The sequence below is a fragment of the Pseudarthrobacter sp. PvP004 genome, from assembly GCF_017876035.1.
Taxonomy (GTDB): Bacteria; Actinomycetota; Actinomycetes; order Actinomycetales; family Micrococcaceae; genus Arthrobacter; species Arthrobacter aurescens_A.
In genome coordinates this window covers 2,815,256-2,871,844 of record NZ_JAGINL010000001.1, presented here as the reverse complement: position 1 = coordinate 2,871,844, position 56,589 = coordinate 2,815,256, and the positions used below count along the sequence as shown (strand labels likewise).

Genomic DNA, 56,589 nt, shown 5'->3' with positions numbered 1-56,589 from the left:
ATGGCTTTGCTGATGGGCAGCCCCAGGCCCACACCGGGAATGGTGCTGTTGCGGACACCGCCGGCGCGGAAGAACTTGGTGAAGGCCTCCGCCTGTTCCTCCTCATTCATGCCCATCCCGGTGTCCGTGACCCGGCAGAACACAAAGTCCTGGTCCTCCCAGGCCGCTACTTCCACGTCCCCGCCGTCGGGGGAGTACTTGATGGCGTTGGACACCAGGTTGTCCAGTACCTGCGCAATGCGGGACGAGTCAACGTGGGCTTCCAAGGCCTCCGGAATGTCCATGGACAATCGGATGCCGGCCTTCGCTGCGCGGGGTTCGGCAGAGTTGACGCTGCCCCTTACCAGCTCGGCCACGTCCACGGCATGGGGCTGAATGACGATCTGGCCCGAGCGCACAACCAGGAGGTCCGAGACCAGCGTGAGCAGCCGCTCAGCGTTGCGCCTGACGATATCCAGTTGCTTGCGGGCTCGGGCATCGAGAGCGTCCGGATCGTCCAGAATGAGTTCCACGTAGCCAAGGATGGACGTCAAGGGGGTACGGAATTCGTGGGAGACGTTGGCAACAAAGTCGTCCTTGGCGGCAAGCGCGTTCACCAGATCCGTCACGTCGCTGAACACCACCACCGATCCGGCAAACTTCCCGGCGTCGTCCACCATGGGACGTGCGCTCGCAGTGAAGGCACGTTGATCGGCTCCGGAGCCCAGCCACACGAGTTGGTCGGTGAACCGTTCGCCCAGCACAGCACGTCGCACCGGTCGACGGTCCACCGCCAGTGGCGTGGTCCTGTCCGATTCGAAGATCAGCAACTGGGATTCGTTGGGATCGTCGTTGTCCGAGGGAGTTGCCAAGGCGTGTGTTTGGCGTTGGCGGCGGTTCATGAGGATGTCGTGCCCGTCGCCATCAACAGCCACTACGCCCAACGGTAGGGTCTCCATGACGGTGTTGAGGAGCCGTTCCTGTTTGGTGCTGACGTCCAACGCTTCCTTCAGGGCCTCGTCCTTTAGCTCCAAAGCGCGTTGCTGGCGCACCATGCTCAGGGTCAGAACGCTGACAGAAACACCGATACCCAGGATCAGTATGGGGAACAGGAGCGGTTTGGTGAAGTCCTGTTCACTGAGGGTGCCCCTCACGAACAGGGGAACCCAGACGATCCCCAACGGTCCAAGGAAGGACAGGACAATGGCGAGCTTCGGATACAACCCGGAAGCGCACAGCCAGATGACCGGCAGCACCACCAGGACACTGAGGCCGGTGATGGACTCCACCGCACCTTCCCGTCCGAAACCGATGGAGACCATGTCCAGGATGGGGATGGTGAGGAAGCTGGCGAAGGGGAGCCGGTGCCACGGCACCATGATGCACAGTGCCAGGAGGAGTGCCTGGCTCAGCAGGAAAATGAGGAACAGCGGATTTTCGAGGGTGGCCGGAAAATACAGCCAAACCAGGACGGCTGAAATGCAGACACACACAGACAACGGCAGTTGGCTGAGGACAACGCGCATACGCAGGGTATGTTCGTGGAAAGAGCGCCTAAAAACCAACAATTTCTTCTTTTCACCAATATCCCAAGTCGAAGGGTGGGTCATGGCACATCCACCAAAGATGCGGAAGAAAGTCGGTTCATGAGATCAGCCTAACCAAAATGGATATACTTCTGAGGTTATCGAAGGGGCTGAGGGGCAGCGATGAGTGAAGCACGTGTGGGGCTGGTCATTGAAGATGACCAGGATATCCGCGAATTGGTACGCGTAGTTCTATCCCAGGCGGGATTTGATGTGCATACTGCGTCCACGGGATCCGCAGGTGTGACATCGGCCCGTGAGCTGAATCCCGATGTTATTACCTTGGATCTTGGCCTTCCCGATATTGATGGTTTTGAGGTAGCGCGCCAGATTCGTAAATCCTCCGACGCCTACATCATCATGCTCACGGCGCGCGCTGAAGAACTGGACACCCTGATGGGTCTGGAAGCCGGCGGCGACGACTACCTCACCAAGCCCTTCCGCCCCCGGGAACTGCGCGCACGTGTTGAAGCGATGATGCGACGGCCCCGCGCGTCATCGGAAACAAAGAGCGCTCCGGAAGAAGTGGTGGACCCGGAGATGAGCCATAACGGCTTGGCCGTTTCTGCCGGTTCCCGCACCGCGGTCCTGAACGGTACCGAGTTGAAGCTGACGCGCACCGAGTTCGACCTCCTGCTCGCATTGCTGGAGACGGGACGGATTGTTCGGACCAAGGCAGACCTCGCGCGTCGCCTCCGCAACGAACCGTACGACGTCGGAAGTTACGTCAGCGATGCTGACGAGCGTGCCGTTGAGGTGCACATGGGGAACCTGCGCAAGAAACTAGGCGACAGCATCCAGGCGCCACGGTGGCTTGAGACGGTCCGCGGCGTCGGCTACCGGCTGGCTCCTTCAAACAGTAACTAACCAACACGCAGAGGTTCGGCGGCGATGACGGGATGGTCGCGGCCCACCGGACCCATGGCGCCGGCACCTTGGGGAGACCCTAGTTCCTCGAAGAACTCCACGCTGGCCATGACGTAGTCGGCCCATTCATCAGGGACGTCGTCTGCGTAGTAGATCGCCTCAACAGGGCACACGGGGTCGCAGGCACCGCAGTCCACGCATTCGGAAGGGTGGATGTAGAGCGAACGATCGCCCTCGTAGATGCAATCAACGGGACATTCCTGGATGCATGCCCTGTCCTTCACATCTACGCAGGGCTGGGCGATCACGTAGCTCATGGCGCCTTAGATGCCGGTGTAGACGGTTTTGCCCCACGTGTAGAAGTCCAGGGCGGACCTGCCTTGCTCACGGAAGGTGTTGGTGGAGGAATCCTTCACGCCTCCGAAGGGAACGTTCAGGTCAAGGCCTGCGGTGGGGCGGTTGACCTTCACCACGCCGGCCTGTACCCGGGCGCTGAAGTCCGTAGCGAGTGCCAGCGAATCCGTGCAGATACCGGCCGTCAGGCCGTAGCGGGAATTGTTGATCGCGGCCAAGCCCGCTTCATAGTCCGCCACTTCCAGCACGGCTACTACCGGACCAAAGATCTCCTCCGTCACCGCTGCGTCGTCCATGGGCAGGTCCGTAAGAACCGCGGCCGGGAAGAACAGGGGTCCGTTCGTGTCGCCGTCGTAACGTCCGTGCAGGAGCGTCGCTCCGCGCTCGACGGCGGCACGTACCGCTGCTTGGTCCTGTTCGAATTGCTGCTTGCTCACCACAGCGCCCATGCGTGCCCCGCCGTCGAGTCCGTCCCCGGTGGTGTACGCGGCAGCCTCTTCCACGAGTGCCTGGAGGAACGCGGTACGGATTCCCGGTGTCACGTATACCCGGGAGGTTGCGGTGCAGGCTTGGCCGGTCAGACCGAAGGCGCCGGCTGCCACTACCTGGGCCGCTTTGCGGGCATCGGCGTCATCGAGAACCAGGACGCCGTTCTTGCCACCCATTTCCAGTTGGACGCGTGCCCGGCGGGCATTCAGGATCTCCTGCAGCCCGAGGCCCACATTGGTGGAGCCCGTGAAGGATATACCGGCGATGCGCGGATCCCGGGCCAAGGCGTCGCCCACTATCCGGCCCTTGCCGTGCACCACGTTGAACACCCCTGCCGGCAGGCCGGCGTCCTGCAGGGCCCGGGCAAGGTGCGTCGCGGACAACGGGGTGAGTTCGGCGGGTTTGATGACAACGGTGTTGCCGCTGATCAGTGCCGGCGCGGTCTTCCACGCCGGAATGGCGATGGGGAAGTTCCACGGGGTAATGAGGCCTACAACGCCCAACGCTTCGCGGCGGGTGGTGATGGTGGTGTCCGGCAGGCCGCTTGGGAGGACTTCCCCGGTGGCAGCCCAGCCGAGCGAGCCGAAAAAGCGCAGAACGTCCGAGGCACGCTTGACCTCTCCCTTGGCCTCGGCCAGGGTCTTGCCTTCTTCTCGGACCAGGTCCTCGGCGATGGCGGTTTGGCGTTCAATGAGCAAGTTGCCAGCCGTGATGAGGATGGTGCCGCGCGAAGGTGCGGGCAAGGCAGCCCACCCGGGCTGGGCTGCTGCGGCTGCCGTGATGGCTGCGTCAACGTCTTGGGTTGAGCCGCTGGGGGAAAACGCAGCGGGCTCATCCGGACGTGCCGGGTTCATCCTTTGCGTGTCGGCCTCGCCGAGCCACTGACCATTGATCAGGTGCTGGGCGGCGATGGTGGCTTTTTGTCCGAGGGTGGTTTCCAAAGCTGTGGACGTCATGGTTTTTCCTTGTGAAGTAGTGGGGGCTAAAGGCTGCGGATCAGTCCGCCATCGCACCTGAGTGCGATGCCGGTGATGTACGACGCCGGCGCGCTGCACAGGAAGGCGGCAGCGGCACCAAACTCGGCGGGTTCTCCATAGCGGCGGGCGGGGATGGTCTTGCGGGATTCCAGCTGAATCTCATGCAGCGTGTTGCCGCGCCGTTTTGCTGCGGCTTGATCGAGCTGGGTGACACGGTCGGTGGCGATCCTGCCGGGGAGGAGCAGGTTCACGGTGACTTCGTCCAAGGCGACTTCCGCGGCGAGGGTCTTGAGGTACCCGGCCAAGGCGGCGCGCCCCGTGTTGGATACGGCAAGGTTGGGCAGCGGGGCCACAACGCCGCTGGATCCAATGGCCAGGATGCGGCCCCAACGCCGTTGCCGCATCCCCGGGAGGACGTGGGAGACCAGTGCGTGATGGGGCTTAAGAAGAAGATCGAAAGCCGCGGCGATGTCCTCTGAGCCCAGGGTCGCCGCGGCGCCTGGCTTGGGGCCGGGACCGTTGAGAACCAGGATGTCGATTGGCCCCAAGTCGGCAACCGTCTGCTGCACTGCGGACTCGATGCCTTCGGGCGTGGTGAGGTCCGCTTCGATGGCCACGGCGTCAAAGCCGGTGGCACCCAGTGAACCGATTCCGTAAGCTGCTTGCAGCTCTGAGACGATGTCCTTGGCCCTGTCCCTGCGTCTGCCAACGATGGCCACTCGGACACCTTCGGCGGCCAACGCACGGGCCACGGCCAGGCCCAGCCCGCCCGTGGATGCAGCAACCATGGCGGTCTTTCCAGCGATTCCCAGATCCATCAGAAGCTCCCTGCCGTGGTTTTCGCGGCATCTAGTGCCCGGGCAGCTTCGCGAAGGTGCGTGCCCATGCCGGGCCGCAGGCTTCCCGGGAACCCTGCGGCCGGTGCCCGGACACCGGAGTCCTTGATGAGCCCGCGTTCCCGAAGGCACTCTTTCCGGATGGCCAAGGCCACTTTTGCCTGCTGCTCAAAATTGATCAGGGGCAGGAACGGCAAAAGCTCACGGTGGGCAGCTTCGTAGCCTTCCTCTTGCCACGCCCGGATACAGGAAATCAGGGCCTCGGGGTAGGAGAAACCCGTCATCGCCCCTGCGGCACCGGCCAGCAGTTCGTCCAAGAGTCCCTGCCCGCCGAGTCCACCGAAAACGGAGACGTCCACGGCGGCACTTAATTCCGCTATGGCGACGCTGGTGGGGGGTGCCTCGGCCTTGACGGCGACGACATAGTCGCAGGCGTTGACCACGGAGATCAGCGCCGGAGTGTTGATGGTGACGCCACTGGCCAGTGGATAGTCCTGCAAGACGACCCTGGCGCCGGTGGCGCGATGAATGGCGTCCAAGTGTGCAATCAGCGTCTCGGATGCGGCCGAACTGGCCTGCACCATGACGGCAGCCAAGCGTGCCCCGGCGGCTTCCTGGGCGGCGATTACCTCTTGGATCGCCGGGCGGGTTGCCAGCGCGGTGATGCCCACCACCAGTGGCAGTGAGGTGCTTTCGACGACTGTTTCCAAGACGTCGCGCCGTTCGTCTGCTGTCAGGGCGGCGGCCTCGCCAAAGACGCCAAGGACCGTCAGCCCGGTGGTGCCAATGGATTCGTAGTGCTCAACGAGTTCGGCCAGGCTGTCCAGGTCCACGTCCAGCGTGCTGCCATGGAATGGTGTGGCGACGACGCCCCAGACGCCGGCAGGCAGGGATTCTCGGTTTTTGGGCGCAGAAGATTGCGTCATGGTTGCTTCCTTTCAGTGCGAACCGGGTAAGTACGGGGACGGGATGCCTAGCTGCCAGGCCATACTGGAGGCCTTTTCTCCTGAAAGGCCCTGACGCCCTCGGCGGAGTCCTCGCTGTCCAGCGCGGCCATGAGGGCGGGAAGCCGTAGGCCCCGGGCCTCCTTGGCGGTCAGATGCGTGGTCTGCGTGACCATCTGTTTCACGGCCCGTACGGAGGTGGGTGCACAGGCGAGGATCTGGTCCACCCAGCGTTGCACCGCGGCGTCGAGTTCTTCAGCAGGCACAACCTCGTTGACGAGCCCCATGGATTGCATTTCCGTTGCACCTGCCTTGCGGCCGGTCAGCAGCATGCCCATGGCCTGCGTGTACGGGATCCGCCGCACCAACTGGTGGATGCCGCCGTCGAGGGCCAGTCGCCCAACCCGGGGCTCGGTCAGGCCGAACTGTGCGGTATCGGCAGCCACTACGATGTCCGCGCCCAGCACCATCTCCATACCGCCGCCCAGGGCATAGCCGTTCACCCGGGCAATCACCGGAATGTCCAGGCTGGTGCGCAGGCTAAGTCCACCAAAACCGTGGGGGTCCAGGCTGGCCCAGTACTCCAATCCGGTCTTGTCCACGGCTGAGGCGGACATGTCCGCGCCCACCGAGAAGGCCCGGGATCCGGCGCCCGTGATCACCACCGCACGCACTGTTGGATCTTTCTCCAGCTGTTCCCAGATCCCGTTGAGCCGGGCCTGTGCGGTGGCGTCGACTGCGTTGAGCACGTGCTGGCGGTCGATCACCACCGTTGCCACGTTGTTCTTGATGGTGAGCGTGACGGTGTCAACCCGCTCGTCAACTGAAGTTGTCACCGCAGGACTCCCAACTGCTGCAGGCGTTCAATGGTTTCTGCATCGAAGCCGTTCTCCACCAGGACTTCCACGTTGTGCTCGCCCAATCGGGGAGCGGTGCGGCGGACGGTGGGCGGAGTGGCGGAGAGCCGGATGGGTGCGTTCAGCATCCGGACTGTCCCCACGGTGGGGTGTTCGGCTTCAACAATCATGCCGTTGGCTTCGGTTTGCGCGTCCGCCAGGGCTTGCTCCAAGGTGTGCACGGGCGCGTTCAGCAGTCCCTGTTCTTCCAGCTTCGCCGTCCAGTATTCGGTGGTGTTGGTGGCGAAGTGCTCACGGAAGATGGCCTGCAGGGCGGGTTTGTTCTTGAACTGCTGCTCCAGGGTTGCAAAGCCCGGCCGTTCCGTGAGGTCTTCATCGAGGTCCAGAGCCTCAGAGATGCGGGCCAGCGGGTCAGGCGTGAAGCCGCCCACCATGCACACGGCACCGTCGGTAGTCTCAAAGACACCGCTCAGTGGCATGGCGCCCCAGTTGACCTCGTAGCCGCGGTTGAGCTGCATGCACGCCTCCTGCATTTGGAGGTGCAGCATGGAGTCGTACATGGTCACCTCCACTTTCTGGCCCGTGCCCGAGGTTTCACGGGTTCGCAAAGCCAGGAGGATGCCCTGCATGAGGTGCATGCCGGTGATGTAGTCGCACAGGGTGGTGGGGTAGATGGCAGGTTTCATGTCCTCGGACTCGCGCCGCCACATCACACCGGAGTAGGCCTGCGCGATCGCATCCTGGCCGCCCTTGTGAGAGTAGGGCCCTTCAGGGCCGAACCCGGTGCCGGAAGCCCAGATAATGCCCGGGTTGTTGGCCTTCAGCTCCTCGTAGCCGAAGCCCATGCGCTCCATGACGCCGGAGCGGAAGTTGCTGACCACCACATCGGCGTCAGCCATGAGCCGGCGTAGCACCTGGCGCCCTTCGTCGGTGCGGGTGTCCACGGAGACGCTGCGCTTGTTCCGGTTGATGGACAGGAAGATCGGATTGTCCTGGCCGTCCTGGTCCGGGAATGAGTTGCGCGAAATGTCACCGGCGCCGGGGCGTTCCACCTTGATGATGTCCGCGCCATAATCTCCCAGCAGCTGAGTGCAGGAGGGCCCCATGAACACCTGGGTGAAGTCAATGATCTTGATGCCCTCCAGAGGCAGCGGCGCCGGAGCCGAGGCGGCGCGTGCCGCCGTCGTGATTGGTGCTTTTTGCAGATTCACGGGGTCCAGGGTTACGGAGCTCATGCCGGCACCGCTGCCGTTGCGTCCACCGTGGCGTTCGACGACGGCACGTCGCCCGGGTCTGCGCCGTGGCGGCGCATGCCCTGCTGGATGTCTAGTGCGGAGACGTCCCGGACCAGGAGGTTGTTCTCCACTGCGAGTGCAGCTGCGACCCCGACGGCCTGGCCCATGGCCATGCAGGGCGGGATCTCGCGGGACATCTTCTGGGCCTCCGGTGTTGCGGAGTAGTGGCGGCCGGCCACCAGGAGCTGGTCCACTTCCTTGGGCAGGAGCGAGCGGTACGGGTAGTAGTAGTCGCGGCCGCGGGCCACGGTGTCGGCAAAATGGCGGCGCTGGGTCACGTCGTCCTTGGTCATGACGTACTCGCCCTGCAGGAGCCGGGTCTGGCGGACACCCATCTGGGAGGCGACGTCCAGCATGTAGCAGTTCTCGAAACCAGGGAGGTTGGCGCGGACGTAGTCCACGGCCTCGGAGATCCGGTCCCGGGCTGCGAATTCGGCGGCAGTCATGTCTGCCGGGTCAACGCCGTCAAAACCGGACATGTGCGGGGCGTTGCACCAGACCACGCCGTCGATGGGGGTCTTGAGCCACCACAGCTCCCAGGCGCCGCCGAGGAGTCGCTTGATCTTGCGGTTGATGGCGCGGGCTTCCTTGGGGTTGGCCTGCTCGAAGGCTTCTGCGGCCTTGGTGTCCACGTTGCCCAGGCGGAAGACCAGCGTGGTCAGGTAGTTGTCCTTGGCGTAGCTGGCGCCGGCACGGGAAGCGACGTCGATGTCACCGGTGGTGTCGATGACGACGTCGGCCATAAAGGCTTGCGGGCCAAGTTTCGTTTCGACGATGACGCCCTTGATCACGCCGTTGTCCACGATGGGTCGGGAGAACCAGGAATGCAGCCGGAGGTCCACGCCGGCCTCGCGGACGAGGTCGTTGGACACCCGCTTCCAGCCATCGGGATCGAACGCGGCGGCGTAGCAGATGGGCTTGGGGTTGATGTGCGAGTGGAAGTCGAAGGTGCCATAGCGGCCCCACTTGTTCCAGAGTTCCTCGGAGGTCTTGCGGTCATCGGCGGGCGGGACGATTGCCAGGCCCAGTTTCTGCAGACGTTCCACGTACTCGGAGACGATGCCGGTGACGGTGATTTCCTGACCGTTGATCATGTCGTCGAGCACCAGGACCATGCCACCTGAGGCCAGGCCACCCAAGGACGAGTAGCGCTCCAGGAGCGTGACCTTGGCGCCGGAGCGCGCAGCGGTGACGGCAGCGGCGACGCCTGCGGGGCCGCCACCAACCACCAGGACATCGGAACGGGAGATGACCGGGGCAGTGAGGTCCGCCGTCGTAATGCTGAGTTCAATGGACGAGCTGAGTTCAATGGTGTTCATGAGGAGTCCTTACTTGCCGACGAAGATGCCGTTGGAGCGGCGGGCGGCGAGGTAGAAAACGATGCTGAGGATGGAGAGGACGGCCACGTAGACCGGGAAGACCCAGGTGATGTTCAGGGATTGGAACCAGACCAACAGGTAGGAAGCCGTGCCGCCGAAGAGAGCCACACCGATCCCGTAGCCCAAGGCCACACCTGTTCCGCGGATGTTCTTGGGCATCAGGGATGAACTGACCACGTTGTAGAGGGTCATGTTCAGGACGAGGACAATGGAGCCGCCCAAGAGCACTGCTGCGAAGCCGCCAATCCCAGGCTGGACGTACATCAGCATGAGGAACACGGAAGGGATGGCAAGGATGCGCGTGATCAGGAACCACTTGGACATTGCCCTGCCGTCGGCCAGTTTGCCGATAACCCAGCTGCCGATCACCAGGACCACCCCAAGGATGGTGGTGAGGGCGAAGACTGCAGTGGGGTCTTCCTTGAACCCGCTGCGTGCTGCGCTGGGCAGGCCCACGTTCCAGGCGTAGTTGTAGGCCTGTGCTGCGCCCACCACAAAGATGATGGCCAGGACGGAGAGCCAGTGCTTGCGCACACCCTTCCACACTGCACGGGGAGTGTTGGTGGCCATTTCCTCCTGCTTGAGGGTCTCAGGGAGGGAGCGGCGCAGGTAGAGCACCACGAAGCCGAACAGGGCGCCGATGATGAAGGGTACGCGCCAGCCCCATTCGGACATTGCGGCCCCGCCAAGGACCAAGCTGCACAGGAAGCTGATGAGCGAGGCAAGCAGGATGCCGATGTTGACGTAGAAGGACATGATGCCGGCCACGTAGCCTTCGCGGCCCTCCGGAGCGAGCTCCACGGCGTGTGAGGTGGAGAGCGGAGCTTCGATGCCGGTGGAGATGCCCTGCAAAATGCGGCACACAACGAGGATGATGCCGGCCGCGGGGCCTATGGTGGCGTAGCTCGGGGTAACGGCAATGATGAGGGTAGTGCCGGCCATGAGCATGATGGAGAGCAGCATGACGCGCCGCCGGCCGATGCGGTCCGCCAAGGTTCCCAGCAGGATGCCGCCTAGGGGCCGGAAGGCAAAACCGACGGCGAACACGGCCAACGCGTTCAATGTTGCGGACAGCGGATCGGTGTTGGGGAAGAAATTCGGTCCGATGAAGGCGGACAGGAGGCCGAAGACCATCCAGTCGTACCATTCCAGGGCGTTTCCGAGGCCCAAGCCAAGGAGTCCTTTGCGCACCTCGGGGGTGAATTTCCCGTTCTTTTGGGGGGATGAAGTGGTGGTGCCTGTTGGCGGTACTACGTTGTCCGCCGTTTGCGTGTCGAGCATGGAAGTGTCCTTACGCTGACGCCCCGAAGGGCGTGGGAGGGTATGACGCATCAACGCCTGTTGGAGGAGGCGCGTGATGCGAAAGTGGCAAGGAGTGTCAGCGGCCACGATGTCGTGTCCGGACAGTTAAGGGAAAACGCCGGCGCCGTTTGGGGGCGCCAGGGTTACCACGCGTGTGGTGCGTTGACCCAGATGGCTACGCATACCTCTTCGTAGCTGTTCTTGTACCAGTGGGGGATCTCTGAGGAGTAGGTGATGGAGTCGCCCTCTTCAAGGCTGTAGCAGACGCCGTTCAAGTAGACGTCCTTACGGCCGGAGATGATGTAGCAAAACTCTTCACCGCTGTGGGTAAAAGGGGTGTCGCTGGTGTCATGCCCTGGGGGCGTGCTGATCCACTGCGCTTCAATGCTGCCATCGCGATTGGGGGTCAACAGTTCGTGAACTGCCTCTCCCACAGACTCGCGGGTGACGTTCTTGAGGTTGCGGCGATCGGACCTGCGGACCACGGGGGACTTTGATTCATCCTGGCCTATGAAGAATCTCCCTACGGGGATGTCCAAGCCGTGGGCAAGCTGGGCCAACGTAGTGAAGGAAGGGTTGGCCATGCCGCGTTCGATCTGGCTGACGATCGCCTGGCTTAGGCCGGTAACGTCCGAGAGCTGGGCGAGGGTCATGCCCTTTGCCTTGCGCATGGTGCGCACCTTGTTTCCGACAGTCACCAGCAGTTCGCTGGTGGCTGGTGGAGCAGGAGTCTCGGTGGTCATTACCGCATCCTTCGTTGGTGAGCTAACTCACACAACTATAGTGAAGATTTTTAGCGAGTCAATGGTTTCTCTTCAATAAGGTGAAGAAATTTACAGAATCCGTGTTTCCAGCTCGTCTATGGTGCCGAAGACGAAGCGGTCGATTTCATGGACTTGCGGCTTGAGCTCATGCAAATGCTCCGCGCCGGGCAGGAGCCGGATGCTGATCTCCAGCTCCTCTGCCAGCCGGTTCATGCAGATGGCACCCACCATGTGGCTGGACGTTTTCAGGCTGAGCACCGCGTCCATGGCGTCTTCGATGTCCAGTTTTTCCAGTGCCCGATGCAGACGCGAAACCCGCCACGGCAGCAAGGCTATGTAGTTCCTGACGAACGCTCCGATGATGGCTTGGTCGCCGCCCAGCTCTGCTTGGAGTTCGGTGAGGACGGTGCGATCCACCAGGGCGTCGGTGCACTCGTCGTACTCAGACACCAAACCCCTCCCGCCTCCAAACAATCGATTCACGATTCAACAGTAGGACCCGTGGAACTTCCGCAGCGCCACAAATCCAAAGATTGATCTAATCTTGAGCGGACTCAGAGCCACTCTTGATCTCCGCCCAACAAAGTTATGAAAAGCAGATCTGGGCGTTTCCAGGCTGAATCAGGGAACGGGAAACAACATGGAAAGTGGTGCTCGCCCGTCACCGGGCCTGATGCTCATCATCGGGGTCTGCATGACCGTCCTACTGGGCATTGGAGGGTCGGCCGCTTTCGCATTGTGGCAGCAGAGTTCCCAGGCGTCTGTCACGGATCAATCCGTGAACTCCGCCCCGAGCACCACGGGCGCCCCTTAGCCCACCGCTGATTCCAGAAATGCTGTGAGCCGATCTTCGAGCATGGACCTGTCCTTCAGCTGGCACTCCCACACCGTCAATACCTGCCAGCCGGTAGCTTCCAACTGTTCCCGCTGCAGCGCGTCCCTTTCGCGGGTTCGTGTTCGCTTGGCTTCCCAGAACTCGGCATTCGCTGCAGGGGCGTGCTGCCCTGCTTTGCAGTCATGGAAATGCCAGAAGCAACCGTTGACGAAAATAACCTTGCGCCTTCCCGCGAACACCAGGTCCGGGCGGCCCGGTAGTTTGGCCGCTCCGGACTGGCCGTGGAGCCGGTACCGGTAGCCTTTCGCGTGCAGGAGCCTGCGGACCAGCAGCTCAGGTTTGGTGTTCTTCCCACGGATCTTGGACATGTTGCGGCTGCGCTGCTCCCGCGTCAGAAGGTCCCGGCTCTCGCCCATGCATCCAGCCTACCCAGGCTCCACCACCACTGTTCGGGGTGCTTGGAAGGACAACAACCGGATCCAGTCCGGGTTTGAATTCTGTAGACGGACCCCCTTGAGTGCGGCTGCCGTTTCATGAACGACGACGGCGGCCTCCAGCTCTGCGAGCTTGGCTCCTAGGCAGCGGTGGATCCCCGAGCCGAACGCCAAGCCGTACGGGGTTGGCCCCGAACGGTCGGCACCCTCGCCGTCTTCTGTTTCGGCCCAGGGGAATCCGTGGTTGCCGGTCAATTCCAGCAGGATCTCCTCACCGGCCGCGATAGGTGTGCCGTCAAGAAGGGCGTCGTTGGTAGCCACCCGCCGCCAGGTGGGAACGGAGGACTCGGTAGCAAGGACGTGCCGGACCAGGTCGCGCGCCTTCAGACCGCTTGCCGCCTCGCTCCAGGAGATGCCCCGGGAGCCCTCGGCCAACCGGAACAGCGTGGTGCTGATGAGTTGGGTGGTGGTCTCTTGGCCTGCGATCAGGAGGAAGTAGCCCAATGAGCAGATTTCCTGTGTGCTCAGCCCGTGGAGGGCAAGCGCATTGAAGAGGTTGGAGTCCGGCGAAGCCACAGACTCCAGGACCAATTCCCTCAACCAGGTGTAGAAGTCCGCGGCGCTCTGTGCCAATTCGAGTTGCCGGTCAGCATCCGGCCAACCCCAGAACAGTTCCAAGGAGTCCAAGCTCCACGCCTTCAATGCGGGCACGTCGCGGACCGGCAGCCCCAACATTTCCAGCATGATGACCGCCGGGGGATCCGCGGCCACGGCCTGGACGAGGTCCACGCTTCCATCAGAGGCGAGGGCTTGCGCTGCACGGGCTGCCGATTCCCGGGCCAGGCCGCGAATACGTGGTTCCATGGCCGCCACTGTGGCTGGCGTGAAGAAGCCCGCCACCACCTTCCGGATGCCGGTATGGGTCTCGGTGTGGTTGCTCGCCAGGACCGGCGGCAGCGCGAACCGGGCTTTCTGCAGTATGCGCAGCGCCCGCCCACTCAACGGCGTTACAGCGAGCAGGGCGTTGGCCGGGCTGAAGTCCTGGGGCCTGTGCAACACTTCCCGCACCGTGTCGGGGCTCCGCAGCACCCGGTAAGGACAGCTTCCGGACTCAGGAAGTCCTGGTTCCGCAGCCATAGTCGCGCTCATGCCGGAAGCTCTTCGAGCCAATCGCACGCTCGGGCGCGGAAAGCGGCAGGATCCAGTCCGGAGGCGTCAGCAGGAACCGTCCCCAGAAACGGAACGGGCCAACTCCTCAGAGTGGCCAGATTACTGAGCTCCACCGCGCTCGCCGTCGCCGGCCAGCTCCCAAGGACCAACCCCACCACCGGCAGGGCCCGGGTGTCCAGCGCCTCCAGCGTCAGCGCCGTGTGGTTCAACGTGCCCAACGCCGGCCGTGCCACCACGGCAAAACCAGCCTTGTCACCCAGGTGCGCGCCGAGATCAGCCAGCGTCCCGCCGTCGTGGTCCAACTCCACCAGCAGCCCACCGGCGCCTTCCACCAGCACGTGGTCATGGCGGACAGACAACTCACGGATCCGCTGGGCATGGGCGGCCAGTGGGGGCAACGTGACCCCATCCAGTGCGGCGGCGGGGACGGGAGCCATGGGTTCTTCAAGAACCACGCCGGCTTCCGCAGTGAGTGGATCCGCCAACCGGGCAACCTCGGCGCAGTCCGAGTCACCCAGCACGTTCCCGCTTTGGCACGGCTTATAGACGGCAACCTTCCGGCCGCGCGCATGAAGCGCGGCGGTGAGGGCCGCCGTCGTAATGGTCTTGCCGACGCCGGTATCGGTACCGGTGACCAGGATGACGGTAGGTAGTTTCATGATGTTCTCTCCAGGATGCTGCGCAACACCGCGCAGGCTTGCTCAATGTCGGTCGGCGTGAGGGTGGCCCGCGCGGTGAGTCGAAGACGGGACACCCCGTCCGGGACGGACGGCGGACGGAAACACCCCACGCTGACGCCCGCCGTATGTGCTTCCTTGCTGGCGGCGAGGGCCGCTTCGGCGGACGGCATGGGTATGGACTGGACTGCTCCGGCGGAACGGTCGACGGCGGTGCCGAGCCTCTGCAGCGCGGGTTGCAGTTGGGCAGACAGGGCGGCTGCGTTGCGGTGGACGGCCGCGGCACGCCAAGGTTCGGCCCTGATGATGCCAATGGCCGCGAGCGCGGCGGCGGCCGCAGGGGGAGCCAACGCGGTGTCGAAGATGAAGCTTCTGGCCCGGTTCACCAGATGGTCCCTGACCAGGGTTGAACCGAGGACAGCGCCGCCTTGGCTGCCGAGCGCCTTGGAAAGGGTGGCGGTGACGATGACGTTGGGATGTCCGGCCAAGCGGGTTCCTGCGATCGCCCCACACCCTTGCTGGCTTCCGGTTCCCGCGACGCCCAAGCTGTGGGCTTCGTCCACCAACAGCATGGCGTCGTGTGTTTCGGCCAGCTCCAGGAGTTCCGCAAGTGGTGATGCATCCCCGCCCACGCTATAGATGGATTCCACGGCGATGACCGCCCGCGGCTGGATGCGGTTGGCCAAAGCCTTCGCTGCGTCCTCCACGCTGTTGTGCCTGAAATTTTTCACCTCGGAGCGGCTCAACCGGAAGCCGTCCATCAACGAGGCGTGGCATTGCTCGTCGGCCACCATCAACGTGCCTGGGCCGCCGAGGGCCGTAGTGACACCCAGATTCGCGAGGTAACCCGAGGAAAAGACCAACGCTGCGTCCGCCCCTATCAGGTGAGCGAGTTCGTGCTCCAACTCCAGGTGCAGTTCGGTGGTGCCCGCCACCAATCGCGATGACGTAGCGCCCGTGCCCCACATTGCGATGGCTTCCTGCGCAGCTTCGGCCAGCCTGGGGTCCGTGGCCAAGCCGAGGTAGTCGTTGCTGGCGAGATCAATCATCCCGGGGTTCACCCCGCGAACCAGCGGCGACCTAACCAAGCCCCGGCGCTCGCGGACGCGGGCTTGGTCCTGCAGCCATGGGGTCATTGCGGCGCTCACGCAGCCACCCGCTGGTTGGAGGTTTCCTCTACGGCAGCCACCATCGCAGCGGCCATCATGCCCACTTCGGCAGCGGTACTGACATACGGCGGCATCGCGTAGACGAGGTTCCTGAACGGGCGTACCCACACCCCGTGTTTCACGGCGGCGCGAGTCACCGCAGTGACATCCACGGCGTCAGTTAGCTCAATGACCCCCACGGCGCCGAAGGTACGAACGTCCGCAACGGCGTCGAGCTTCACTGCCGGAGCCAGGCCTGCCGTGAGAGCGGCACCGACGCGTGACACGTCCGCGCTCCAACCGCCCGCCGCAAGGATGCCCAGGCTTGCGTTTGCTGCGGCGCACGCCAGGGGATTGGCCATGAAAGTTGGCCCGTGCAGGAGAGCCCCCGCCTCGCCTGCGGAAACCGTGCGGGCAACGTCGCCCGTGCACAGCGTCGCAGCGAGGGTGAGGTAACCGCCGGTCAGGGCCTTGCCGACGCACAGAATGTCCGGGACGACCCCCGCGTGCTGCGCGGCGAAGAGCTTGCCGGTTCGCCCGAATCCCGTGGCGATCTCGTCCAGGATCAGCAGCAAACCGTGGTGGTCCGCGATCCCGCGCAGGATCCGAACACACTCGGCCGGGTACATGAACATGCCCCCCGCGCCTTGGAGCATTGGCTCCACGATGATCGCGGCGAGTTCGTTGGAATGGAGCCGGGCCAGCTCTTCCACTGCGGCCCGCCACTGCTCCATGGCTGCTGCGGTGGCCGATGCCGCCGCAGGCGGACGCGGGGCGAAGACATTGCCGGCCAACAACCCCGGAAATGAGGAATGCATGCCGTCCACGGGATCGCACACACCCATGGCCGCGAAGGTGTCACCGTGATAGCCGCCGCGGATCGTCAGGAAGCGCTGCCGTTTGGGCAGTCCACTGGCCGTTTGGAACTGCACTGCCAGTTTGAGGGCGACCTCCACGGAGATGGAACCGGAATCTGCCAGGAACACTCGTTCCAAGCGTCGGCCCGGTTCGCCCGGTGCCATGGCCAACAGGGTTTCCGCGAGTTCCACAGCTGGTTGGTGCGTGAGCCCACCGAACATCACGTGGCTGAAAGTACTGAGCTGGCGTTGGATGGCGGCGTCCATGATGGGGTTCCGGTAGCCGTGGATCACCGACCACCACGACGACATCGCGTCCAGCACCTCATGCGTCCGCCCCTGTTCGTTACGGAGTCGCAGCGCCACGCCGTCGGCGGCTTCTACTTCCCAGAGCGGCAGCGTTGCCGAGGCCGGCGCGTACGGGTGCCACAACGTGGCCCGGTCGCGATCGATCAGCGAGCTCATGACATCAGCCTCCCGTGCCGGGAGCATTCAGCCGTCCACCCCAAGGGCGTTACCTGCACTTTCATGCGGCGTCGGCACTGCGGGCAAAAGCGCGGCGGCTCCATCGCCAGGCGCTGTTGACAGCTGTGGTGGGCGTCCGACGTCGGGCCGTCACCACCGTAGGCACCGTCACCGCCTTCGCCACCGCAGTGCCCGCAGAATTGCTGTGAAACTGCGGTGGTCACAGTGACTTCTGGAATTCCTTGATGGGCATGTTGAGCTCCACCAGGAGGTTGAGGTCGGCATTGGCGGGGCGGCCCAGGGTAGTGAGGTAGTTGCCCACGATCACGGCGTTGATGCCGCCGAGCAGTCCCTCCCGGGTGCCGAGGTCGCCGAGGGTCAGTTCACGGCCGCCGGCGTAGCGGAGCACCGTGCGCGGCATCGCGAGCCGGAACGCGGCGATGGCACGGAGTGCGTCCTTGCCGTCCATGATGCCTTGGTTCTCCAACGGCGTGCCGGGGCGTGGGTTGAGGAAGTTCAGTGGAACCTCATGCGGTTCAAGGGCGGCGAGCTGCGCGGCGAGTTCAGCCCGTTGCGCCAGCGATTCGCCCATTCCGATCAGCGCACCGCAGCACAGTTCCATTCCGGCGGCTTTGACCATGGCGCAAGTTTCCAGGCGTTCCTCATAGCTGTGGGTGGTGACGACCTCGGGAAAGTAGCTCCGGGCCGTTTCCAGGTTGTGGTTGTAGCGGTGCACGCCCCACTCGGCCAGCTGGTCCACCTGGCGCTGCGTGAGCATGCCCAAGGAACACGCGATGTTGATGTCCACTTCCTCGTTGATGCGGTCAATCGCGAACTTGATCTGGTTCATGAGCTTGATGTCCGGGCCACGGACTGCGGCGACGATGCAGAACTCCGTGGCACCCGTGGCGGCGGTCTCCTTGGCTGCTTTGACCAGCTCGGGGATGTCCAGCCACACACCACGAACGGGGGAGTCGAACAGGCCGGACTGGCTGCAGAAATGGCAGTCCTCGGGGCAGCCGCCGGTCTTGATGGAGATGATGCCTTCCACTTCCACGTCCTCGCCGCAGTGCTTGAGGCGAACCTCGTGGGCGAGTTGCAGGGCTTCCGGGATGGCGTCGTCGGGGAGCTCCAGGATGTGGATGAGTTGGGATTCGTTCAGGCCTTCGCCCCGTTCGAGGACCTGCTCGCGGGCGGTTTCCAGGATGGCGTAGGAGGCGGTTTCCCGGGGTGCTTGGGTTGCTCTGGTGGTCATGTCCTTGACGGTATCCGTGCTGGTGACGGGCAATTTTGTGGGGTGCACACAAACGGAGCTGGTTGATTTTGGACTTGAACGCACGGGGCAGCTGGTGCAGAAGTTACAGCTGCGAAACATGGACGTGACTGAATTGACGCGCTGCGTGACTAGCGTCGTGGGCGAGGCAAAGTCCCCTGACGAAAGCGACGACGAATGACCGACGACAAGGCGAGCACCGCCACACTGGAACCGACGACGGCGGGAGGCACCGCCGTCGGAATCGGTACTACGGGCATACCGGCGGCAGGCAACGCCGACGCGATGAGTGCCGCGAAAGAGAGCCTGGAAGATTACACGCTCCGGTTCGCCCCGCGGTCCTACCGGAAATGGAGCGCCGGTGTGGTGGCGACCAGTGCCCTGGGTGGCATTGCATACCTGGCCGACTTCTCGATCGGCGCGAACATCGGCATCGCCTATGGAACAGTGAACGCGATCTTTGGCATCATCGTGGCGGCAGTGATCATCTTCGCCACAGGATTCCCGCTGGCCTACTATGCAGCCCGCTACAACATTGACCTGGACCTCATCACCCGGGGTTCGGGCTTTGGCTACTACGGCTCGGTGGTCACCAACATCATCTTTGCCACCTTCACGTTCATTTTCTTCGCACTCGAGGGCTCCATCATGGCCCAAGGGCTGCAGCTGGGCCTCGGCATTCCGCAGTGGATCGGCTATGCGGTGTCCACCATCATCATCATTCCGCTGGTGATCTACGGGATGAAAACCTTGGCCACCTTGCAGGTGTGGACCACGCCCCTGTGGTTGCTGCTCATGGTGGTTCCCGTGGGCTACCTGCTGCTGTCCCATCCCGAGAGCATCGATGCCTTCTTCGCTTTCACGGGTGCTTCCGGCGAAGGCGGCCCCAACCTGGCTTCGGTGATGCTGGCCGCAGGTGTCTGCTTGTCCCTCATGGCGCAGATCGCGGAGCAGATCGACTACCTTCGCTTCATGCCGCCCAAGACCGCCGAAAACAAGGGTGCTTGGTGGCGCGCAGTGATCCTCGCCGGACCAGGCTGGGTCATCTTCGGTGCCATCAAACAGATCATTGGCCTGTTCATTGCGATCTACCTCATCGCCAAGCTCGACCCCGCAGCCGCTTCTTCCGCAAATGAGCCGGTTCACCAGTTCCTGGGCGTCTACGAAGAGATGATGCCGGCCTGGCTCGCCATGACCCTGGCCGTGGTGCTGGTGGTCATCTCGCAGATCAAGATCAACGTCACCAACGCCTACTCCGGATCGCTCGCCTGGACCAACTCCTTCACGCGCATCACCAAAACCTACCCGGGCCGCATGGTGTTCGTGGTGGTCAACCTGGTCATCGCGCTGATCCTCATGGAATCGAACATGTTCGAGTTCCTCAACACGATCCTGGGCTTCTACGCCAACTGCGCCATGGCCTGGGTTGTCACGGTGGCCTCGGACATAGCCATCAACAAGTACCTGCTGAAGATTTCGCCCAAGGTCCCGGAATTCCGCCGCGGGATGCTCTATGCCGTGAACCCGGTGGGCTTCGTGTCCATGCTCGTCTCTGCCGGGGTGTCCATTGCAGTGTTCTTCGGGGCATTCGGTGCAGCGGTCCAACCGTTCTCGCCGATCTTCGCCGTGGGCCTGGCCTTGGTGTTGCCGCCTGTGTTGGCTCTGGTGACGCGAGGCCGCTACTACCTTCGCCGGACCGACGACGGCATCGACCTGCCCATGTTCGACGCCGACGGTAACCCGAGCGACCAGAAGCTCCTCTGCCACGTTACCGGGCTTGAATTCGAACGCCCGGACATGCTCCGCTCAGCCCAGGACGGGCCCGACGGCGAACCCCAGTACATCTCGTCCCTCGCCTTGTCTACGGACAAGTCGGGCGAGTTGGTACTCCCGGCACAGAAGTAGTCCCCCAACCCAACTGAGGGACAGCACCTGCTTGGGTTTACGTGAACGCCCCGGCTTCCATTGGGGGAGCCGGGGCGTTGCGCTGTGTGTTTAGTGTGCTGCGGCCTACTTGTCGAAGGCGTCCTTCGCGGTGTCCTTGACGTTCTCGCCGGCCTGCTTGGTCTTGGCAGCCGCTTGGTCAGCGACACCTTCGGCCTGCAGCTTCTGGTTGTTCGTGGCGTCACCCAAGGCTTCCTTCGCCTTGCCGGTGACTTCCTGCGCCTTGTTGCTGATCTTGTCTCCGAGTCCCATGGGCTCTCCTTCGATGTAATCCAACACTGACGATTGCTAGGCTAACGAGCAATTCTGGGTACTTCCTGAACATCTCCCACGAATCGTAAGGGTGCTTACACTGAGATCATGGCTGAGGAGACCCGCAACGAAGACACGGAGCAAACCGAGCTCGACGAGGACATCGCCATGGCGCTGGTGAACCACGTCATCAACACCCCGGACGATCCCGAGGGTGAGACAGATCCGAGAACCAAGTATCCGTCCCAAGAATTTGAGCCGCAGACACAGGACTATCCCGGATGGACGGAGGCGATGAACCCGAGGCCTGATCACGGCGAGCAAAGCTATGTGGGACATCACCGCATGATGGGCATGCGGGCATTGATCACTGGTGGCGACAGTGGGATCGGCAGGGCAGTAGCCATTGCCTATGCCCGCGAAGGCGCAGATGTCGCGTTCACTTACCTGCCCGAAGAAGAACAGGACGCCGAGCAGACCGTCCAGCTCATCGAAGACGCCGGCAGCAGGGCCTTGGCATTGCCGGGCGACTTGCAGGACGAAGAGTTCTGCCAGGAAGTCATCGCCCAGACCGTGGCCGAATTCGATGGCCTCAACGTCCTGGTGAACAACGCAGGCTTCCAGATGACCACCGCGCAGGGCATGGAGGACCTGAGCAGCGAACAGTTCGATCGGACTTTCAAAACCAACGTCTATGCGCTGTTCTGGCTCACCAAGGCCGCCTTGCCGCACCTGAAGCCCGGCGCCGCGATCATCAACACTTCTTCCATTCAGGGCTACCATCCCAGTCCGTCGCTGATGGACTATGCAGCCACCAAGGCGGCCATTAACAGCATGACCTTCTCCCTGGCAGAATCACTCGGACCCAAGGGGATCAGGGTCAATGCAGTGGCGCCGGGTCCTGTATGGACACCCCTGCAACCGCCCACGCAGCCCGCGGAAAAGATCGAGAAGTTCGGTCAGGACACCCCGCTGGGCAGGGCGGGGCAGCCTGCCGAACTCGCCGCCACCTACGTGCTGCTGGCCACCGAAGAATCCAGCTACATTTCAGGATCAGTCATTGGCGTGACCGGCGGAAAGCACCTGGCCTAGTGGACTCTGACGTCCGGGGATGTGTCAGGGCTTGAGCACCACTTTGATGCAGCCGTCCTGCTTCTTCTGGAACTTCTCGTAGAGGGCCGGTGCCTCATCCAGTCCTCCCGTGTGGGTGACCAGATGCATGACCCCCAGCGGATCGGCGTCGTCCTCCACCAAAGGGAGCAGATCGTCAATCCAACTGCGAACATTGCATTGACCCATGCGGAGCTGGATTTGCTTGTCGAACATGGTCATGAGGGGCATAGGATCGGCCTGTCCGCCGTACACGCCGCTCAGTGAAATGGTCCCGCCTCGTCGCACCAGGTCCACCGCGGTGTGAAGCGCGGCAAGCCGGTCAACGCTCATGGTTTCCATGGCGACCTGCGCCGGCTTGTCCGGGAGCAAAGAGACCGCCCGGTGAAGGAAAGATGCCACCGGGGATCCGTGAGCTTCCATACCCACGGCGTCCACCACGGAGTCCGGGCCGCGGCCCAGCGTCTGCTCACGGATCTGCTCGGCGACGTGGGAGCTGTAGTCCATGGTCTCTATGCCATGCGTCTCCGCCATCGCGCGGCGCTCCGGGACCGGGTCTACGCCAATCACCCTGAAGCCCTTGTGGACGCCAATCCTCGCGGCGAACTGGCCCACGGGACCGAGCCCGAGCACAGCAAGCGTGCCACCCTCCGGCACGTTCGCATACTCAACTGCCTGCCACGCTGTGGGCAGGATGTCCGAGAGGAACAGGTAACGCTCATCCGGAGCATCCGAATCGATTTTGACGGGGCCGTAGTCTGCGAAGGGAACACGCAGATATTGCGCCTGCCCGCCGGGGACCGAGCCATAAAGTTCGGAGTAGCCGAAAAGTGCCGCCCCTGATCCCTTCGCTGTCACCTGCGTGGTTTCACATTGCGACTGAAGGCCTTGGTTACACATATAGCAATGCCCGCAAGAGATGTTGAACGGCACTACAACGCGGTCGCCCTTCTTCAGCCGGTGGACTTCAGAGCCCACCTCCTCCACGATTCCCATGGGCTCGTGGCCGATGACGTCGCCCTTATGCATGTAGGGGCCCAGCACCTCATAGAGGTGGAGGTCGGAGCCGCAAATGGCTGTGGAGGTAATCCGGACAATCGCGTCCGTGGGTTCCTGGATGGAGGGGTCCGGGACGTCTTCGACGCTGAGCGAACGCCGGCCCTGCCATGTCACTGCTTTCACGATTGGTTCTCCCTGCGTTACGGCTGGCTGGGTCCCTCGCTGCTGGAGACCCTCCCAGCGAAGCAGAGATAGCGCGGGCGCACAAGGCTGCCCGGCCCCTCGACACCGCCAAGGGGCGGGCTTAGATTGAGGCCATGAGCGACCAACCGAACGAAGCTGAAGTGACGCCGTCCAAAGCCTCGGAGCCTGAGGTGCCTGCCGCCGTCGAGCATGACAGCGGTGAGGCCGGAACGGGCGACTTCACCACCGAACTGGACCCCACCTTTATCCCGGACGAAAGCGGTGAGACTCCGGAAGAGAAGCGCGCCAGGGAGCAACCGGAAGCGACGGGGAGCTGAAACTAGTAAGTACCCTGATTGATGGTGTTAAGCTGATGGAGGGAGAGAGTTTTCGGGCAGAGCTGACCGAGGAGTGATCGCGTTATCCAGAGCCGTTGTGGCTTCCGAATGGAGCTGCCCGCCTGAAAGGCCCGCCCCGTTTCGAGGTTGCCCCAGCGGGGTACACCAGAGGTACCAAGCACAGCGTGGGCCACGAGCGGCGCCCACAGAAGCCGCTCACCAGGGAGGTAATCCACATGGATACAGGACAACTGGTACTTATCATCGTGCTGGCCGTCGTCGTCATCGCCGCTGTGATTGTCGCAGTTGTTGTGGGGCGTCGTAAAAAGGCTGAGGTCAACCGCCACCGCGCCGAAGAGTTGCGCGAGAAGGCGGCCGAGGAAGCCATCGGCGCACACCAGGCGAAGGCCGAATCAGCACAGGCGGAGGCCAACGCGCTGCAGGCCGAAGTCGAGGCGGAACGACTCCGAAAGGACGCGGAACGCCACGCCGAGAAGGCCAACGAAGCCCACGCGCGCGTCGAAGAACAACTTCGCCATGCGGACAAACTCGACCCGAAGACGAACCCGGACCGTTCACAGGACGCGAACCGTTCACAGGACGCGGACTACTCACAGGACGCGAACCGTTCACAGGACGCGGACTACTCACAGGACGCGAACCGCTCACATGACGCGGACCGCGATCGCTCCCATGTCGCCGAGGGTGAGCGTCTCACCAGGGACCGCAGCGGGCGCGAGGGCACGCCACGTGACGGCTCGACGCGTGAGGGTGACAGGAACCTATAGTTTCAGCGAAGAAACGGAGGCAGGAAGTGAGTATCGTGGTGAGGCGAACAGGTCAGGCGATGCGCGCCACTGAGACGAAGGCCAACAGGCATGCAGTCGATGTGGTTTTGGGGCACTTAGGCGAGATCGGGCCGGCTGTGGCAGCACTGCGCCGGGAATCTTCGCGGCTTGCCGAGTGGGGCGAGGAACTGGCTCGTGTCAGGTTGCGCGGCGGGAGTGTTTTCGCCGCAGGCAGCGACGGATCCTCCCACGAGGCGCAGAGGTTCACATCCGAACTGAATGCCCACGATCCCGTGAGCGGTTCGGGGTTCAAAGCCATCTCCATCACCAAGGCCGCGGCTGGTTCTGACGGCTCCGCCGGAAGCATGAGCGAGCAGGTATCCAAACAGGTTCGCCGGGGTGACATCGTGGTCCTGCTCGCCGCGAAAGGGATCACCGACGAACTCCGGGAGGCTGCCGCCGCCGCGAAGGCGCAAGGTGCACGCTTATGGGCACTGACCGGCAAGGAATCCAAGGACCTCGCACAGTCGGTAAATGAAGCCATCTGCATCGATACCGATCCGCCACATGCCGAAGAAGCGCACCTAGTGGCGGTGCTGGCGCTTTGCGAGTGCTTCGAAGACGCACTGAAGAACATCAAGCCGGAGTGATACGGCCCAACTAACTGGCAGTAGCGGTTGTTTTGAAGCGTCAGAACTACCGCTACTGCCAGCTACTTTGGCATGTGATCTGCGCCTCCTTCGGAATAGTTGCAGACGCCATACAGTTGCGCAGGATGAACGTGATTCAATCTGAAAGGAACTGCGCATGCTGTTTTCCCCTCTGGCCCTCGGCGAGCTTGAACTTTCCAACCGACTGGTGATGGCGCCCCTGACGCGCCTCCGCGCGGGTCAGAACGGGGTGCCGGGTTCATTGATCGCTGAGCATTATCGGCAGCGGGCTTCCCTCGGCTTGATCGTTAGCGAGGGCACCTATCCCACGCCCGCCGGCCAGTCATACCCGGGACAGCCGGGGCTCGTCACGGAGGAGCAAATCGCAGGCTGGAAGAAGGTCACCGACGCTGTTCACGCTGCGGGCGGACGCATCTTTGCCCAGATCATGCACGGCGGGCGCGTTTCGCACGCCGATATCACCAGTGGCCACGAGATCGTCGGCCCCAGCGCCGTCGCCATCGAAGGTGAAGTTCGCACGCCCAACGGCAAGCAGGCTTACCCGGTACCGCGCGAACTCCGCACCGACGAGCTCCCGGGAGTTATCCAGGAAATTGTCACCGCCTCCACGAACGCCATCGAGGCAGGTTTCGACGGCGTTGAGCTTCACTCCGCCAACGGCTACCTGTTGCACGAGTTCCTTGCGCCCAACTCCAACGTGCGCACTGACAGCTACGGCGGCTCCCCGGAGAACCGGGCCCGCTTCGTGATCGAGACAGTCAACGCCGTGGTGGAGGCGCTCGGCGCAAACCGCGTAGGCATCCGCATTTCCCCCGAGCACAATGTGCAGGGAATTGCCGAGACAGACGCCGCCGACGTCCGCGCAACCTACGAGGTTTTGGTGGATACCATCGCACCACTGAACCTGGCCTACCTGAGCATCCTCCACCATGACCCCAAGAGTGCCTTGGTCCAGGGTCTCCGCGAGCGTTTCAACGGCACGTTCCTGGTGAACACCGGCTTCAGCGAAATCACTACCCGTGACGAAGCTTTCGCCATCATCGAAGACGGCCTTGCCGACGCCGTAGTGGTGGGCCGCCCCGCCATTGCCAACCCGGACCTCGCCCGCCGCTGGCGTGAAAGCCTGCCGCTCAACGAGCCGGACGCCTCCACCTTCTACGCAGACGGCGCCGAGGGCTACACGGACTACCCGTTCTACTCGAACTAAAGCGCAGCACCCCAAGATAGACCACGACGTCGGCACCCGCCTGGGCGCCGACGTCGTGGTTTAACCCGTGCTCGCCCAACTGTCTGGCACTAGTGGTTGTTCTGAGCCTTGATAACAACCACACATGCTAGATAGTTGGGGAATGTGACAGGACCGCTGCCTCGCCCGGTGCGTGCGTTCCTATAGGATTTGTGCCATGGCTGAACCTTCCCCGTCCGTTGCCCGCGCTGGCTTTCCTGTCAGCCGCCAAGTGCTGGCCGACCATGTATACGAAGCCCTCCTCGAGTGGCTCATGGATGGTCGGTTGGAGCCCGGGGCAGCGGTGAGCATCGACGGGATGGCTCGCGAACTCGACGTTTCGCCGACGCCGGTGCGGGAAGCGTTGGCCCGTTTGGAGCACACGGGAATGGTGCGGCGTGTGGCGCTAAAGGGCTACCGTGTGGCACCCGTGTTCACCCGCGAAGACTTCGCCGAACTCATGGAGGCCCGGTTGTCCATTGAGCCGGTCAACGCCCGATTGGCCTGTTCGCGGATGACCCCCGACGGTCTTGACGCTCTGAAGCAAGCTGTGGAGGACCTGAAAACTGCTCCCCGTGGGGGGTCGTTTGCGGAGTACCGCAGTTACCTGGAAGCCGATGAGCGCTTCCACCAACTCATCGCCGCGCAAGCCAGCAACCAATTTCTGCTAGCCGCCTACAACACGCTGGGCGGGCAGATCCAACGCTTCCGACTGTTTGGGGGAGTGGGCATCACCGACGCCGAGCAAGCGATCGCTGAGCACCAGGCCGTCCTGGACGCCATGATCAGCGGGGACCCGGAAAGGGCCGCTTCCATGATGGTGGATCACGTCCAGAAGGTGCGCGGCCGAGCGATGGCAGACGCGCCGGAGGATTAGGCCCGGCACTCCTCCTGAGCCGCACCCGTTTCCGCTGTGCGCACCAGTGGTTACGGGGGCGTTTGGCGTCAAGTGGTGCGCCCCGCGCCCACGTCGACAGCCAAAGTGACCCTCTTCACTTCACATATGTAAGACATATAGGATCTAGGAAGTTTCGCAAAAGGGTTGACAGTGTTCCATCGTTCGTAAATCCTATAGGAAACAGGATTCTACGAAGGAGTGATCATCATGGCGTACACCGCCGAGAATTGGCCCATCACCGCGGCCCTCCTGCAGTTCCCCGGCACGGATGCTGCAGGGCAGCAGGTCAACGACGCCGATGCTTCCGTTTGGGCCGCCGTCCTCCAGGAAGTCAAGGATGCCGGTTTCGCTAACGCAGACCTCACCGATAGCTGGGTTCGCCCGGGCGACCTCAGCAAGGAACGACTTGCCGAATTCAAGCAGACCGCTGATGAAGTGGGCATTGGCGTGCCGGTGATCTCCGCCATCCGCCGCAGCGTCATCCATGCCACGGACTGGGCGGACAACCTCGCCTACAGCCACCGCACCATCGACGCCGCTGCGGAGCTGGGATGTGAAGTAGTGTCCTTCGGACTTCACCAGGCCATCACCCCTGAGCAGCAGAAGCAGCTGTGGTTCTGGACCGTCGAGGGTTACAAGGACCCGGTGGGGGACAAGGAAGCGTGGGGCAACGCCGTCTCCCGCATCCGGGAACTTGGGAAGCATGCGGCCGAGGCCGGCGTCCTCCTCTCCCTGGAAATGTACGAAGACACGTACCTCGGAACCGCTGACTCCTCAGTGCAACTGGTCCAGGACATCGGCTTGGACAACGTTGGCCTGAACCCGGACCTTGGCAACCTGATCCGTTTGCACCGGCCCATCGAGGACTGGCGCGAGATGGTGGCAAAGACCCTGCCGTACTCCAACTACTGGCACATGAAGAACTACATCCGGGACGAAGACGTGGCCCGGGACAGCTACATCACCATGCCGGCGCCCATGGAAAGCGGCCTTATCAACTACCGCGAGGCCTTCAAGTTTGCGGTTTCCGTCGGCTTCCAAGGCATTCTTTGCACCGAGCACTACGGCGGCGATGGCCTCAGCGTCACGGCAAGCAACCAGGACTACCTCCGCCGGCACGTCCTGCCCAAGACCGACGGCTATGAGCTCGGCCAGAGCCAGGTAGCCCAGGGGCGCCAAGTACCGGCAACGCAGCTCGCAGGAGTCTAGGAAATGACACAGATTTTCGACAACCCGGCAGACTTTGCCGATGACGCGCTGGACGGCTTCGTGGCTGCCAACCGTGGCTACGTCGCACGCGTTGACGGCGGTGTGGTCCGCTCCACGGAAGTCCCCTCCGGCCAGGTTGCCCTGGTGGTTGGTGGCGGCTCGGGACACTACCCGGCCTTCGCCGGGCTGGTAGGCCCAGGCCTTGCAACGGGTTCGGCGTGCGGCAACATGTTCGCCTCCCCGGCGGCCGGCCAGGTTTACCGTGTAGCGAAGGCGGCCAACGCCGGTGGTGGAGTGCTGCTCAGCTACGGCAACTACGCCGGCGACGTGTTGCACTTCGGCCAGGCGCAGCTCCGGCTCAACGCTGAGGGCATCGAAACCCGCACTGTCACCGTCACGGACGACATCGCGAGCGCTCCGATCGAGCAGCTCGAGAAGCGCCGCGGCATCGCGGGGGACCTCACCGTTTTCAAGATTGCCGGCGCCGCCGCCGAAGCGGGACTGGACCTTGACGCCGTCGAGCGTCTGGCCATCAAGACCAACTACCGGACTCGGTCGCTGGGTGTTGCCTTTGACGGCTGCACGCTTCCCGGCGCCAAGGATCCGCTGTTCCATGTTCCTGCAGGGCAGATGTCATTGGGCCTGGGGATTCACGGCGAACCCGGAATTTCCGAGCACCCGATGCCCACCGCATCCGAGCTGGCGGAGCTGCTGGTCACCAAGCTGCTCGCGGACAAACCTGAGGACGCCGCGGACCGCGTGGTGGCTATCGTCAACGGCCTTGGCACGGTGAAGTATGACGAACTCTTCCTCCTGTTCGGCAAGATCGAGAAACTACTGACGGCTGCGGGCCTCACCGTGGTGGAGCCCGAGTGCGGTGAGCTGGTGACCAGCCTGGACATGTCCGGGCTCTCCCTGACATTGCTGTGGTTGGACGATGAACTTGAGCAGTACTGGGCTGCACCGGCTGACACCCCGGCGTTCCGCAAGGGCAGCATGGCGCCCCGCGCGCCACGCGCCGAGGCAGCAATCGACGACGCCGAAACCGCCGACGTCGAGCAGCCCACCCCGGCAGCGGCTGAACTCGGGCGGCAGGCCGTGGCCATCCTCGCCCAGGTGCGGGACGTCGTCGTCGAACATGAAGAGGAACTCGGCAAGCTGGACGCGATCGCCGGCGATGGTGACCACGGCATCGGCATGCGGCGCGGCGTAGATGCTGCAGCCGCCGCAAGCGAAGGCGCCGAAGGTGCTTCCGTTGCGCGCGTTCTGACAGCAGCCGGGGAAGCTTGGAGCGAGCGGGCCGGTGGGACGTCCGGGGCGCTGTGGGGTTCGGCAGTCATCGCGGCCGGGCAGTCGCTCGGAAACCGTGAAAGCTACACCTCGGAGGACGCGGCCGCCGCTGTGGACGCCTTCGTGCGGGCCATCACCGAACTCGGCAAAGCGGATCCCGGGGACAAGACCATGGTGGACGCGCTCCTGCCGTTCCGGGACACCTTCCTCACAGAGCTCGACGGCGGTACTCCCGTTGACCGGGCCCTGGCAGTTGCCGCCGCTGCAGCCGAGTCCGCTGCAGCGAAGACAGCTGAACTCCGGCCGCTCAAGGGCCGGGCGCGACCCCTCGCGGAAAAGAGCATCGGGCACCCTGATCCGGGTGCGGTGTCCTTTGGGTTGATCGCCGCCAGGATCTCGCAATTTATCGATTCACAACTGGCCACCGCTTCTTCAGCGGCAGCGGCCGGAAACGGAGCCCAATCATGAGCAACAACCACGGCTGGCGCATCGTCGTCGGCAACGATGAAGCCGGTGTCGAGTACAAGCAGGCGCTCCTTGCCCTGCTGGAAGCGGACCCGCGCGTGGCTTCCGTGACGGACGTCGGCGTTGGCTTCAACGACTCCACGGCCTACCCGCACGTCGCCGTCGATGCCGCCCGCAAGGTGGCTGACGGCGAAGCTGACCGGGCCTTGCTGATCTGCGGCACGGGATTGGGCGTTGCGATTGCCGCCAACAAGGTCCCCGGAATCCGCGCGGTTACCGCCCACGACAGCTACTCCGTGGAACGGTCCGTCCTAAGCAACAATGCCCAGGTCCTGACGCTGGGCCAGCGAGTAATTGGCTTGGAACTGGCCAAAAAGCTCGTAGGGGAGTGGCTCGACCACCGCTTCGATCAAAACTCATCCTCCGCCGCCAAGGTGGACGCCATCTGCTCGTACGAGCCCGACTACACGAAGGCAGTCTGACCATGACAATTTCCGAAACAACCGAAGGAAACCCGAGCAACGCAGCCCGGAAGATCGCCGTCGTCGGGTCCGGATACATGGGCGGCGGCATCGCCCAGGTGCTGGCGCTCGGTGGCGCGCGTGTTGCGCTTGCCGATGTTTCTGCCGAGGTAGCGCAGAAGAACTTCGACCGCCTGCTGGTGGAGTCGGACCAGTTCATCGCGGATGGGCTTTTCCCTGAAGGTGCCACCGAGATCCTGAAGCAGAACCTATGGGCAGCCAAGGACATCGAAGAAGCCGTATCGGATGCGGACTTCATTGAGGAGTGCGTTCCGGAGGTGCTGGAAATCAAACATCAGTCCTTGGCCCGGATCAGCGCCGCAGCCCGCCCGGACGCCGTGATCGGCTCCAACACGTCCACCATCTCCATCGCTGCCCTTGCCGAGGCCGTCACCAATCCGGAGCGCTTCCTCGGCGTGCACTTCTCCAACCCGTCGCCATTCATTCCGGGCGTCGAGATCATCCCTCACGCTGAAACTTCTGCGGCAACCGTGGCCGTGTCGCGCGAGCTGGTGCACGCTGCAGGCAAGCAGACCGCCGTCGTCAAGGACGTCACCGGCTTCGTGCTGAACCGCCTGCAATACGCGCTTTTCCACGAGGCAGCCCAGCTGGTGGAGCAGGGAATCGCAACAGCGGACGACGTCGACACCCTGGTGCGTACGACGTTCGGCTTCCGCTTGCCGTTCTTTGGTCCGTTCGCCATCGCGGATATGGCCGGTTTGGACGTCTATAACTTCTGCTACAAGTCGCTGCAGACCGGATTCCCGGAACGCTTCGCGACGCCGAAGATCCTCTCGGACCTCGTGGAAGCAGGCAAGCTCGGCACCAAGACCGGCGCCGGCTTCCTCAACGTTCCCGCCGAGCGCACTCCGGAACTCATCGCCTACCGCAACAAGGCCTACGTCGCCATGCAGAAGCTCATTGAAGAGCTCGGCCCGGCCCCCATCAACTAAGACTTTCAGGAGAAAACACATGACTTTCCCCGTAGAACGCACTGCGATTGTCACCGGCGCCGTTTCCGAACGCGGCATCGGCCGAGCCACCGTCAACTACCTGGCCGCGCAAGGCTGGAACATCGGCATCATCGATCTTGATGACGCCGCCTGCAAGATCGCAGCAAAGGAAATCGCCGCAGAATATGGTGTGCAGGCCCACGGTGTGGGCGCCAACGTAGCCAGCGAAGCCGAAGTCCGCGCAGCCATCGACGAGCTGGAGGCTGAGCTGCCGCAGATCGTCGCGCTGGCCAACGTTGCCGGCGTCAGCTCACCCGTTGGCTACCTGGAACTCGAACCCGCCGAGTGGGACCGCGTCCTGAACATCAACCTCAACGGAGTCCACTACGCCACCCGCCGTGTGGCCGAGTCCATGGTCAAGAACCGCATCGGGCGGATCGTGAACATCTCCTCCGTTTCCGCCCAACGCGGCGGCGGCACGTTCTCCAAAACCCCGTACTCCGTAGCCAAAGCAGGCGTCATTGGATTGACCCGCGCCACGGCACGCGAACTTGGCGAGTACGACATCACCGTCAACGCCATCTCTCCCGGGCCCATCGACACCGACATCATGGGCGGAACGCTGAGCCAGGAACGCAAAGATGAGCTCACCAAGGACCTTGTAGTGAACCGTGTGGGCTCCACCCGGGACATCGCAGCCGCCATCGCTTTCCTCATCAGCGAGGACTCCGGATACATTTCCGGGCAAACGCTGAATGTGGATGGCGGACTGTACATGCACTAGGGCTCGTCCATGAAGACCTGGTCAAGAGAACGCAAGATCTACCTTGCCGTGGGCATCCTTGCCTGCGCAGTGGGCATGGTGCTCATTTTCTTCCCGCGCTGATCGCGGCTGCATTAGTCATTTCCTGTCACTCAAAGAGGAGTTTCAATGTCTGTTGCCACCAATTCCACCAAGGAGTTGCTGGACACGCCGGTCCTCAAATCGGCGATCTCCAAAGCATCGCGGCGGCTCATGCCAATGCTTGTCATCCTGTACGTCGTGGCCTTCCTGGACCGCACCAACGTTGGTTTCGCCGAAGCCGCACTTGAAGTGGACAAGGGCATCACCGCAGGTGCTTACGCGCTGGGCGCCGGTATCTTCTTCATCGGCTACGCCCTGTTCGAGATCCCCAGCAACCTGTTGCTGACCAAATTTGGTGCGAAGGTGTGGCTCGCCCGCATCGCCATTACGTGGGGCATCGTTTCGGCCTGCTTCGCTTTCGTCCAGGGTGAGACATCCTTCATCATCCTTCGATTCCTGCTGGGCGTCACCGAGGCCGGCCTGTTCCCGGGCGTCATCATGTTCCTGGCGGCGTGGTTCCCCAACAAGGTCCGCGTGAAGATGTTCGCCATCTTCTACCTGGCCCAGCCGTTCTCACAGATGATGGGTGCACCGCTGTCCGGCTGGCTCATCAACATCGGCGACCAGGTTCCGGGCGTCGCAGGCTGGCAGGTCATGTTCTTCGTAGAAGGCATGCTCGCAGTCCTGGCCGGCATCGCGGCGTACTTCTTCCTCATCAACAGCCCCCAGGATGCCAAATTCCTTACCAAGGAGGAGAAACGGGCCCTGTCCGACGTCATGGCGCTCGAAGACACCGTCAAGGAAGAAACGGGTCCACGCGGTGTCCTGGCATCCATGCGCAACGGCCGGGTCTGGTACTTCACTGTCATCTACTTCTGCCTGCAGGTTGCGGTCTACGGTGTCACGTTCTACCTGCCACAGCAGGTGGCACAGCTGACCGGCCAAAAGGTGGGCATCGCCGTCGGACTCCTGGCCGCGATCCCGTGGTTCTTTGGCATCTTCGCTTGCTACTTCATCGGCAAAGCCGCCAACACGGTGGAACGCCGCCGCCGTTGGGGTACTGCATTGTTCATCTCCACCGGCCTCTGCATCTTCGGGTCCGCATGGGCCGGCGCCAACCAGCTGCCGGCACTCGGGATCATCTTCATCACGCTGGCGGTGTGCAGCTTCCTGTCCACAGGTCCCATTTGTTGGTCGTATCCGACGGCGTTCCTTACCGGCACTGCCGCCGCTGCGGGTATCGGTCTGATCAACTCGCTGGGCAACCTGGGTGGGTTCGTCGCCCCGATCCTTCGCACCACGGTCAATGAGGTCACGGCCTCCGACACCGGCACCATGGGTGTTTACGCGCTGGGGGTGCTGCCGTTCCTTGCTGCTCTCCTGATGTTCGGCACCAAGCGCTTCAGCAACAAGGCTGACGAACTGTTGGGGAAGTAAACCGTGATGCTACCTGCTCCTGACACCGTGTTCATTGGTGTCAGCACCAAGATGTACATGGGCTACGCGCATAGCCTGGAATGGGTGGAACAGCTGGTGGCTGAAGTGGACGCCCGTCCGGCCCTCGCGGCCGGGCGGGTGGTCCCGTTTGTGATCCCGTCCTTTCCGGTATTACCTGAGGCAGCGCGGCTCCTTGCCGGAACGCCGCTGGTCCTGGGCGCGCAAAACTGTGGATGGTCCGACGGGCCGTGGACCGGCGAGGTGTCACCCTCCATGCTTGCTGAGCTCGGCGTTGGACTCGTGGAGATCGGCCACGCAGAACGACGCCGCTACTTCGGTGAAGATGAGGCGATGATTGCGCTCAAGATGAGTGCCGCCGTCGACGCCGGACTGACGCCGCTGCTGTGCGTGGGGGAGACCGAAGTCCTCGAACCCGAGGCGGCTGCAGCCATGGTGTTTTTGCACATCAAGGCAGCCGTTTCGGGCGACTGGTCGGTCGCCTCCCAACTGGTGATTGCGTATGAACCTGTGTGGGCGATCGGTGCTCCTGAGCCTGCCTCGGCCGAGTATGTTTCCCGCGTGGTGGCTGCCCTGCGCGAATCGTTGGCCCAGCACGGATTGGCCGGGATTCCTGTCATCTACGGGGGCTCCGCCAAACCTGGACTGTTGCCGCAGCTGGACGGGGTGTCCGGGCTTTTCCTCGGCCGGTTTGCCCACGACGCCGCCAACTTCGGACGGGTCCTCGACGAAGCCCTGAGTTTTTGTACAGCAGATGCCCTTAAGACGCCTTCTAGAGGGCGTTAGCTGTACAAAAACTCCGCTGGCAGAGGGCCACGAAGCCGCCCAAGTTCTCCAGACCCTCGGGATGAGTCGGCAGGTAGTTGGTCAGTTCGGGTGAACGAACCACGACGGCACGCCACTGACCGCGCGACACCGCCACGTTGATCCGGTTCCGGGACAGCAGGAACTCCATGCCGCGTGGTACCTCTCCGGCTGCAGACGCTGCCATGGATACGATGACCACGGGAGCTTCCTGGCCTTGGAACTTGTCCACGGTACCCACACGGACCTTGCCCAATCCGGCGCCACGAAGATGGTGTTTGATCAGCTGAACCTGGGCGTTGTACGCGGCGACCACCAGGATGTCGGTCTCCTCCAAGGGCCGGCCTTCAGCGGGCAGTGTTTCAGTGGGCTGTGTTTCATTGGGCTGTGTTTCAGCGGGCTGTGACGGGTCGATCCAGCTGAGGCCAACGTGAGCTTGGACCTGCCGGACAACCTCCGCGGCTTCCTCAGGTGAGGATGTGGAGTTGCCGGTGTGCGGGACGTAAACGCAGGAGATACCGGGCGCGGCACCGTCCAAGTGGCGTTCTTTGGCTGCGGGTGCTGCCTCAAGCCTGTTGTCGTAGGAAAGTTCTGAAACTGCGCTGCATAACTCAGGATGCATTCGCCACGAGAGTGCCAAGAAGTAGCCCAGTTCGGCAGGCAAGGTGTTGAAACCATCTGACAACCAGCCCAGAGCCGATTCGTCCACTGGTTCGGGGTGCTTGCCTTGGGTGACCTGAGGCAGTTGCTGGGGATCCCCGAGAAGCAGAAGCCGCTTGGCTGCGCGGCTCACGGCCATAGTGTTGGCCAACGAGAACTGTCCTGCCTCGTCGATGACCAGGAGATCCAGCGAGCCCGCCGGAACCGAGCTGCCCACCATGGTCCAGGCAGTGCCGCCGATGAGGGCTCCACCTGGTTTGGACAACAGCTCTTCCACATCACCTTTGGCGCACTGGGTCCACGGCACGGGGTCGTCGTGTTTGACTTCCTTAGCCACGCGTCTGGGATCCACTCCAGCTTTGTCCACCGCAGCGCAGAGCATGTTCTCCACTACCGCATGCGATTGGGCCACGACGCCAACTTTCCAGCCGGCTGCGACGAGACGGGCGATCACGTGCGAGCCGACGTACGTCTTGCCGCTGCCCGGAGGTCCTTGGACGGCCAGATAGGAGTTGTCCAGGTCCTCCACTGCAGCTGTGATGGCATCAATGTACCCATCCGGTCCGGCGTTGACCGAGGGCAGAGCCGGCAGTGAGCGAAGCTTTGGTGGCTGCCTGCGCACCAGATCCAAGGAACAGTCCCGGGGCCACAAAGGTAGCGAGGCACTGAGCTTTGTGGCCAACGCCGCGAGGGCAGCCCGCTGCCCGTTGGTGGCAATGGGCGGATCCGGAGTAAGCGCCATGGGCAATTGGCTGAACTCTGTGGAGTCATTGCGAAGGCCTTCGGCGATGGTGACTGTTTCGAAGTCCTCGTCGTCCCCCACCTCAGTGACCAAAGTTCCGTTCCAGCCTGCACGGCCAAGCGCGGCGGATTCCTTCGCTTGGAGCGAGTCCGGCAGGGGAGGGCCGTACATGCGGAAGTATTTCTTGCCGGGTTCCAGCCCGGCGCCGTCACCGGACCGGCCATAGAGTTTCACGAGCCGCGCAGGGTTGCTCCGAGGTGTCGGTTTTGCCCAGTCCTGCAGCAGTTCGGCGTGGTCGACAACGAAGAGGTCGCGCTCGTCAGGCCACTGGGAGGTTGGTTTTTCCAAACGGTCGAAGTGTCCCCACCAGTGCTGCTTGTCCTCGCGACGGTGATACCCGACGCCTGCGGCGACGATGCCGATAGCTCGGGAATCGGGAGTGGCTCTCTCGTCCTCGGGCAATCCGGCGAGGTAGTCGAATAGTGCTTTCTCTTCCGGTGCCGCCTCATACTGATCCGGTTCGGTGTTATCCGATTCGGTATCTGCTGGGGGCGCTTCGTCCGCGCCACCTGTAACGATGGAGCGCTCCGCGGCACGGGCAAGGAGCCAGTTGCGCAGTTCCAGCGTGGAGAGACAGTCATACTCGTTGTAGTCCCGGATACCTTCGAGGATCACAGCTGCTTGGTCGGAGTTCCCGATGTCCCGGGCAGTGCAGTAGTCAGCGTAGGCAACAACGGAAGCGCCGGCGTCGGTCACGTCACCTGACCTCAGGTGCTGCCCCATATACAGCGGTTCAAGTTTCTTGATGCTGTACGAGTTCTCGGAGATCCGGATGCTGTGGCGGACGGTGTCGTAAAGGTCCACCAGGACGCCTTGGCGCAGGAGGTCGTCGACGGCGGATTCGCCCACCACATGTGTCAAGGAAAGGTTCCTCAGGGCCGTCTTCTCATACGCGGCGTAATGGTAGATGTGCATGCCGGGATAGCTGGCGCGCCGCTTGGCCACATAGTCCAGGAAGTCCACAAAAGCCTGTCCCTCCTCGGCCCGGGAGTGCGCCCAGAAGGGCCGGAACACGGGGTCAGCCCCTGGTTCCACAGGATTTTCGATGACACCGAACAGGTACTCGAGACCCCACTTTCCTGTGACAGGATCCTGCCACAGGGGATCGCCTTCGAAGTCGAAGAAGATGTCGCCAGGGTCCGGAGCAGGTAGTCTGCCCAAGGTGTTGTCCGGCAGCACGTTGTAACTGATGGCCTTGGTTTCTCCGGTTTTATCCGTGTACTTGACCGTGCCGTCAGGGGTGCCAGTGCCGGTCTGCAGCCGGGCCTGCTCACGGAGCCGCAGCAACGTGGCATCGCCCGCTGCAGGGAGGGCAGCCAGTTCATCAATGGTGGTGACCCCGGCTTCGATCAGCTTCTTGCGCCGGCTGACCCGCATACCCGCCACCATGAGGAGATCCCGATGCAACCGGACCTGCTCAGAGCAATAATCACAGCGGCCGCACGCGGAGTACCGGGAGTCGCCCCATGCCACGGGTACGGCCCCTGAAACGTGCGCCTCGGTCATGCCAAGGAAGCGTTCCCGGCGCTCCTTGAAAACGGGAAGGATCTGCGCGAGGGGGTGGTCGCTGTGGACCCGGTTGCCCAACACCAAGGTGACCGTGGGGTCCGGGGTAACCCCCGCGCGGATGAGTTGATCGCCATAGGCGGCCAACTGCAGGAGGGCAGTGACCTTGGCGTGCCGTGCGAGCTTGGTGTCGAAGACGGCGTACTGCCCGCCGGGGCGCTTCACCAGGAAGTCGGAGCGGCCATGAAACTGGCCGTCGAAGAAAGCGGCTTGGAAGACGACGTCCGCTCCGGAGCGCAGGGCGTCGATGGATTCCGCGTGCTTGGCCGAAAGAGTGGCGCGGTCCATCGCTGTGGCGGGGACGACGTCGTAAACGCCTTTCCTGGTAGCCGCATTCCACGGCCCGAACTCAGCCACGTAGTCATCAAGGACCCGATGTTCGTGGACGTCGCCGAGCTTGGCGGTGCGCTCCAACATGGCATCCGTTGCGAAAGCAGGCTTTGGCGTGCGGCCCAGTTTTTCGTCGAGTTTCCGGAGTAACTGGTACTCGCACGTGGCAGCGATAACGAGGTCGCTGGCCGAGAACACCAGGTCCTGCGGGGCGCCCGCAATCTCAGGATCGAGAAAGAACACCGCGACCCACCTACCTCTCCATGCCGTGAATAAACCCTTGCAGCCAAGCTATCAGCGGGCTCTGACAATATACGGCGCAGACAATATGGATCGCAGCCACTTTAGACTGCCCTCATGACTGAAACAGACCCCACCCTGGACCCCGCTTTCGAAGCCGCCTACCAAGCCGCACAAAAGAGCCTCAGCGAGGGCGGCATTCCCATCGGCGCCGCATTGGCCCGTGGTGGGAAAGTCATTGCCAGCGGACACAATGAACGAGTACAGCATGGGGATCCGATCGCGCACGGGGAAATGTCCGCGCTGAGGGCTGCCGGGCGTCAGACAAGCTACCGCGACACCACGCTCTACACCACCTTGGCGCCATGTGCCATGTGCACGGGAACCATCATCCAGTTCAAGATCCCGCGGGTAGTGGTTGGAGAGGCCGAAACTTTCCCCGGTGAATTCGATCTCCTGCGTTCACGTGGCGTGGAGGTCGTGGTGCTGGACGACCCCCGGTGTGTGGACATGATGCGTACTTTCCAAGAGGAACACCCCGAATTGTGGGCTGAAGATATCGCCGAATAACACTGAAATGGACTCCCGAAAGGGGCCGAAACCGCCTAGCCACCGATACCCGCCGAGCGTAGGCTGGCATCATCGGCGTCGGTGCCGAGAGGCCCTGCGTCGATAACCCCAATCGATGAAGGAGGACCCATGAGTGCCGTACGTGAATTCATGACAACCAATGCCCAGTGCATCGAAGAGGATAAGACTCTTCAGGAAGCCGCCAGGCTGATGAGGGATATGGACTGCGGTTCGCTTCCCATCTGCGGCCACGACGGCAAGCTCACCGGCTTCATCACCGACCGCGACATCGTGGTCAAGTGTTTGGCTGAAGGCAAGGATGCAAGGGAAGTCCGCGCCAGCGAACTCGCTACCGGTAAGCCGTACTGGGTGGACGCCGATGCCAACGTTGACGAAGCCGTCACCATGATGGAGGAACATCAGGTGCGCCGCCTGCCTGTCATCAGCGATCACAAGTTGGTAGGCATCATCAGCCAGGGCGATATTGCGCGCAACCACTACGCCGAACAGCGTCTCGGCGAAATGGTGGAGCACATTTCAGCCAAGGAGCGCATGTCGCACTGACAACCCACGCCAGCCGCCGCGAGGCATCCCCTAGAGGAACGCCTCGCGGCCCGTTCCTTCACGCAGCACGAGTTCGCCGTCTTCGATGGAGACCAGCAGGCTCTTGGGTTTCCCCGCGAGCTTCCTCGTGGCGCTAAGTTTTCGGCTGCTGACCTCAACGCCCACTGTGGCGCCTTTGGCTGGCAGCTCAACTGTCAGTTCGTCGGCCATCCCCAACAGGGCCTTGGTGGACACATCCCTCTCCGACACGGCTTCCTTGCCGTTGACGGTCACTGTCACGTCATCGGAAACAAACCCGTCCCGAAGGATGATGAGCAGTTCCTGCATGGTCCAACTACAGCACTAACATGGCCGCCGGGATAGGCCTTCCGGGACCTGCCTCTGAAACTGTCGGCCATGTGAGGCAAACTGTCATGGTGACTTCAAATCTCCAACACCAGTCAGCTGACTCCGCCATCCATGCCCTGATCGCCGAAGAACTCGGCGTCAAGACCTGGCAAGTCAAAGCCGCGGTGGAACTGCTCGACGCCGGATCCACCGTTCCGTTCATCGCCCGCTACCGTAAGGAAGTCACCGGGACGCTCGATGACACCCAGCTCCGCGACCTTGAGGAACGCCTCAGATATCTGCGTGAGCTGGAAGAACGACGCAAATCCGTCCTGGAGGCGATTGCCGCCCAAGGCAAGCTGACCCCGGAACTGGAAGCCGCCGTCGTCGGGGCCGATACCAAGGCGCGCCTTGAGGACATCTACCTCCCCTTCAAATCCAAGCGCCGCACCAAGGCCCAGATCGCCCGCGAAGCCGGGCTGGAACCACTGGCCGATGTCCTGCTCGCCAATCCGCACCTGGACCCCGCCACCGAAGCCGCCAAATACCTGAACGCCGAGCACTCCATCGACGACGCCGCCGCGGCGCTCGCAGGGGCCCGTGCCATCCTGGTGGAGCGCGTCGGGCAGGACGCTGACCTCGCCGAGGACCTCCGCGAACGCCTGTGGAAGCAGGGGCGGATGGTGTCCCGCGTCAAGAAGGGCATGGAGACCGAGGGCCAGAAGTTCAAGGACTACTTCGAGTTCACGCAGGTGCCGTCCGGCATGCCGTCGCATCGCGTGCTCGCCCTGTTGCGCGGTGAAAAGGACGGCGTCCTTGAGCTGGACCTCGCCGAAGCAGACCCTGCCGACGACGACGCCCTGGCCGCCGCCCGGGGCCGCTACGAGAACGCTGTGGCCAAGTGCCTGGGGGTCACCAATCAGGGGCGGCCCGCCGACACCTGGTTGACGCAAACTGCCCAGCTCGCCTGGCGGGGCCGTATTCTGGACCGGCTGACCACTGACCTTCGCGGACGCATGTTTGCTGACGCGGAAGACGAAGCTGTACGCGTCTTTGCGGCCAATCTGCGCGACGTCCTGCTGGCAGCTCCGGCCGGCAACCGCGCCACGCTTGGCCTTGACCCCGGACTCCGCACCGGCGTCAAGGTGGCGGTGGTGGACGGCACCGGCAAGGTTGTCACCACGGACACCATCTACCCCCACGCCCCTGCGAAGAAGTGGGACGAAGCATTGGCCACCCTCGGCCGGCTGGCCAAGCAGTACAACGTGGAGTTGGTGGCGATCGGCAACGGAACGGCGTCGCGCGAGACGGACAAACTGGCCACTGAGCTCATCAAGTCCCTCGAAGCCACCGGCTCCAAGGGCATCCAGAAGCTTGTTGTTTCCGAGGCTGGAGCTTCGGTGTACTCCGCGTCCGCACTGGCCGCATCCGAGCTCCCGGGCATGGATGTTTCGCTGCGTGGTGCTGTCTCCATTGCGCGTCGCCTGCAGGACCCCTTGGCAGAGCTGGTAAAAATCGAACCCAAGTCCATCGGCGTGGGGCAGTACCAGCACGACGTCACCGCCGCGAAGCTCGACCGCTCATTGGATGCCGTAGTGGAAGACTGCGTGAACGCCGTGGGCGTGGACGTGAACACAGCATCCCCGGCGCTGCTCAGTCGAGTGGCCGGCGTCGGGCCGCTGCTGAGCGAGAACATCGTGGCTTACAGGAACGAGAATGGGCCGTTCGCGAAGCGCAGCGACCTCAAGAAGGTGCCCCGGCTCGGTGCCAAGGCGTTCGAGCAGTGCGCAGGCTTCCTCCGGATCACCGGGGGAGCGGAACCGTTGGATGCCTCCAGCGTGCACCCTGAAGCGTATTCTGTGGCTCGAAAGATCCTGGTCGCAGCCGGTGGCGGTCCCGCCACGGCATTGGATCCGCAGGCTTTCGTGGATGGCACGTTCGGCCTGCCAACGGTCAAGGACATCATGTCCGAACTGGAGAAGCCCGGCCGCGACCCCCGTCCTGCTTTCAAGGCGGCGTCGTTCTCCGAGGGCATCGAGAAGATCTCCGACCTCAAGCCCGGCATGATCCTGGAAGGCACTGTTACCAATGTGGCCGCCTTCGGTGCGTTCGTTGATGTCGGAGTGCACCAGGACGGCCTGGTCCACGTGTCGGCACTATCCAACAAGTTCGTCTCGGATCCGCGCGAGATCGTGAAGTCCGGCCAAGTAGTACGGGTCAAAGTGTTGGAGGCCGACCCCGAACGCAAGCGCATCTCCCTGACATTGAGGCTCGACGACGAACCAGGCGCTGCTGGTGGGCGCACCTCGGGTGGACGTGTTTCGGGCGGCCAGGGTGCTGGCGAGCGTGCTGCTGGTCAGCCGGGTCCGCGTGGCGGCGGCCAGCGTTCGGGCCAGCCGGGCCAGGGTTCGCCGCGTCAGGGGCAGGGGCAGGGTGATCGGCGTCAGGGCGGCGCGCGCCAAGGCAAGCCCCAGCAGGCTCCGGCCGCTCCCGCCAACACAGCAATGGCTGAAGCGCTGCGAAGGGCCGGACTGGGTAAATAAGGTGTGGCCTACAAACCCGCGGTCCTGGCTTCCCACACCTCGGCGTTCGAGGGCTGCAACGCCATGGGTAGCCAGCGCCCGATACGCTCGAAAGCTTGTCGCCTGACCGGTTCCGGTGAGAGGAAGATGTCGTGGAACGCGTTCGGCAACCGGCTCACGGTGACGGTATCGGCCAAGGACAACGAGCGGTGGGCCACGGCGTCGACATTGAGTGCAACGTCAGCAGTGAGCGCGTCGGCCGACCATTTTGGCTGGAGGTAGCTCTTGTCCGAGAGCAGCACGAGTACCGGAACATCGATGCCCAAACCGGCTGCGACGGTCGCCTGGCCGCGGAACACGGCGTCAAGGAATGCCGGAGTGATGGGGAATCCCCGGTCGGGCCGCCACTCGAGGTTGTAGTCCCACTCACCGTCAAGGGTGGCTGATACGGCCCGGGTGTAGATTCCCGGATCTACTGGCGGCAGTGGTGCCAAGGGGTGGAGCCGGGCGTGCAGCCCTACCAAGGGTGCGATCGCCCGCCTGCCGAGCTCGGTAGCCTGAAATTCCAGCCAGGGGCTGTTGAGGATCAAGGCCGATGCGATGCCTGGGTGGCGGGACGCCCACAGGCTGAGGGTGAGTCCACCGGTGGAGTGGCCCAACAGAATGAGCGGCCGGTCTTGGCCGGCATCTCCGGAGCGGCCCATGGCGGACAGCGCTGCTGCGATGTCGGCGTCGTAGTCCGCCAGGTTGGTGACGAAGCCAGGCACGAGGCCAGGACCGAGGCTGCGGCCGTAGTTATGCAGGTCCAAGGCGTAGAAGCGGGCGCCGGCCCGATGCCAGAACTCGGCTACGTGCCGTTGGAAGAAGTAGTCCGACCAGCCGTGGACATACAGAACGTCGGCGTCGATTCCTGCGGGGTCCGGAATGCCGTCCACGGCCTCCGGCCACTCCGGGGCGGTGCCGAGGTACCGCACCAAGGTGGCCACAGCACCGCCGTCGAGCGTCAGCGTTTGTTGCTCGAAGCCTTCGCCAAGAATGTCCGGGGACCACGGCTGAGTCATGAGTCCTTTTCCTTCTGCCACGGCCAGCGGCCCGTAATTTCCAGCTCGAGGGAGAAGCTGAGGAACGTGCGGATCAGCACGATGATGGCCAGGACTCCGACGCTTTCAAAAGTGGGGGTGACGGCCACGGTTCTGATGATGTCGGCGGCCACAAGGAGCTCGAGCCCCAAAAGAATGGACCTGCCCAGCAACTGCCGGTAAGAGCGGTACGGAGAAAACGGGGCGAGCCCGCGAGCCCGCTTAGGCTGGTATCCGCGGAGGGCCAGGGGAACCGAAATCAGGGCTCCGATCACCATGACGGCCACCCCCGCGAAGTCCATGTACCGGCCGACTTCTTCGATGACGTGCTGGAAATCCATGGCCCTCCCCGGTTAGGTGCGTGACACCACCGTCTCACAGAGCAACCCCGTAAACAGCAAACAACGACGACGGCAGCCCGGTTCCGTACAAACTGAACCTGGCTGCCGTCGTCGTGAGTTGGTGAAAGGTACCGCTACTGCAGAGGCGTCGGCACCGGGAAGAAGACCCGGGGATCCTGCAGCAGGGCCGGGTAGTCGAAGTCGGAGCGCTTGATCACCTTGGTGACCTCGAAATTGCGCGCGAACCGGCCGTCAACAGTGATGGGTCGGCCGTGGATGAGGCCGACGGCGAAGGTCTGCCCACCGTCGAACGGCACGGCGAGCTCGGTCTTGCCCGGCAGGGTGTTGAACGCCTGCTCCTGTGCCTGGCGCTTGCGCGTGGGCTTCTTTTCAAGCTGCTTGACGGGCCGCTTCTTGGGACCCTTGACCTGGCGGCGGGACTTCTCCTCGGCGTACACAAACTGGTACTCGTCGGGGTCTGCCGGGGCAGCGGCCCGGGCTTTGCCGTGCGGCGGCATGGCGACTGTGGTGAGCTGCTCCGGTCGGAGATCCTCAACGGCTGCACGGAGGATCCACAGGCTGTCATCCTCGGGGTCTTCCGGGTGGAACTCGTGATTCGGTTCCGGCCACACGTACTCCAGCTTTTCCTCGGTGCCCGGGAAGAGCTGGGCGTAGTGCTTGGGATCCTTGCTGATCAGCTTGGAACGGTGGCTGAGGTGCAGGTCCTCGTGTCCAAGCCACGGCGGCATGACGATCCTGGATGCGTAATCAGGGTGGGCTGCCTGCGGCGCGAACTCCGTGATGTTGGTGCGGGTGTTGTCCGGGTGTCCGCGCGCAATCCATTCGTCAGCCATGGCCAGGCCGTACATGGTGAGGGCAGGGACGTGGCCCATCCACATGCGCACGGCGGGGTGCGACTGCCAACCGTACTCCGGGATCACCAACGCGCGGAGAACCTGGAGGGCTTCGACGCGCTGTTTGCCGAGCCTTGAAGTGTCGAGCGCCGCGGCACTCTCACGGAAATCGGCGAAAGGGAGGAAAGTCTGCATCCTTTCAGTTTGAGGGTGCAGGGCGTGAGAACCAAGTTGAGTGCTCCGGGACACGTACCGGTGTTGGGGCCTAGAGTTGTCGGGTGGAAACTTTTGGCGAGAAAACTACCTCAACGGCGCCTCCGGTTGCCGAACTGCACCTGCACATCGAAGGGACTCTCCAGCCAGAGCTGATCTTTGCCCTGGCCGAACGAAACGGCATCGAACTGCCGTACGAAGACATTGAGGAACTCCGGGAAAAGTACGAGTTCACTGACCTGCAGTCTTTCCTGGACCTCTACTACGCCAATATGGCCGTCCTGCAGACCGAGCAGGATTTCACTGACATGACGCGTGCGTATCTGGAGCGGGCCGCTGCCGGGGGAGTGCGCCATGCGGAAATCATGATGGACCCGCAGGCGCACACATCCCGGGGTGTGGCGCTGGAGACCTGCGTCAATGGTGTGGCTAACGCCTTGGCCACGTCCGAAGAAGACTTTGGCGTCTCCACTCTCCTCATCGCTGCGTTCCTGCGCGACATGTCCGAGGATTCGGCGCTTGAGGTGCTGGACCAGCTCCTGGCCATGCACGCGCCGATCGCCGGCATCGGCTTGGACTCCGCAGAGGTGGGCAATCCGCCGTCGAAATTTGAGCGACTGTACCAGCGCGCCGCTGAAGCCGGTTTGCGGAGGATCGCTCACGCGGGCGAAGAAGGACCGGCCTCCTACATCACCGAGGCACTGGATGTGCTTCACGTCGAACGGATCGATCACGGCATCCGCTGCATGGAAGACACGGATGTGGTGCAACGGCTCGTCGCTGAACAGGTTCCCTTGACTGTCTGCCCGCTCTCCAATGTCCGGCTCCGCGCGGTGGATAAGCTGGCTGACCACCCCTTGCCCGAGATGTTGGCGATTGGGCTGAACGTTTGCGTGAACTCGGATGACCCCGCTTACTTTGGCGGCTACGTGGACGACAACTTCGAGCAACTGGTCAAGGTCCTGGAGTTCTCGGTTCCGGAGCAGGCCACCTTGGCTGCCAACTCCATCCGTTCCTCCTTTGCCAGTGACGCCCGGAAAGCAGTGCTGCTGGACGAGGTCACGGAGTGGGTCAAGGCCTCCGTAACGCCCGCCTAAAGCACTGCAGCCGATACCCGTAAATCACTTGCGGCGTCCGGGATGTCACACTCGGTCACGACACACGGTGTTTACCTTCTGCAGTCGCGGGAATTAACAATTCATTGGCAAACTGCTAGGGAGTATCCACCGTTGAAGGAGAAGCATGGGCGCGAACACCGCCGAGAACACCAACCTTCGTCTGAAGGCCGTCCTGGACATCCTCGCCGAAAACGTATGGTCCGGGGCAACGCTGAACGCCGGCGAGGTGCTGGCCGAAGCGATCGTCCGAGTACCTTTCAATGACCACGAGGCTGAACTTCTCAGTGGAGGCATCCCTCGCGGCCACAAGACCCTGACGTCGGCATCGGCCAAGCTGGTCAAGTCCGGATGGTTGGTCAAGGGACGTTCGGGCTGGACCATTCCGGAGGACGGCCTGCGTGCGACGGTCGCGTTCCCGGACGCGGCCGCTTTCGGAGCAGCGCTCGACGCCGGAACGCCGGTACCTGCCGACGTCGCCGTTCCGACGGCCCCGCCCGCGAAGCCCCACGCCAAGAAGGCAGCTGCTACCAAGCGGACTGCCACGAAGAAGGTCTCCGCGCCCAAGGTTGCGGCTGCCGACGTAGCTGAGCCGAAGGTCGCTGCGGCCAAGGTCTCCGCGCCGAAGGCCAAGGCTGCAACAGCCAAGGCTTCCTCCGCGGGGGCTGCCCCTGCTGCGAAGAAGTCCACCCGCAAGGCGCCGGCGAAAGCAGCGGCGGCATCCGCCGTCGAGACTGTGCCGCAGCCGGACGCCGTCGCGATCGCCGGTGACTTCAACAAGATCCTTGGAGCACCCGAGGACTGGGCGCCGCAGTACGACGAAGCCCAGATGGAGTTCAACCCAATCGTCCAGGTGTGGACGCTGACGGCTGAACTGCCCGCCGGTTTCTACACGTACAAGATTGCGCTGAACCGTTCTTGGGATGAGAACTATGGTGCGTTCGGTGCCCGTGACGGAGCCAACCATGAGTTGAACCACGACGGCGGCCCCGTCACCATCACGTACAGCCACACGACGCGGGACATCGTGGTCGGCTAAGCTCCCTGGCTCGGAACCCGCCCTTGTTCGTCCCGCGACCCGTTGTACGGTGAGCGGGACGGACGAGGGCGGGTCTGGTTAAGGTGGTTCCATGACTGACGAAACCCTCCGCCTCACAGCCCTTATCACCGGCGTGGTCCAGGGCGTGGGTTTTCGCTATTGGACTGCCCGGAAAGCGGATGAACTCCTGCTGAAAGGGACGGTACGCAACAGCGCGGACGGTTCCGTTGAACTGGTGGCCGAAGGCTCAGCGGCCGACGTGGACAGCATCGTGAAGTGGCTTCACTCGTCGCGGGCGCCGGGCCGGGTTGAGAACGTTGATTTCCAGGTTTCCGACGCAACGGGGGAGTTCGACGACTTCCGGATTATCGACTAGCGACCAAGCTGTCGGCTTGAAATAAATATATAGACTGGTCTATTATTTAGCCATGGCTTCTTCGTATCCCAAAGGACTCGCAACCCGGCAGCGCTTAGTGGACTCCATGCTCGAGCTCATCCAGCTTCACGGCTACCACGGAACGGGGCTCAACACGGTGCTGGCACGATCCGGGGCCCCGAAGGGCTCCCTGTACTTTCATTTCCCGGAGGGGAAAACCGAACTCGGGATCGCCGCTGTGGGGCTGGCCGGCGATCAGTTCGCTGAGCTAATCGGCACGGCGACCACAACGGCCTCCTCGCCCAGCGCCGCGGTAGACGCACTGGTCGCCGAACTCAGGGGCATTCTGGAAGCCAGTGATTACCAAGCCGGTTGTCCTGTCTCATCCGTTGCCTTGGACGCAGGGTCTGAGAACGAGCCGCTCCGGGAGGCATGCGGCCAGGTGTATGACGCCTGGGTCAGTGCAGTGTCCAGCTACCTTTCTACGTTCGGGCTCAAGAAAGAGCAGGCGCAACCTTTGGCGACGTCGATGATCTGCCTGGTGGAGGGCTCCCTCATTCTGTCCCGCGCCTACAAGTCCACCCAGCCTCTGGACGCAGCTGCCGGGACGCTCAAAATGTTGTTGAAGGCAGTTCACAGCGAGGCGAACGCATGAGCTCCCGCCACGCTCTGGTATTCGGCGCCACGGGCCACATCGGAAAATGGCTGGTCCGCGAATTATTGCAGCGGGGCGTGACTGTCACAGCTGCCGTGCGCACGGAACATTCCTCTCAACGACTGGCGGAGTGGCTGGCGAAGCACGACGCGGGCGGGCGCCCAACTTTCGTCCTGGTGGACTTCAGTCTGGACGACCTCGGCCAGGATCCGGCGTCGAACGCTTTCAAGTCCGTGACCGAAGTCCATAACGTCGCTGGCGCATTTGCGTTCGGAATGACTGCCGAGGCTGCCTATGCCGCGAACGTGACCAGCGCCGAGCGCGTGGTTCGCTTTGCCGCGAAGCTGCCGGCGGTGACCAGGGTGGTGCATCTGTCCGGTTACCGGGTGGGGGGCCAGGACCCTGCCGAGGGGCCATGGGATGACTCCCGCCGCGCCAAAGACTACAAACGCCTGGGCGCCTACGAGGGGTCCAAGGTGGAGTCTGACGCCGTAGTGCAAGCAACCGCGCGTTCGCTGGGCGTTCCATTCACCATGGTCAACCCGGCCACCGTGATCGGGGATTCCATCAATGGTGAGTCCGGGCAAGTGTTGGGCCTCGCCACCACCGTGCTGGATCTCTTCCGTGGAAAGCTGCCCGTGCTGCCTGGCAATCAGCGCACGTTCGTCCCAGTGGTCACAGCCGATTATCTGGCCTCCTTTATGGCGCTGGTCCCAAACAAGCCCGAAGCGGAAAATGCCTCCTACTGGGTACTCGACGACGCCACGCCGCCGTTGCCGGAGCTACTGGGGATGCTCGGGAAGCACCTCAATGTCCGGGTCCCATGGTTCAAAATCCCTAGCGCCCTGCTGAAGAAACTGCCCGCAAAACTGACTGGGGCAGACCCGGAAACATTGTCGTTCCTGTCTGAAGATCGATATCCGACGGCGGCCGCGGTCGCCTTGGCGGAGGCTGGCGGATTGCACCACCCTCCTGTCGAGACCGCCTTGAAGCGCTGGGCCGACTACTTGGTGGCGGCCGAACCTGCCGCAAGAGAAGACCGCGTCGCCTCAATGTAGTGTTCCAACGGCTTCAGTGCAGGCTGGGACGAAGCATCACGGACAGCATCCGCGCCCACGGCATTCGCCGCTGCCAAAGCATGCGAGTATTCCAACCCTGACCGGAGCGCCAAGACCAATGCTGCACAGAAAGCATCCCCGGCTCCGATCGTGTTGGCAATCTCGGTGACCCGCACCGCCGGAGCCTCGGCCACCCGTTCGCCGTCGACGAAGATCGCCGAACCCTCGCCGCCGTAGGTCACGGCCACCAATGGTGCGTGGCGGAGTGCCGGGATGAGTTCATACTCGGTCTCATTCACGATTACCAGGTCGCAGCGATCCAGCAACTCCGGGATGAGGGGCATCGCGGGGGCCGCATTCAGTGCGAAGAATCCCTTGGCCCGGCGGGCGGCTTCAAGCACCACGTGCTGGTCCACTTCGAGTTGGCACAGGACGGCCTCGTCATCGTCGAAAGTGACACCGTCCACGTTCACTGCACCGTTGGCGCCCGGGCACACCACAATCTGGTTCTCGCCCTCACCGTCTACCAGCACCAGCGCCGTTCCTGTGGCAGCATCTGCCCGGGAAACGTCTTGGACGTCGACGCCGGCGGCCGCCATCGCGCTGAGCAGGTTCTGTCCCGCTTCGTCGTGGCCCACGGCCCCCACCATGCGGGAGCTTCCCGCGAGCCGGGCCGCGGCGACGGCCTGATTGGCGCCCTTGCCGCCGGGCTGCTGACGGAGAACGCCTCCGCCCACGGTTTCGCCCGGCGAGGGGAGACGGTTTGCTGTGGCGGTGATATCGAGGTTGATGCTGCCCATCACCGTGAGTGTGAGGGACGAAATGGGCGCAGAAGGCTGCAGGGACGTGCTCATGAAAGGTCCTTTTCGGGGAATCAGCTCGGGGAGGGTCAGGAGGACTGGATAACGGAGAGATGCCCGGCTTTGGCGGCCACGAGGCATTTGGCCAGATAGAACGGGGAACCGTTCCGGCGGACGTATTGGGTGAGGACCAACACGGGATCGGAGGGGCGGAGTCCCAGCAACTTTGCGCGGCTGGGTCCGGCGGTGCTGAGGCTGATCTGGCATTCGCCGGGGCCAAGGGTTGCGCCGGGCAGTCCGCTGAGAACTTCCAGGAGTGTTGACGCGGGAAGCGTGGGAGCCTCCGCAGCTTCGGCCAGGGCCTCGGCTTCAGGGGTTGCCTGCGAGACGTTTTCCTGGAGGTGGGCCACAGGCTCGCCGTTCCGGATGAGCACGCTCTCCCAGAACCAGACGTCCTCTTCGGGCTGCACGCCGATGCCCGGGGCCACGAATTCCGACGCTGGCTGTTTGATGGCAGCTACCCGCTTGACCTGGATGTCCTGGTCCGGTCCGCCAAGAAGTTGATCGAAGGGGCGGATGTGTTCGATGCCGATGCGGGGCAGCGAATCGGCTACAAAGCGGCCAACTCCGCGGCGTGCCCGGGTGAGGCCGTCTTCTTCGAGCAACATCAGCGCTTCCCGGATCACGGTACGGCTGACATCCATCATGATGCCTAGCTCTGTCTCCGTGGGGAGCAAGGAACCTGGCGGCAGGATCTTGGTCCGAATCGCTTCGGCGATGCGCGAGTAGGCCGCAACGCGCAAAGGTTGCCCCGGTTGGGTAGCGATGGGTCGGGACAGGAACTGGACGGCGTTGTCGGTCAAGGGTGCCTCACTTGAGATGGGTTACCGACACTGTACCGGATGACTGTGACAGGTTGCACAAGCTCGTAATACATGCTTGTATAACAACTCACATCTCGTGGCGCCGCCCCGCGCCCTCGGACAAAGGAGTTTGATGTGAACATCCCCACCGCCACAGGCACGCAGGCTGTAGACCCGCACGCCCCAGCCCCAGCGGACCCCAAGACAGCGACGGACCAGAGTCGCTTCCAGGGCAAAGCCGCCGCGCTGCTGATCGCCACGCTGGTCTTGGCCGTACTGGCGTTCCAGCTCAACGCCAGCATGATCACGCCGGCACTGCCACACATCGGCTCGTTCTTCGGCGAAACACCCGAGGCCGTGGCTCAAGTGCAGTCGATGTTCTTCCTCGCCGGCGCCATCGCCGGACCCGTGATCGGTCGCTGGAGTGACTTCATCGGCCGTCGCAATGCACTCCTGTTGGTGCTGGCCATCATGGGTGCCGGTACCGTGCTGTGCATCTTCGCGCCCACCCTGCCGTTGCTGGTCACCGGCCGCTTCATGCAGGGTGTTTCGAGCGCCATCTTCGCGCTCTCCTACATCGTCCTCAACGAGTACCTGCCCGCCAGACTCTTCGGCACCTCCATCGGCATCATCGCAGCGATCAACGGCGGCGTTGGCGGCGTGGATGGCTACTTCGGCGGACTCATGGCCGAGACCCTCGGCTTCCAGTCGATCTTCGTTGCCGTGCTCGTCCTGGCCGCGATCGCCGTCGTCTGCGTCTTCAAAGTAGTCCCGGGCGGTAAGGCTGCGGTTGCGCCGGGCCGGATGGACTGGTGGGGTGCGGGTTCCCTGTCCGTGTTCCTGGTGTTCATCACATACTTCGTGTCCACGGGTTCTTCGGCTGGGTGGACCTCGCCTGCAGCCCTTGGCCTGCTTGCCGGAAGCATCGCGTCCTTCACAGCCTTCTGGCTCATTGAAAAGAAGCGCGAAACCCCCCTCGTGGCAGTTCACCACCTCCGTTCACGCCAGGTGTGGCCCGTCATCGCCACCACTGTGCTGACGCTCGCCGGCATCTTCGCCATCATCAACTTCACCGTGGTGTTGCTGAGCCAGGACAAGGAAAACGGCTTCGGCCTGTCCGCTTCGGTCGCAGCCCTGCTGTTCCTCACGCCCGCAGCGCTCATCGGCGTCTTTGCTGCCCCGCTCGCAGGCTGGATCGCCGACCGCCGCGGCTGGATCAAGACGGTCCGCGTGGGCACCGCCACCAGCCTGGCCTGCGCGATCGTCGCGGCGCTCTTCGCCCACAACCAGATCGCAGTCCTCATCGCGATCGCTGCCCTGGGCATCTTCTACAACGGCTTCTTCCTCACCGCCATCAACGGCCTGTCCGTGCTGCTCTCGCCCAAGGAAGCGCCAGCCGCGCTGCCGGGCATCAACGGTGCCTCCTTCGGCATCGGGGCGAGCCTCGGCGTCGTGGCTGTTGCACCGTTCGCAGGCCAGGGCACCGCGGCCGGATACTCCGCAGCCCTCTGGATTTCGGTGTCCATTACGGCGCTTGCCTTCATTGTCAGCCTGTTCATCGCGGCCCCCAAGGGCGAAAAGATCTAACGCACGACGCCGGCACTCGGCCCTGGCGCGCCACCGAACGCAGCATCACCACTGTCCGCTCCACCTGAAACGAGAGACCATCATGACCCAGCCCGCCCCCTTCTTCCTTGACTGCGATACCGGCATCGACGACGCCCTCGCCCTGGCTTACCTTCTGGCCTCCCCGCGGGCAGACCTCGTGGGCATCGGTACCGTCAGTGGCAACGTCAGTGCGGCAGGCGGCGCCCGGAACACCCTGGACCTGCTGAACCTGGCCGGCCACCCGGACATCCCCGTGGCTGTCGGCGCGCATGATCCCCAGGTTGGATCTTTCCACGGCGGCGCTCCGCACGTCCACGGTGATAACGGCATCGGCGGGGTAGATCTAGTCCCGTCGGTCCGTGAGCCCGTGAAGGTCACAGCCGCGGAGCTGCTGGTTCAATTGGCGCACAAATATGCGGGGGAGCTTCGCCTTGTGGCCATCGGCCCGTTGACCAACATCGCCGAAGCCCTGCGCCTGGAACCGAAACTGCCCGAGCTGATCGCCGAGGTCACCATCATGGGTGGCGCAGCACTCGCGCCGGGAAACATCTCACCCGTGGCGGAGGCCAACATCGCCAACGATCCTGAGGCTGCCGCCGAAGTCCTGGCCGCCGACTGGAACGTGACGCTAGTACCCCTGGATGTCACCATGACCAACGTCCTGGAGGAAAACCACCGCCAGGAACTGCTCGCCACCGAGCACCCGGTCTCGCAGGCACTGGGCGAAATGCTTGGGTACTACTTCGGCTTCTACATCGACATTTTCGGCCGGGCTTGCTCGGCGATGCACGATCCCCTGGCTGCAGCCATCGCCGTCAGGGGAGTGGAGCTCACCCTGGCCCCGACCGTCCGGGTTCAGGTTGACACCACCGACGGACCCGGCCGCGGCCAGACGGTGTGCGATCTCCGCGGACAGTACGCCGGGTTCCCGGAGCAGAGCGGTGCACGGTGCCGTGTGGTGCTGGAAATAGGGGAAGATTTCGCTCCGCACCTCCTCGGAACCATGCAGGCAGCCTGGCTTACAGAGGAACAGGCGGCGGCGCCTGTCGCCTGACTGGCGGGAGACTGAGGTATCGACGACGACGGCGGCAGCGGCCCGCCGTCGTCGTCCTCGTTTAAGCCGTTGCCCCCGAAAGTGGCTACGCGTACATGAGCGAGCCGGGCGTAGTCAGCGTTTCACCGGTTTCCAGCCAGGTCTTGAGGCCCGAGAGGATCATGGGCCAGCCACCGTAGAGTTGGTCGTTCGCGCCTTCGCGGAGCTGATCGTGCGTGACGGTGAGGTGACAGGAATCGCCCGCGGGCTCGATCTCCCAGGTGATCCGCGACGTTCCCTCAGCCTTCACGTCCTCGCCCCACAGCGCGCGCATTGTTTGAACGAGCCGGCGTGGGGGATCCACCTCGATGTTCTCGCCCTCTCCGAGCGGCGCATCGGCTTTGACGTTGTGCATCTCGAAGCGGCTGCCCGGGGTCCAATCCGAGGTGAAGGTGTTGCCGAACTGGTATTTGCTGCGGATGTCGCTATTGGTGATGGCTTCCCAGAGCCGTTCCGGAGTGGTCTTGATGTAAATCTCGAAGATCTTTTCCATGGGACTTTCCAATCTGGATTTGAGGTCGCTGAGGGCAGCGGCCCATGGTTCTGCGTATTTACTCACCCAGCGATCGTGGATGAGGCGGATGGGAACCGGGTTCAGGAAGTGCAGCTTTTCGCGCCCCCGACGGCGGGTGACCACCAACCCTGCGTCCTCCAACAGCTTGAGGTGCTTGGCAATGCCGAAACGGGTCATCTCGAACCGGGCTCCCAAGGCGGAGGCGGATTGGCCGTCCTCGCGGAACAGCTCATCGAGAAGTTCCCTGCGGGTTGCGTCTGCCAAGGCCTTGAACACTACGTCCATGGGCTCAGAATAGGTGACTGTTTGGTCACGTGTCAATGGGTTGCCGCCAGGTCGCTGGAACCCTGCGAAATCGCCGTTCCTGTCCCGGCGTATCCGCAAGCTTCCGGCGTTCTCGGTGCTCCCGCGCCCCGGTTTCCAGGTTCTCCGCACGCTTCCCGCGATCTCGGTGAGACAGGCTAATTCCGATAGTTTCCATTTTCGGTCGGAAAGTTACGTGATCCATCGCCCATTCATGCCCGCTGCGACTGCGATCCATCCCTCCGAAAGTCGCGTGGTTTCGCCCTAATCCACGCTCCCATTGCTATCCCGATTACTCGTGAGTTTCCGATACCAGCCTGTTGTTATTGCGTAAACTTTACGATAGTTTCTCTCTGTGATGTGCGTCGCACTGTTGTTCAGGGCGACGAAGGCCGAGTGAAGGACAACGATGACCATCCACCCTGAGGATTTGCGGACTGCCGAGGCGCGGCTGCAGCAACTGCATCAACGAATAGGCGGCATTGCGTACGGCGGGGATTACAACCCCGAGCAATGGCCGCGCGAAGTCTGGCTCGAGGACGCCAAGCTCATGCAGCAAGCAGGAGTGAATCTGGTGACCTTGGCTGTCTTCGCGTGGAGCCGCTTGGAAATCAGTGACGGCGTTTTCGACTTCGGCTGGCTGGATGACGTCATGGACCTCATGCACCAGCACGGCATCGGCGTGGACCTGGCCACACCCGACGCTGTACCGCCGGCATGGCTTGTTGAGCAGCACCCGGACATGATGCCGGAACGAGCCGACGGCAGCATCTTCGGTTTCGGATCCCGGCAGCACTTTGACGTTTCCCACCCCGTGTACCGGGCCAAGTCGCTGGCTTTGGCGGAGAAGATGGGGGCGCGCTACGCCAAACATCCCGCGCTCCGAATGTGGCATGTGGGCAACGAATACGGTCCGGTGTCCTACGGTCCGTGGGCCGAGAAAGCGTTCCGGGCGTGGCTGCAGCGGAAGTACTCCTCACTGGATGAGCTGAACGAAGCCTGGAGCACCGCGGTATGGGGCCAGCTCTACACAGACTGGAACCAAGTCCGTGTCCCAGCGCAGCCCCGCACATGGTCCAACCCCTCGCGCCGACTGGATTTCCACCGCTTCACCTCGGAGAGCATGCTGGAGCACTTCACGGCAGAACGGGACATTCTCCGCCGGCACAGCCCGGACCTGCCGATCGTCACCAACTTCATGCGCTTCTACAAGACCAACGACTACTGGGCCTGGGCTGCAGAAGAAGACGCTGTTGCACTGGATATCTACCCGGACCCACGCGAAGACGACGCTCACGTCGCCGCCGCGTTGAACTTCGACCTCATGCGCTCACTCCGCCAGGGCCAGCCGTGGATGGTCATGGAGCAAGCTACCGGCGCGGTTAGTCAGTGGTCCGTCAACGTGTCCAAGCCTCCCGGCAAAATGCGCCTGGGTTCATATCAAGCCATAGCCCAGGGCGCCGATTCCATCCTCTTCTTCCAATGGCGCCAAGCCAAGGGTGGGACTGAGCGCTACCACTCTGCCATGGTCAACCACGCTGGTCCGAATACACGGATCTTCCGTGAAGTCTGCGGGCTGGGAGAGGAACTCAAGGCGTTGGGGGACCTGACCGGTACCCGTTCCACGGCTCACGTGGCCATCGTTTTCGACTGGGACTGCTGGTGGGCCTTGGAACTGGGCAACTCGCCCCGCTCCGACCTGAATTATGCGCAGGAGGTCCTGCGTTTCTACCGGCCACTGTTCGATGCCAACATCACCGTTGACTTGGTCAATGCCAACAGCGACCTTTCCGCGTACAGCGTGGTGATCATGCCGGCGTCGTACCTCCTTACGGACCTCGCCGCCCGGCGGTTCGAAGACTATGTGTCCGACGGCGGACGACTGGTGGTCTCGTACCTCTCCGGCATCGTGGACCAGAACAACACCATCCGGCTGGGCGGCTACCCCGGCGCTTTGCGGAACGTTTTGGGCGCGTGGAGCGAGGAAATGCATCCGCTCGCCGGGGACGGCGAACAAGTAAAACTCTCAACGCCCGACGGCGGAACGTCCTCCGCCACTTACTGGACTGAGCATCTGCACGCCGAAGCTGCAGACGTCGTGGCCAGTTACACATCCGGGCGCTTGGCGGGAACACCGGCTGTCACGCGCAATTCCTTCGGTGAGGGATCGGCGTTGTACCTATCGGCACGCGTTGATGAAGGCTTGTTGAACCAGCTCCTCGACGACGAACTTCTCGCCGCCGGTGTGGAACCGGAACTGAAGGCGCCTACGGGAGTCCAGGCCCGCCGTCGTGCCGGCAAAAGCGTCGACGGCACCAGCAGAAGTTTCCTCATGGTGCTCAACCACAACGACGCGCCTGCCAGCGTGGACGTCCTCGACGGCGGCACTGACCGACTCACCGGAGGCGCGGTTCGGGGGTTGGTTGAGCTCCCTGCGAACGGCGTCCTGATTCTCGACGAAACAGCAGGATAGGGAGGCGAACCATGGCACTACGACTGGACGTTCCCCCCAAGGTTGTCCCGGGCGCTGAACCCGGGCAGGCAAAGAAGCGGCGCGACAAGCCCGGCAGCTGGAAGTTGGCCCTCAAACGCGACTGGCGGCTCTACACGCTGTTGGCACTGCCGCTGCTGTACCTGTTGATTTTCAGGTACCTGCCGAT

54 protein-coding genes (2 of these 54 only partly in view) are annotated in these 56,589 nt (G+C 63.1%); 27 read left to right on the top strand and 27 right to left on the bottom strand.

The annotated features are described in order from the left end of the window. Positions 1–1,589 carry the 5' portion of a cell wall metabolism sensor histidine kinase WalK gene (locus tag J3A64_RS12875; RefSeq protein ID WP_014920961.1) on the bottom strand. 82 nt of this gene lie to the left of the window's left edge, so only the first 1,589 of its 1,671 coding nucleotides appear in the window; the start codon lies at positions 1,587–1,589; its stop codon lies off the left edge, out of view. A 99-nt stretch (positions 1,590–1,688) separates the two neighbouring features. On the opposite strand from J3A64_RS12875, the gene J3A64_RS12870 reads away from it, so the two are divergent. Beyond that, positions 1,689–2,432 carry a response regulator transcription factor gene (locus tag J3A64_RS12870; protein ID WP_210064470.1) on the top strand — a complete coding sequence of 248 codons (744 nt, stop codon included), beginning with the start codon at positions 1,689–1,691 and terminating at the stop codon, positions 2,430–2,432. Here the strand turns inward: J3A64_RS12870 and fdxA are convergent. The 16 genes from fdxA to bioB form a co-directional block, all read right to left on the bottom strand. Further along, entirely contained in the window at positions 2,429–2,749 is a 321-nt protein-coding gene (fdxA, locus tag J3A64_RS12865; RefSeq protein WP_011773809.1) for a ferredoxin, read from the bottom strand. The genes J3A64_RS12870 and fdxA overlap by 4 nt on opposite strands. 6 nt (positions 2,750–2,755) lie before the next feature. Further along, complete coding sequence (locus J3A64_RS12860; RefSeq protein ID WP_014920962.1) at positions 2,756–4,231, bottom strand: aldehyde dehydrogenase family protein; 1,476 nt, start codon at positions 4,229–4,231, stop codon at positions 2,756–2,758. A 26-nt stretch (positions 4,232–4,257) separates the two neighbouring features. After that, complete coding sequence (locus tag J3A64_RS12855; RefSeq protein ID WP_210064469.1) at positions 4,258–5,070, bottom strand: SDR family oxidoreductase; 813 nt, start codon at positions 5,068–5,070, stop codon at positions 4,258–4,260. Next, positions 5,070–6,014 (bottom strand): dihydrodipicolinate synthase family protein, encoded by a 945-nt coding sequence (locus tag J3A64_RS12850; RefSeq protein WP_210064468.1) that lies wholly within the window; start codon positions 6,012–6,014, stop codon positions 5,070–5,072. The genes J3A64_RS12855 and J3A64_RS12850 overlap by 1 nt, the downstream gene beginning before the upstream one ends. Before the next feature lie 47 nt (positions 6,015–6,061). Then, positions 6,062–6,868: an enoyl-CoA hydratase-related protein gene (locus J3A64_RS12845; RefSeq protein ID WP_011773813.1), complete on the bottom strand. Its 807-nt coding sequence runs from the start codon at positions 6,866–6,868 to the stop codon at positions 6,062–6,064. Further along, entirely contained in the window at positions 6,865–8,124 is a 1,260-nt protein-coding gene (locus J3A64_RS12840) for a CaiB/BaiF CoA-transferase family protein (RefSeq protein ID WP_014920965.1), read from the bottom strand. The genes J3A64_RS12845 and J3A64_RS12840 overlap by 4 nt, the downstream gene beginning before the upstream one ends. Continuing rightward, a complete protein-coding gene (locus J3A64_RS12835; protein WP_210064467.1) occupies positions 8,121–9,503 on the bottom strand; it encodes an FAD-dependent oxidoreductase in 1,383 nt (460 codons plus the stop codon). Before J3A64_RS12835 ends, J3A64_RS12840 begins: the two co-directional genes overlap by 4 nt. 9 nt (positions 9,504–9,512) lie before the next feature. Beyond that, on the bottom strand, positions 9,513–10,844 hold the full coding sequence (locus J3A64_RS12830; RefSeq protein ID WP_210064466.1) for an MFS transporter: 1,332 nt from the start codon (positions 10,842–10,844) through the stop codon (positions 9,513–9,515). Positions 10,845–11,008: 164 nt separating this feature from the next. Then, on the bottom strand, positions 11,009–11,608 hold the full coding sequence (locus tag J3A64_RS12825; RefSeq protein ID WP_014920968.1) for a helix-turn-helix domain-containing protein: 600 nt from the start codon (positions 11,606–11,608) through the stop codon (positions 11,009–11,011). A 90-nt stretch (positions 11,609–11,698) separates the two neighbouring features. Next, a complete protein-coding gene (locus tag J3A64_RS12820; protein WP_011773818.1) occupies positions 11,699–12,079 on the bottom strand; it encodes a hypothetical protein in 381 nt (126 codons plus the stop codon). 360 nt (positions 12,080–12,439) lie between these two features. Beyond that, a complete protein-coding gene (locus J3A64_RS12815; RefSeq protein ID WP_014920970.1) occupies positions 12,440–12,880 on the bottom strand; it encodes a very short patch repair endonuclease in 441 nt (146 codons plus the stop codon). 9 nt (positions 12,881–12,889) lie between these two features. Then, complete coding sequence (locus J3A64_RS12810) at positions 12,890–14,047, bottom strand: cytochrome P450 (protein WP_210064465.1); 1,158 nt, start codon at positions 14,045–14,047, stop codon at positions 12,890–12,892. Continuing rightward, a complete protein-coding gene (bioD, locus tag J3A64_RS12805) occupies positions 14,044–14,727 on the bottom strand; it encodes a dethiobiotin synthase (protein WP_210064464.1) in 684 nt (227 codons plus the stop codon). Before bioD ends, J3A64_RS12810 begins: the two co-directional genes overlap by 4 nt. Further along, positions 14,724–15,881, bottom strand: coding sequence for an 8-amino-7-oxononanoate synthase (locus J3A64_RS12800; RefSeq protein WP_210066146.1), 1,158 nt, complete (start codon positions 15,879–15,881; stop codon positions 14,724–14,726). The genes bioD and J3A64_RS12800 overlap by 4 nt, the downstream gene beginning before the upstream one ends. 8 nt (positions 15,882–15,889) lie before the next feature. Further along, on the bottom strand, positions 15,890–17,215 hold the full coding sequence (gene bioA / locus J3A64_RS12795) for an adenosylmethionine--8-amino-7-oxononanoate transaminase (protein ID WP_210064463.1): 1,326 nt from the start codon (positions 17,213–17,215) through the stop codon (positions 15,890–15,892). A gap of 220 nt (positions 17,216–17,435) precedes the next feature. Then, positions 17,436–18,470, bottom strand: a complete 1,035-nt coding sequence (gene bioB, locus J3A64_RS12790) for a biotin synthase BioB (RefSeq protein WP_051024912.1) — start codon at positions 18,468–18,470, stop codon at positions 17,436–17,438. 195 nt (positions 18,471–18,665) lie between these two features. Between bioB and J3A64_RS12785 the strand changes: the two genes are divergently transcribed. Next, entirely contained in the window at positions 18,666–20,393 is a 1,728-nt protein-coding gene (locus tag J3A64_RS12785) for a cytosine permease (protein ID WP_011773827.1), read from the top strand. Positions 20,394–20,498: 105 nt separating this feature from the next. Here the strand turns inward: J3A64_RS12785 and J3A64_RS12780 are convergent, their stop codons facing one another. Then, a complete protein-coding gene (locus tag J3A64_RS12780) occupies positions 20,499–20,684 on the bottom strand; it encodes a CsbD family protein (protein WP_011773828.1) in 186 nt (61 codons plus the stop codon). Between the two features lie 108 nt (positions 20,685–20,792). Here J3A64_RS12780 and J3A64_RS12775 point away from each other — a divergent pair, with 108 nt between their 5' ends. Then, complete coding sequence (locus tag J3A64_RS12775; protein ID WP_043805856.1) at positions 20,793–21,776, top strand: SDR family oxidoreductase; 984 nt, start codon at positions 20,793–20,795, stop codon at positions 21,774–21,776. A gap of 24 nt (positions 21,777–21,800) precedes the next feature. Here J3A64_RS12775 and J3A64_RS12770 read toward each other — a convergent pair whose 3' ends face one another. Then, on the bottom strand, positions 21,801–22,976 hold the full coding sequence (locus J3A64_RS12770; protein WP_011773830.1) for a zinc-dependent alcohol dehydrogenase: 1,176 nt from the start codon (positions 22,974–22,976) through the stop codon (positions 21,801–21,803). A 134-nt stretch (positions 22,977–23,110) separates the two neighbouring features. On the opposite strand from J3A64_RS12770, the gene J3A64_RS12765 reads away from it, so the two are divergent. From J3A64_RS12765 to J3A64_RS12710, 12 genes are all read left to right on the top strand, one after another. Beyond that, positions 23,111–23,314, top strand: a complete 204-nt coding sequence (locus tag J3A64_RS12765) for a hypothetical protein (RefSeq protein ID WP_011773831.1) — start codon at positions 23,111–23,113, stop codon at positions 23,312–23,314. Positions 23,315–23,550: 236 nt separating this feature from the next. Further along, positions 23,551–24,102: a hypothetical protein gene (locus J3A64_RS12760; RefSeq protein ID WP_210064462.1), complete on the top strand. Its 552-nt coding sequence runs from the start codon at positions 23,551–23,553 to the stop codon at positions 24,100–24,102. A gap of 26 nt (positions 24,103–24,128) precedes the next feature. Next, positions 24,129–24,752 carry an SIS domain-containing protein gene (locus J3A64_RS12755; RefSeq protein ID WP_238324528.1) on the top strand — a complete coding sequence of 208 codons (624 nt, stop codon included), beginning with the start codon at positions 24,129–24,131 and terminating at the stop codon, positions 24,750–24,752. A gap of 157 nt (positions 24,753–24,909) precedes the next feature. Next, positions 24,910–25,980 carry an alkene reductase gene (locus tag J3A64_RS12750; RefSeq protein ID WP_011773834.1) on the top strand — a complete coding sequence of 357 codons (1,071 nt, stop codon included), beginning with the start codon at positions 24,910–24,912 and terminating at the stop codon, positions 25,978–25,980. 196 nt (positions 25,981–26,176) lie between these two features. Next, positions 26,177–26,875, top strand: a complete 699-nt coding sequence (locus J3A64_RS12745) for a GntR family transcriptional regulator (RefSeq protein WP_011773835.1) — start codon at positions 26,177–26,179, stop codon at positions 26,873–26,875. Between the two features lie 228 nt (positions 26,876–27,103). Further along, the gene (locus J3A64_RS12740; RefSeq protein ID WP_210064461.1) at positions 27,104–28,105 is read left to right on the top strand and encodes a sugar phosphate isomerase/epimerase; all 1,002 of its coding nucleotides are present in this window, start codon (positions 27,104–27,106) and stop codon (positions 28,103–28,105) included. A gap of 3 nt (positions 28,106–28,108) precedes the next feature. Next, positions 28,109–29,863, top strand: coding sequence for a dihydroxyacetone kinase subunit DhaL (gene dhaL / locus J3A64_RS12735; protein WP_210064460.1), 1,755 nt, complete (start codon positions 28,109–28,111; stop codon positions 29,861–29,863). Continuing rightward, positions 29,860–30,342 carry a ribose-5-phosphate isomerase gene (locus J3A64_RS12730; RefSeq protein WP_210064459.1) on the top strand — a complete coding sequence of 161 codons (483 nt, stop codon included), beginning with the start codon at positions 29,860–29,862 and terminating at the stop codon, positions 30,340–30,342. Before dhaL ends, J3A64_RS12730 begins: the two co-directional genes overlap by 4 nt. A 2-nt stretch (positions 30,343–30,344) precedes the next feature. Beyond that, entirely contained in the window at positions 30,345–31,334 is a 990-nt protein-coding gene (locus J3A64_RS12725; protein ID WP_011773839.1) for a 3-hydroxyacyl-CoA dehydrogenase family protein, read from the top strand. 19 nt (positions 31,335–31,353) lie between these two features. Continuing rightward, on the top strand, positions 31,354–32,118 hold the full coding sequence (locus tag J3A64_RS12720) for an SDR family NAD(P)-dependent oxidoreductase (protein ID WP_014920985.1): 765 nt from the start codon (positions 31,354–31,356) through the stop codon (positions 32,116–32,118). 147 nt (positions 32,119–32,265) lie between these two features. After that, complete coding sequence (locus J3A64_RS12715) at positions 32,266–33,615, top strand: MFS transporter (RefSeq protein ID WP_011773842.1); 1,350 nt, start codon at positions 32,266–32,268, stop codon at positions 33,613–33,615. Positions 33,616–33,621: 6 nt separating this feature from the next. Next, on the top strand, positions 33,622–34,419 hold the full coding sequence (locus J3A64_RS12710; protein ID WP_210066144.1) for a triose-phosphate isomerase family protein: 798 nt from the start codon (positions 33,622–33,624) through the stop codon (positions 34,417–34,419). Here J3A64_RS12710 and J3A64_RS12705 read toward each other — a convergent pair. Next, entirely contained in the window at positions 34,406–38,038 is a 3,633-nt protein-coding gene (locus J3A64_RS12705) for a TM0106 family RecB-like putative nuclease (protein ID WP_210064458.1), read from the bottom strand. The two genes, J3A64_RS12710 and J3A64_RS12705, sit on opposite strands and share 14 nt — an antisense overlap. Positions 38,039–38,152: 114 nt before the next feature. Here J3A64_RS12705 and J3A64_RS12700 point away from each other — a divergent pair, with 114 nt between their 5' ends. After that, positions 38,153–38,605, top strand: coding sequence for a nucleoside deaminase (locus J3A64_RS12700; protein ID WP_014920988.1), 453 nt, complete (start codon positions 38,153–38,155; stop codon positions 38,603–38,605). A gap of 129 nt (positions 38,606–38,734) precedes the next feature. Next, the gene (locus J3A64_RS12695) at positions 38,735–39,169 is read left to right on the top strand and encodes a CBS domain-containing protein (RefSeq protein ID WP_011773846.1); all 435 of its coding nucleotides are present in this window, start codon (positions 38,735–38,737) and stop codon (positions 39,167–39,169) included. Between the two features lie 30 nt (positions 39,170–39,199). Here the strand turns inward: J3A64_RS12695 and J3A64_RS12690 are convergent, their stop codons facing one another. Next, positions 39,200–39,496 (bottom strand): hypothetical protein, encoded by a 297-nt coding sequence (locus J3A64_RS12690; protein ID WP_011773847.1) that lies wholly within the window; start codon positions 39,494–39,496, stop codon positions 39,200–39,202. 86 nt (positions 39,497–39,582) lie between these two features. Between J3A64_RS12690 and J3A64_RS12685 the strand changes: the two genes are divergently transcribed. Further along, positions 39,583–42,039 (top strand): Tex family protein, encoded by a 2,457-nt coding sequence (locus J3A64_RS12685; protein ID WP_210064457.1) that lies wholly within the window; start codon positions 39,583–39,585, stop codon positions 42,037–42,039. An 8-nt stretch (positions 42,040–42,047) separates the two neighbouring features. Here J3A64_RS12685 and J3A64_RS12680 read toward each other — a convergent pair whose 3' ends face one another. The 3 genes from J3A64_RS12680 to J3A64_RS12670 form a co-directional block, all read right to left on the bottom strand. Next, positions 42,048–43,079: an alpha/beta hydrolase gene (locus J3A64_RS12680; RefSeq protein WP_014920990.1), complete on the bottom strand. Its 1,032-nt coding sequence runs from the start codon at positions 43,077–43,079 to the stop codon at positions 42,048–42,050. Further along, positions 43,076–43,438, bottom strand: a complete 363-nt coding sequence (locus tag J3A64_RS12675) for a DUF1622 domain-containing protein (RefSeq protein WP_014920991.1) — start codon at positions 43,436–43,438, stop codon at positions 43,076–43,078. Before J3A64_RS12675 ends, J3A64_RS12680 begins: the two co-directional genes overlap by 4 nt. Before the next feature lie 134 nt (positions 43,439–43,572). Then, entirely contained in the window at positions 43,573–44,487 is a 915-nt protein-coding gene (locus tag J3A64_RS12670; protein ID WP_210064456.1) for an MSMEG_6728 family protein, read from the bottom strand. A gap of 83 nt (positions 44,488–44,570) precedes the next feature. Between J3A64_RS12670 and J3A64_RS12665 the strand changes: the two genes are divergently transcribed. The 5 genes from J3A64_RS12665 (at position 44,571) to J3A64_RS12645 (ending at position 48,748) form a co-directional block, all read left to right on the top strand. Beyond that, on the top strand, positions 44,571–45,602 hold the full coding sequence (locus tag J3A64_RS12665) for an adenosine deaminase (protein ID WP_011773852.1): 1,032 nt from the start codon (positions 44,571–44,573) through the stop codon (positions 45,600–45,602). A 145-nt stretch (positions 45,603–45,747) separates the two neighbouring features. Then, complete coding sequence (locus J3A64_RS12660) at positions 45,748–46,659, top strand: glycosidase (protein ID WP_210064455.1); 912 nt, start codon at positions 45,748–45,750, stop codon at positions 46,657–46,659. Positions 46,660–46,750: 91 nt separating this feature from the next. After that, the gene (locus tag J3A64_RS12655) at positions 46,751–47,035 is read left to right on the top strand and encodes an acylphosphatase (protein ID WP_014920992.1); all 285 of its coding nucleotides are present in this window, start codon (positions 46,751–46,753) and stop codon (positions 47,033–47,035) included. 52 nt (positions 47,036–47,087) lie between these two features. Continuing rightward, positions 47,088–47,690: a TetR/AcrR family transcriptional regulator gene (locus J3A64_RS12650; protein WP_014920993.1), complete on the top strand. Its 603-nt coding sequence runs from the start codon at positions 47,088–47,090 to the stop codon at positions 47,688–47,690. Then, complete coding sequence (locus J3A64_RS12645; RefSeq protein WP_210064454.1) at positions 47,687–48,748, top strand: SDR family oxidoreductase; 1,062 nt, start codon at positions 47,687–47,689, stop codon at positions 48,746–48,748. The genes J3A64_RS12650 and J3A64_RS12645 overlap by 4 nt, the downstream gene beginning before the upstream one ends. Here the strand turns inward: J3A64_RS12645 and J3A64_RS12640 are convergent. After that, complete coding sequence (locus tag J3A64_RS12640) at positions 48,694–49,602, bottom strand: ribokinase (RefSeq protein WP_210064453.1); 909 nt, start codon at positions 49,600–49,602, stop codon at positions 48,694–48,696. The two genes, J3A64_RS12645 and J3A64_RS12640, sit on opposite strands and share 55 nt — an antisense overlap. A gap of 35 nt (positions 49,603–49,637) precedes the next feature. After that, positions 49,638–50,411: a GntR family transcriptional regulator gene (locus J3A64_RS12635; RefSeq protein ID WP_043805860.1), complete on the bottom strand. Its 774-nt coding sequence runs from the start codon at positions 50,409–50,411 to the stop codon at positions 49,638–49,640. A gap of 135 nt (positions 50,412–50,546) precedes the next feature. On the opposite strand from J3A64_RS12635, the gene J3A64_RS12630 reads away from it, so the two are divergent. Then, entirely contained in the window at positions 50,547–51,998 is a 1,452-nt protein-coding gene (locus tag J3A64_RS12630) for an MFS transporter (protein ID WP_210064452.1), read from the top strand. An 82-nt stretch (positions 51,999–52,080) separates the two neighbouring features. After that, positions 52,081–53,073 carry a nucleoside hydrolase gene (locus J3A64_RS12625; RefSeq protein ID WP_210064451.1) on the top strand — a complete coding sequence of 331 codons (993 nt, stop codon included), beginning with the start codon at positions 52,081–52,083 and terminating at the stop codon, positions 53,071–53,073. A gap of 85 nt (positions 53,074–53,158) precedes the next feature. Here J3A64_RS12625 and J3A64_RS12620 read toward each other — a convergent pair whose 3' ends face one another. Beyond that, positions 53,159–53,911 (bottom strand): metalloregulator ArsR/SmtB family transcription factor, encoded by a 753-nt coding sequence (locus J3A64_RS12620; RefSeq protein WP_210064450.1) that lies wholly within the window; start codon positions 53,909–53,911, stop codon positions 53,159–53,161. A 427-nt stretch (positions 53,912–54,338) separates the two neighbouring features. On the opposite strand from J3A64_RS12620, the gene J3A64_RS12615 reads away from it, so the two are divergent. Both J3A64_RS12615 and J3A64_RS12610 read left to right on the top strand, forming a co-directional pair. Beyond that, positions 54,339–56,402 (top strand): beta-galactosidase, encoded by a 2,064-nt coding sequence (locus J3A64_RS12615; protein WP_210064449.1) that lies wholly within the window; start codon positions 54,339–54,341, stop codon positions 56,400–56,402. Positions 56,403–56,413: 11 nt separating this feature from the next. After that, positions 56,414–56,589, top strand: partial view of a sugar ABC transporter permease gene (locus J3A64_RS12610; RefSeq protein ID WP_011773863.1) — the start only. The gene runs 805 nt beyond the window's last position; only the first 176 of its 981 coding nucleotides appear in the window; it begins with the start codon at positions 56,414–56,416; the stop codon falls past the right edge of the window.

Coding starts and splice junctions, on each gene's coding strand:
- J3A64_RS12745 (WP_011773835.1), top strand. CDS start 26,177: ATGGCTGAACCTTCCCCGTCCGTTGCCCGCGCTGGCTTTCCTGTCAGC.
- J3A64_RS12860 (WP_014920962.1), bottom strand. CDS start 4,231: ATGACGTCCACAGCTTTGGAAACCACCCTCGGACAAAAAGCCACCATC.
- J3A64_RS12620 (WP_210064450.1), bottom strand. CDS start 53,911: ATGGACGTAGTGTTCAAGGCCTTGGCAGACGCAACCCGCAGGGAACTT.
- J3A64_RS12615 (WP_210064449.1), top strand. CDS start 54,339: ATGACCATCCACCCTGAGGATTTGCGGACTGCCGAGGCGCGGCTGCAG.
- bioB (WP_051024912.1), bottom strand. CDS start 18,470: ATGACCACCAGAGCAACCCAAGCACCCCGGGAAACCGCCTCCTACGCC.
- J3A64_RS12675 (WP_014920991.1), bottom strand. CDS start 43,438: ATGGATTTCCAGCACGTCATCGAAGAAGTCGGCCGGTACATGGACTTC.
- J3A64_RS12715 (WP_011773842.1), top strand. CDS start 32,266: ATGTCTGTTGCCACCAATTCCACCAAGGAGTTGCTGGACACGCCGGTC.
- J3A64_RS12780 (WP_011773828.1), bottom strand. CDS start 20,684: ATGGGACTCGGAGACAAGATCAGCAACAAGGCGCAGGAAGTCACCGGC.
- J3A64_RS12740 (WP_210064461.1), top strand. CDS start 27,104: ATGGCGTACACCGCCGAGAATTGGCCCATCACCGCGGCCCTCCTGCAG.
- J3A64_RS12855 (WP_210064469.1), bottom strand. CDS start 5,070: ATGGATCTGGGAATCGCTGGAAAGACCGCCATGGTTGCTGCATCCACG.
- J3A64_RS12810 (WP_210064465.1), bottom strand. CDS start 14,047: ATGAGCGCGACTATGGCTGCGGAACCAGGACTTCCTGAGTCCGGAAGC.
- J3A64_RS12800 (WP_210066146.1), bottom strand. CDS start 15,881: ATGACCCCATGGCTGCAGGACCAAGCCCGCGTCCGCGAGCGCCGGGGC.
- J3A64_RS12850 (WP_210064468.1), bottom strand. CDS start 6,014: ATGACGCAATCTTCTGCGCCCAAAAACCGAGAATCCCTGCCTGCCGGC.
- J3A64_RS12720 (WP_014920985.1), top strand. CDS start 31,354: ATGACTTTCCCCGTAGAACGCACTGCGATTGTCACCGGCGCCGTTTCC.
- J3A64_RS12710 (WP_210066144.1), top strand. CDS start 33,622: ATGCTACCTGCTCCTGACACCGTGTTCATTGGTGTCAGCACCAAGATG.
- bioA (WP_210064463.1), bottom strand. CDS start 17,215: ATGAGCTCGCTGATCGATCGCGACCGGGCCACGTTGTGGCACCCGTAC.
- J3A64_RS12690 (WP_011773847.1), bottom strand. CDS start 39,496: ATGCAGGAACTGCTCATCATCCTTCGGGACGGGTTTGTTTCCGATGAC.
- J3A64_RS12775 (WP_043805856.1), top strand. CDS start 20,793: ATGGCTGAGGAGACCCGCAACGAAGACACGGAGCAAACCGAGCTCGAC.
- bioD (WP_210064464.1), bottom strand. CDS start 14,727: ATGAAACTACCTACCGTCATCCTGGTCACCGGTACCGATACCGGCGTC.
- J3A64_RS12655 (WP_014920992.1), top strand. CDS start 46,751: ATGACTGACGAAACCCTCCGCCTCACAGCCCTTATCACCGGCGTGGTC.
- J3A64_RS12625 (WP_210064451.1), top strand. CDS start 52,081: ATGACCCAGCCCGCCCCCTTCTTCCTTGACTGCGATACCGGCATCGAC.
- J3A64_RS12760 (WP_210064462.1), top strand. CDS start 23,551: ATGGATACAGGACAACTGGTACTTATCATCGTGCTGGCCGTCGTCGTC.
- J3A64_RS12660 (WP_210064455.1), top strand. CDS start 45,748: ATGGGCGCGAACACCGCCGAGAACACCAACCTTCGTCTGAAGGCCGTC.
- J3A64_RS12835 (WP_210064467.1), bottom strand. CDS start 9,503: ATGAACACCATTGAACTCAGCTCGTCCATTGAACTCAGCATTACGACG.
- J3A64_RS12830 (WP_210064466.1), bottom strand. CDS start 10,844: ATGCTCGACACGCAAACGGCGGACAACGTAGTACCGCCAACAGGCACC.
- J3A64_RS12785 (WP_011773827.1), top strand. CDS start 18,666: ATGACCGACGACAAGGCGAGCACCGCCACACTGGAACCGACGACGGCG.
- dhaL (WP_210064460.1), top strand. CDS start 28,109: ATGACACAGATTTTCGACAACCCGGCAGACTTTGCCGATGACGCGCTG.
- J3A64_RS12685 (WP_210064457.1), top strand. CDS start 39,583: ATGGTGACTTCAAATCTCCAACACCAGTCAGCTGACTCCGCCATCCAT.
- J3A64_RS12840 (WP_014920965.1), bottom strand. CDS start 8,124: ATGAGCTCCGTAACCCTGGACCCCGTGAATCTGCAAAAAGCACCAATC.
- J3A64_RS12825 (WP_014920968.1), bottom strand. CDS start 11,608: ATGACCACCGAGACTCCTGCTCCACCAGCCACCAGCGAACTGCTGGTG.
- fdxA (WP_011773809.1), bottom strand. CDS start 2,749: ATGAGCTACGTGATCGCCCAGCCCTGCGTAGATGTGAAGGACAGGGCA.
- J3A64_RS12680 (WP_014920990.1), bottom strand. CDS start 43,079: ATGACTCAGCCGTGGTCCCCGGACATTCTTGGCGAAGGCTTCGAGCAA.
- J3A64_RS12870 (WP_210064470.1), top strand. CDS start 1,689: ATGAGTGAAGCACGTGTGGGGCTGGTCATTGAAGATGACCAGGATATC.
- J3A64_RS12750 (WP_011773834.1), top strand. CDS start 24,910: ATGCTGTTTTCCCCTCTGGCCCTCGGCGAGCTTGAACTTTCCAACCGA.
- J3A64_RS12645 (WP_210064454.1), top strand. CDS start 47,687: ATGAGCTCCCGCCACGCTCTGGTATTCGGCGCCACGGGCCACATCGGA.
- J3A64_RS12695 (WP_011773846.1), top strand. CDS start 38,735: ATGAGTGCCGTACGTGAATTCATGACAACCAATGCCCAGTGCATCGAA.
- J3A64_RS12815 (WP_014920970.1), bottom strand. CDS start 12,880: ATGGGCGAGAGCCGGGACCTTCTGACGCGGGAGCAGCGCAGCCGCAAC.
- J3A64_RS12640 (WP_210064453.1), bottom strand. CDS start 49,602: ATGAGCACGTCCCTGCAGCCTTCTGCGCCCATTTCGTCCCTCACACTC.
- J3A64_RS12650 (WP_014920993.1), top strand. CDS start 47,088: ATGGCTTCTTCGTATCCCAAAGGACTCGCAACCCGGCAGCGCTTAGTG.
- J3A64_RS12765 (WP_011773831.1), top strand. CDS start 23,111: ATGAGCGACCAACCGAACGAAGCTGAAGTGACGCCGTCCAAAGCCTCG.
- J3A64_RS12725 (WP_011773839.1), top strand. CDS start 30,345: ATGACAATTTCCGAAACAACCGAAGGAAACCCGAGCAACGCAGCCCGG.
- J3A64_RS12730 (WP_210064459.1), top strand. CDS start 29,860: ATGAGCAACAACCACGGCTGGCGCATCGTCGTCGGCAACGATGAAGCC.
- J3A64_RS12670 (WP_210064456.1), bottom strand. CDS start 44,487: ATGCAGACTTTCCTCCCTTTCGCCGATTTCCGTGAGAGTGCCGCGGCG.
- J3A64_RS12700 (WP_014920988.1), top strand. CDS start 38,153: ATGACTGAAACAGACCCCACCCTGGACCCCGCTTTCGAAGCCGCCTAC.